55 protein-coding genes and 4 pseudogenes (2 of these 59 running past the window's edge) are annotated in these 54,800 nt (G+C 63.0%); 35 read left to right on the forward strand and 24 right to left on the reverse strand.

Features of this window, described 5'->3' with window-relative positions; translation table 11 throughout:
- From AC0L39_RS16100 to pepN, 7 genes and pseudogenes are all read right to left on the reverse strand, one after another.
- Positions 1-865 carry the beginning of a cation:proton antiporter gene (locus AC0L39_RS16100; protein WP_473259371.1) on the reverse strand. The gene continues 1,055 nt to the left of window position 1, outside the view, so 865 of the gene's 1,920 nt are visible here — the first part of the coding sequence; it begins with the start codon at positions 863-865; its stop codon lies off the left edge, out of view.
- Between the two features lie 100 nt (positions 866-965).
- Entirely contained in the window at positions 966-1,532 is a 567-nt protein-coding gene (locus AC0L39_RS16105) for an adenine phosphoribosyltransferase (protein ID WP_473259373.1), read from the reverse strand.
- A 66-nt stretch (positions 1,533-1,598) separates the two neighbouring features.
- Entirely contained in the window at positions 1,599-2,462 is an 864-nt protein-coding gene (locus AC0L39_RS16110) for a cytochrome c1 (RefSeq protein WP_473259375.1), read from the reverse strand.
- Positions 2,463-2,479: 17 nt separating this feature from the next.
- Complete coding sequence (locus tag AC0L39_RS16115; RefSeq protein WP_473259377.1) at positions 2,480-3,892, reverse strand: cytochrome b; 1,413 nt, start codon at positions 3,890-3,892, stop codon at positions 2,480-2,482.
- A gap of 56 nt (positions 3,893-3,948) precedes the next feature.
- Entirely contained in the window at positions 3,949-4,533 is a 585-nt protein-coding gene (gene petA, locus AC0L39_RS16120; protein WP_473259379.1) for a ubiquinol-cytochrome c reductase iron-sulfur subunit, read from the reverse strand.
- A gap of 249 nt (positions 4,534-4,782) precedes the next feature.
- Positions 4,783-5,543, reverse strand: a pseudogene (gene pgeF, locus AC0L39_RS16125) (peptidoglycan editing factor PgeF).
- Entirely contained in the window at positions 5,536-8,220 is a 2,685-nt protein-coding gene (gene pepN / locus AC0L39_RS16130) for an aminopeptidase N (protein ID WP_473259381.1), read from the reverse strand. The pseudogene pgeF and the gene pepN overlap by 8 nt, the downstream one beginning before the upstream one ends.
- 53 nt (positions 8,221-8,273) lie before the next feature.
- Here pepN and AC0L39_RS16135 point away from each other — a divergent pair, with 53 nt between their 5' ends.
- Entirely contained in the window at positions 8,274-9,056 is a 783-nt protein-coding gene (locus tag AC0L39_RS16135) for an NAD-dependent epimerase/dehydratase family protein (RefSeq protein WP_473259382.1), read from the forward strand.
- Here the strand turns inward: AC0L39_RS16135 and AC0L39_RS16140 are convergent.
- The gene (locus AC0L39_RS16140) at positions 9,039-9,938 is read right to left on the reverse strand and encodes a DMT family transporter (RefSeq protein WP_473259384.1); all 900 of its coding nucleotides are present in this window, start codon (positions 9,936-9,938) and stop codon (positions 9,039-9,041) included. The genes AC0L39_RS16135 and AC0L39_RS16140 overlap by 18 nt on opposite strands.
- Positions 9,939-9,969: 31 nt before the next feature.
- A complete protein-coding gene (locus AC0L39_RS16145) occupies positions 9,970-10,980 on the reverse strand; it encodes a threonine aldolase family protein (RefSeq protein WP_473259386.1) in 1,011 nt (336 codons plus the stop codon).
- Between the two features lie 159 nt (positions 10,981-11,139).
- Between AC0L39_RS16145 and AC0L39_RS16150 the strand changes: the two genes are divergently transcribed.
- Together AC0L39_RS16150 and AC0L39_RS16155 are read left to right on the forward strand one after the other, a co-directional pair.
- Positions 11,140-11,940 (forward strand): hypothetical protein, encoded by an 801-nt coding sequence (locus tag AC0L39_RS16150; RefSeq protein ID WP_473259388.1) that lies wholly within the window; start codon positions 11,140-11,142, stop codon positions 11,938-11,940.
- An 81-nt stretch (positions 11,941-12,021) separates the two neighbouring features.
- The gene (locus AC0L39_RS16155) at positions 12,022-12,351 is read left to right on the forward strand and encodes a GNAT family N-acetyltransferase (RefSeq protein WP_473259390.1); all 330 of its coding nucleotides are present in this window, start codon (positions 12,022-12,024) and stop codon (positions 12,349-12,351) included.
- 32 nt (positions 12,352-12,383) lie between these two features.
- On the opposite strand, the gene AC0L39_RS16160 is transcribed toward AC0L39_RS16155, so the two are convergent.
- From AC0L39_RS16160 to AC0L39_RS16170, 3 genes are read right to left on the reverse strand one after another with little or no spacing between them, the layout of a single operon-like run.
- Positions 12,384-13,967, reverse strand: coding sequence for a PH domain-containing protein (locus tag AC0L39_RS16160; RefSeq protein ID WP_473259391.1), 1,584 nt, complete (start codon positions 13,965-13,967; stop codon positions 12,384-12,386).
- Positions 13,964-14,515, reverse strand: coding sequence for a PH domain-containing protein (locus AC0L39_RS16165; RefSeq protein ID WP_473259393.1), 552 nt, complete (start codon positions 14,513-14,515; stop codon positions 13,964-13,966). Before AC0L39_RS16165 ends, AC0L39_RS16160 begins: the two co-directional genes overlap by 4 nt.
- A 48-nt stretch (positions 14,516-14,563) precedes the next feature.
- Entirely contained in the window at positions 14,564-15,733 is a 1,170-nt protein-coding gene (locus AC0L39_RS16170; protein WP_473259395.1) for an acyl-CoA dehydrogenase family protein, read from the reverse strand.
- 113 nt (positions 15,734-15,846) lie between these two features.
- On the opposite strand from AC0L39_RS16170, the gene AC0L39_RS16175 reads away from it, so the two are divergent.
- Together AC0L39_RS16175 and AC0L39_RS16180 are read left to right on the forward strand one after the other, a co-directional pair.
- Positions 15,847-16,494, forward strand: coding sequence for a glutathione S-transferase family protein (locus AC0L39_RS16175; RefSeq protein WP_473259397.1), 648 nt, complete (start codon positions 15,847-15,849; stop codon positions 16,492-16,494).
- Complete coding sequence (locus AC0L39_RS16180; RefSeq protein ID WP_473259399.1) at positions 16,494-17,261, forward strand: SDR family NAD(P)-dependent oxidoreductase; 768 nt, start codon at positions 16,494-16,496, stop codon at positions 17,259-17,261. Before AC0L39_RS16175 ends, AC0L39_RS16180 begins: the two co-directional genes overlap by 1 nt.
- Before the next feature lie 11 nt (positions 17,262-17,272).
- Here the strand turns inward: AC0L39_RS16180 and AC0L39_RS16185 are convergent, their stop codons facing one another.
- Together AC0L39_RS16185 and AC0L39_RS16190 are read right to left on the reverse strand one after the other, a co-directional pair.
- Positions 17,273-18,604 (reverse strand): spinster family MFS transporter, encoded by a 1,332-nt coding sequence (locus tag AC0L39_RS16185; RefSeq protein WP_473259401.1) that lies wholly within the window; start codon positions 18,602-18,604, stop codon positions 17,273-17,275.
- Positions 18,576-19,382 carry an SDR family oxidoreductase gene (locus AC0L39_RS16190; RefSeq protein ID WP_473259403.1) on the reverse strand — a complete coding sequence of 269 codons (807 nt, stop codon included), beginning with the start codon at positions 19,380-19,382 and terminating at the stop codon, positions 18,576-18,578. The genes AC0L39_RS16185 and AC0L39_RS16190 overlap by 29 nt, the downstream gene beginning before the upstream one ends.
- A gap of 148 nt (positions 19,383-19,530) precedes the next feature.
- Here AC0L39_RS16190 and AC0L39_RS16195 point away from each other — a divergent pair, with 148 nt between their 5' ends.
- From AC0L39_RS16195 to AC0L39_RS16210, 4 genes are all read left to right on the forward strand, one after another.
- On the forward strand, positions 19,531-20,841 hold the full coding sequence (locus tag AC0L39_RS16195; RefSeq protein WP_473259405.1) for an aromatic ring-hydroxylating oxygenase subunit alpha: 1,311 nt from the start codon (positions 19,531-19,533) through the stop codon (positions 20,839-20,841).
- Between the two features lie 219 nt (positions 20,842-21,060).
- Complete coding sequence (locus tag AC0L39_RS16200; RefSeq protein WP_473259407.1) at positions 21,061-21,918, forward strand: TonB-dependent receptor plug domain-containing protein; 858 nt, start codon at positions 21,061-21,063, stop codon at positions 21,916-21,918.
- A gap of 43 nt (positions 21,919-21,961) precedes the next feature.
- Positions 21,962-23,518, forward strand: coding sequence for a TonB-dependent receptor (locus tag AC0L39_RS16205; protein WP_473262427.1), 1,557 nt, complete (start codon positions 21,962-21,964; stop codon positions 23,516-23,518).
- A gap of 247 nt (positions 23,519-23,765) precedes the next feature.
- Positions 23,766-24,914 carry an aromatic ring-hydroxylating oxygenase subunit alpha gene (locus AC0L39_RS16210; RefSeq protein WP_473259408.1) on the forward strand — a complete coding sequence of 383 codons (1,149 nt, stop codon included), beginning with the start codon at positions 23,766-23,768 and terminating at the stop codon, positions 24,912-24,914.
- Between the two features lie 110 nt (positions 24,915-25,024).
- Here the strand turns inward: AC0L39_RS16210 and AC0L39_RS16215 are convergent, their stop codons facing one another.
- Complete coding sequence (locus AC0L39_RS16215; RefSeq protein WP_473259410.1) at positions 25,025-25,972, reverse strand: SDR family oxidoreductase; 948 nt, start codon at positions 25,970-25,972, stop codon at positions 25,025-25,027.
- Between the two features lie 126 nt (positions 25,973-26,098).
- On the opposite strand from AC0L39_RS16215, the gene AC0L39_RS16220 reads away from it, so the two are divergent.
- The 3 genes from AC0L39_RS16220 to AC0L39_RS16230 are packed head-to-tail and all read left to right on the forward strand — an operon-like array spanning position 26,099 to position 27,636.
- Positions 26,099-26,797, forward strand: a complete 699-nt coding sequence (locus AC0L39_RS16220; RefSeq protein WP_473259412.1) for a zinc-binding dehydrogenase — start codon at positions 26,099-26,101, stop codon at positions 26,795-26,797.
- Positions 26,798-27,100, forward strand: coding sequence for a zinc-binding dehydrogenase (locus tag AC0L39_RS16225; protein ID WP_473259414.1), 303 nt, complete (start codon positions 26,798-26,800; stop codon positions 27,098-27,100). It begins immediately after the preceding gene.
- Complete coding sequence (locus tag AC0L39_RS16230; RefSeq protein ID WP_473259416.1) at positions 27,097-27,636, forward strand: nuclear transport factor 2 family protein; 540 nt, start codon at positions 27,097-27,099, stop codon at positions 27,634-27,636. Before AC0L39_RS16225 ends, AC0L39_RS16230 begins: the two co-directional genes overlap by 4 nt.
- A gap of 28 nt (positions 27,637-27,664) precedes the next feature.
- Here AC0L39_RS16230 and AC0L39_RS16235 read toward each other — a convergent pair whose 3' ends face one another.
- Positions 27,665-27,868 (reverse strand): PaaI family thioesterase, encoded by a 204-nt coding sequence (locus AC0L39_RS16235; protein ID WP_473259418.1) that lies wholly within the window; start codon positions 27,866-27,868, stop codon positions 27,665-27,667.
- Positions 27,869-27,875: 7 nt separating this feature from the next.
- On the opposite strand from AC0L39_RS16235, the gene AC0L39_RS16240 reads away from it, so the two are divergent.
- The 3 genes from AC0L39_RS16240 to AC0L39_RS16250 are packed head-to-tail and all read left to right on the forward strand — an operon-like array spanning position 27,876 to position 30,313.
- Complete coding sequence (locus tag AC0L39_RS16240; RefSeq protein ID WP_473259420.1) at positions 27,876-28,184, forward strand: hypothetical protein; 309 nt, start codon at positions 27,876-27,878, stop codon at positions 28,182-28,184.
- A complete protein-coding gene (locus AC0L39_RS16245) occupies positions 28,181-29,767 on the forward strand; it encodes a fatty acid--CoA ligase (protein WP_473259422.1) in 1,587 nt (528 codons plus the stop codon). The genes AC0L39_RS16240 and AC0L39_RS16245 overlap by 4 nt, the downstream gene beginning before the upstream one ends.
- Positions 29,768-29,779: 12 nt before the next feature.
- On the forward strand, positions 29,780-30,313 hold the full coding sequence (locus AC0L39_RS16250) for a VOC family protein (protein WP_473259423.1): 534 nt from the start codon (positions 29,780-29,782) through the stop codon (positions 30,311-30,313).
- 1 nt (position 30,314) lies between these two features.
- Here the strand turns inward: AC0L39_RS16250 and AC0L39_RS16255 are convergent, their stop codons facing one another.
- Positions 30,315-30,686: a hypothetical protein gene (locus AC0L39_RS16255; protein WP_473259425.1), complete on the reverse strand. Its 372-nt coding sequence runs from the start codon at positions 30,684-30,686 to the stop codon at positions 30,315-30,317.
- Positions 30,683-31,213, reverse strand: coding sequence for a carboxymuconolactone decarboxylase family protein (locus tag AC0L39_RS16260; RefSeq protein ID WP_473259427.1), 531 nt, complete (start codon positions 31,211-31,213; stop codon positions 30,683-30,685). Before AC0L39_RS16260 ends, AC0L39_RS16255 begins: the two co-directional genes overlap by 4 nt.
- Before the next feature lie 119 nt (positions 31,214-31,332).
- On the opposite strand from AC0L39_RS16260, the gene AC0L39_RS16265 reads away from it, so the two are divergent.
- Positions 31,333-31,701 carry a nuclear transport factor 2 family protein gene (locus AC0L39_RS16265; protein ID WP_473259428.1) on the forward strand — a complete coding sequence of 123 codons (369 nt, stop codon included), beginning with the start codon at positions 31,333-31,335 and terminating at the stop codon, positions 31,699-31,701.
- A gap of 3 nt (positions 31,702-31,704) precedes the next feature.
- Here the strand turns inward: AC0L39_RS16265 and AC0L39_RS16270 are convergent, their stop codons facing one another.
- Positions 31,705-32,217 carry a nuclear transport factor 2 family protein gene (locus AC0L39_RS16270; RefSeq protein ID WP_473259430.1) on the reverse strand — a complete coding sequence of 171 codons (513 nt, stop codon included), beginning with the start codon at positions 32,215-32,217 and terminating at the stop codon, positions 31,705-31,707.
- A gap of 85 nt (positions 32,218-32,302) precedes the next feature.
- On the opposite strand from AC0L39_RS16270, the gene AC0L39_RS16275 reads away from it, so the two are divergent.
- Positions 32,303-33,580 carry a cytochrome P450 gene (locus AC0L39_RS16275; RefSeq protein ID WP_473259432.1) on the forward strand — a complete coding sequence of 426 codons (1,278 nt, stop codon included), beginning with the start codon at positions 32,303-32,305 and terminating at the stop codon, positions 33,578-33,580.
- Here AC0L39_RS16275 and AC0L39_RS16280 read toward each other — a convergent pair whose 3' ends face one another.
- Positions 33,581-35,179: an FAD-binding protein gene (locus tag AC0L39_RS16280; RefSeq protein ID WP_473259433.1), complete on the reverse strand. Its 1,599-nt coding sequence runs from the start codon at positions 35,177-35,179 to the stop codon at positions 33,581-33,583.
- A gap of 355 nt (positions 35,180-35,534) precedes the next feature.
- Between AC0L39_RS16280 and AC0L39_RS16285 the strand changes: the two genes are divergently transcribed.
- Positions 35,535-36,311 carry an SDR family NAD(P)-dependent oxidoreductase gene (locus AC0L39_RS16285; RefSeq protein ID WP_473259435.1) on the forward strand — a complete coding sequence of 259 codons (777 nt, stop codon included), beginning with the start codon at positions 35,535-35,537 and terminating at the stop codon, positions 36,309-36,311.
- On the opposite strand, the gene AC0L39_RS16290 is transcribed toward AC0L39_RS16285, so the two are convergent.
- The gene (locus tag AC0L39_RS16290) at positions 36,308-37,144 is read right to left on the reverse strand and encodes an SDR family NAD(P)-dependent oxidoreductase (protein WP_473259437.1); all 837 of its coding nucleotides are present in this window, start codon (positions 37,142-37,144) and stop codon (positions 36,308-36,310) included. The genes AC0L39_RS16285 and AC0L39_RS16290 overlap by 4 nt on opposite strands.
- A gap of 133 nt (positions 37,145-37,277) precedes the next feature.
- Here AC0L39_RS16290 and AC0L39_RS16295 point away from each other — a divergent pair, with 133 nt between their 5' ends.
- The 3 genes from AC0L39_RS16295 to mobA are packed head-to-tail and all read left to right on the forward strand — an operon-like array spanning position 37,278 to position 38,546.
- Entirely contained in the window at positions 37,278-37,733 is a 456-nt protein-coding gene (locus tag AC0L39_RS16295) for a nuclear transport factor 2 family protein (RefSeq protein WP_473259438.1), read from the forward strand.
- Entirely contained in the window at positions 37,696-38,037 is a 342-nt protein-coding gene (locus tag AC0L39_RS16300) for a putative quinol monooxygenase (protein ID WP_473259440.1), read from the forward strand. The genes AC0L39_RS16295 and AC0L39_RS16300 overlap by 38 nt, the downstream gene beginning before the upstream one ends.
- Positions 38,038-38,054: 17 nt before the next feature.
- A complete protein-coding gene (gene mobA / locus AC0L39_RS16305) occupies positions 38,055-38,546 on the forward strand; it encodes a molybdenum cofactor guanylyltransferase (protein ID WP_473262428.1) in 492 nt (163 codons plus the stop codon).
- On the opposite strand, the gene AC0L39_RS16310 is transcribed toward mobA, so the two are convergent.
- The gene (locus AC0L39_RS16310) at positions 38,543-39,544 is read right to left on the reverse strand and encodes an NADP-dependent oxidoreductase (RefSeq protein ID WP_473259442.1); all 1,002 of its coding nucleotides are present in this window, start codon (positions 39,542-39,544) and stop codon (positions 38,543-38,545) included. The two genes, mobA and AC0L39_RS16310, sit on opposite strands and share 4 nt — an antisense overlap.
- Before the next feature lie 121 nt (positions 39,545-39,665).
- Here AC0L39_RS16310 and AC0L39_RS16315 point away from each other — a divergent pair, with 121 nt between their 5' ends.
- From AC0L39_RS16315 to AC0L39_RS16375, 13 genes and pseudogenes are all read left to right on the forward strand, one after another.
- Positions 39,666-41,804, forward strand: coding sequence for a molybdopterin-containing oxidoreductase family protein (locus AC0L39_RS16315; protein WP_473259444.1), 2,139 nt, complete (start codon positions 39,666-39,668; stop codon positions 41,802-41,804).
- Positions 41,805-41,834: 30 nt separating this feature from the next.
- A complete protein-coding gene (locus AC0L39_RS16320; protein WP_473262430.1) occupies positions 41,835-42,845 on the forward strand; it encodes an NADP-dependent oxidoreductase in 1,011 nt (336 codons plus the stop codon).
- A gap of 4 nt (positions 42,846-42,849) precedes the next feature.
- Positions 42,850-43,623 (forward strand): ThuA domain-containing protein, encoded by a 774-nt coding sequence (locus AC0L39_RS16325; protein WP_473259445.1) that lies wholly within the window; start codon positions 42,850-42,852, stop codon positions 43,621-43,623.
- Positions 43,620-43,997 (forward strand): nuclear transport factor 2 family protein, encoded by a 378-nt coding sequence (locus tag AC0L39_RS16330; protein ID WP_473259446.1) that lies wholly within the window; start codon positions 43,620-43,622, stop codon positions 43,995-43,997. Before AC0L39_RS16325 ends, AC0L39_RS16330 begins: the two co-directional genes overlap by 4 nt.
- Positions 43,998-44,098: 101 nt before the next feature.
- Positions 44,099-45,340 (forward strand): cytochrome P450, encoded by a 1,242-nt coding sequence (locus tag AC0L39_RS16335; protein ID WP_473259448.1) that lies wholly within the window; start codon positions 44,099-44,101, stop codon positions 45,338-45,340.
- Positions 45,337-46,413 carry an acyl-CoA dehydrogenase family protein gene (locus AC0L39_RS16340; protein WP_473259449.1) on the forward strand — a complete coding sequence of 359 codons (1,077 nt, stop codon included), beginning with the start codon at positions 45,337-45,339 and terminating at the stop codon, positions 46,411-46,413. Before AC0L39_RS16335 ends, AC0L39_RS16340 begins: the two co-directional genes overlap by 4 nt.
- Before the next feature lie 11 nt (positions 46,414-46,424).
- The gene (locus AC0L39_RS16345) at positions 46,425-46,850 is read left to right on the forward strand and encodes a Zn-ribbon domain-containing OB-fold protein (protein ID WP_473259451.1); all 426 of its coding nucleotides are present in this window, start codon (positions 46,425-46,427) and stop codon (positions 46,848-46,850) included.
- Positions 46,847-48,020, forward strand: a pseudogene (locus AC0L39_RS16350) (thiolase family protein). The gene AC0L39_RS16345 and the pseudogene AC0L39_RS16350 overlap by 4 nt, the downstream one beginning before the upstream one ends.
- Positions 48,020-48,802 carry an SDR family NAD(P)-dependent oxidoreductase gene (locus AC0L39_RS16355; RefSeq protein ID WP_473259452.1) on the forward strand — a complete coding sequence of 261 codons (783 nt, stop codon included), beginning with the start codon at positions 48,020-48,022 and terminating at the stop codon, positions 48,800-48,802. The pseudogene AC0L39_RS16350 and the gene AC0L39_RS16355 overlap by 1 nt, the downstream one beginning before the upstream one ends.
- A 1-nt stretch (position 48,803) precedes the next feature.
- Complete coding sequence (locus AC0L39_RS16360; protein ID WP_473259454.1) at positions 48,804-49,583, forward strand: ThuA domain-containing protein; 780 nt, start codon at positions 48,804-48,806, stop codon at positions 49,581-49,583.
- Positions 49,584-49,595: 12 nt separating this feature from the next.
- A pseudogene (locus AC0L39_RS16365) lies at positions 49,596-50,806 on the forward strand (acyl-CoA dehydrogenase family protein).
- A 114-nt stretch (positions 50,807-50,920) separates the two neighbouring features.
- Positions 50,921-51,085 (forward strand): annotated as a pseudogene (locus AC0L39_RS16370) (SDR family NAD(P)-dependent oxidoreductase); the annotation flags it as partial.
- Between the two features lie 118 nt (positions 51,086-51,203).
- Positions 51,204-51,734: an SDR family oxidoreductase gene (locus tag AC0L39_RS16375; protein WP_473262431.1), complete on the forward strand. Its 531-nt coding sequence runs from the start codon at positions 51,204-51,206 to the stop codon at positions 51,732-51,734.
- 3 nt (positions 51,735-51,737) lie between these two features.
- Here the strand turns inward: AC0L39_RS16375 and AC0L39_RS16380 are convergent, their stop codons facing one another.
- Positions 51,738-53,360 carry an AMP-binding protein gene (locus AC0L39_RS16380; RefSeq protein WP_473259455.1) on the reverse strand — a complete coding sequence of 541 codons (1,623 nt, stop codon included), beginning with the start codon at positions 53,358-53,360 and terminating at the stop codon, positions 51,738-51,740.
- Positions 53,361-53,490: 130 nt separating this feature from the next.
- On the opposite strand from AC0L39_RS16380, the gene AC0L39_RS16385 reads away from it, so the two are divergent.
- Positions 53,491-54,300 carry a helix-turn-helix transcriptional regulator gene (locus AC0L39_RS16385; RefSeq protein WP_473259456.1) on the forward strand — a complete coding sequence of 270 codons (810 nt, stop codon included), beginning with the start codon at positions 53,491-53,493 and terminating at the stop codon, positions 54,298-54,300.
- 115 nt (positions 54,301-54,415) lie between these two features.
- Here the strand turns inward: AC0L39_RS16385 and AC0L39_RS16390 are convergent, their stop codons facing one another.
- Positions 54,416-54,800 carry the 3' portion of a VOC family protein gene (locus AC0L39_RS16390; RefSeq protein WP_473259458.1) on the reverse strand. It continues 149 nt past the right edge of the window, so the window shows 385 of its 534 coding nt (coding positions 150-534); its start codon lies beyond the right edge, outside the window; it ends in the stop codon at positions 54,416-54,418.

A 54,800-nucleotide genomic window follows, 5' to 3' on the forward strand; every position in this document is an offset into this window, starting at 1 on the left:
TGAAAATGCCCGACACCAGCAGGACCGCGATGTTCTCCTTGAACGGATGGATCGAGCGGATGCTGGAAAAGCCGGTATTGGCGAGCGTGATGCCCATGACGGTGACGGCCACGAGGCCCGCTTCATGCTCGATCTTGTTGGTGAGTACGAACACGAATATCACCGTGATGAACAGCACCGGCACCTTGAGGTATTCGGGTATCGCTCCGCGCGGGAAGAGATATGCGATCATGCGCGCGGCGGCGTATCCGATAAGCCCTGCAAGGATCGCGGCGATGATGAGCGGCGGGACCACTTCGATCAGCGAGGCATTGGGGCTTTCGGCGACGCGGCGGAAATATTCATAGGCGATGACAGCACACAGCGCGCCGGTCGGATCGTTGACGATGCCTTCCCATTTGAGGATCGAGTTGGGCCGGGTCTGGACATTCGCCTGCCTCAGCAAGGGGATCACAACCGTTGGTCCGGTCACGATCAGGATGCCGCCAAACAGGATCGCAACCGGCCACGCCAGCCCGCCAATCTGGCTGGCGGCGAGAGCCCCAAGAGCCCAGCCGACGACGACGCCGACCGTGGCCAGCCGCCACACGGCGCTGCCCGAATGTCTCAGTTCGCGCAGGTCGAGGCTGAGCCCGCCTTCAAACAGGATGAGCGCAACGCCGATACCGATGGCCGGGTCCAGCAGGTCGCCGAATGCTGCCTCCGGGTCGAGCAGGCGGAAGCCAAGCTCGCCCGCCACCGGTCCGGCAAGGAAGCCTGCCGCCAGCATCAGGACGATCGCGGGCCAGCCCGTACGCCAGGCGAGCCACTGCGCCCCGATACCGAGGACGCCGATCGTGGCAATTACAAGCGCTTGCGATTCCATCTGGTTTCCCGTCTGCCCTTAGGAGGACAATGAACCGCCCGCCCACTCGTTCCAGCGGCGCGTGACGGCGGGGATAGTGGCGGTATGGCCGCGGCGGGCCCTAGTCGCCTTCGAATTGCATAAGAGTTTGCACCCGGACCCCGGCGTCTTGCAACTTTGCCGCGCCGCCAAGGTCGGGAAGGTCGATCACGAACAGCGCTTCATCCACGGCGCCGCCGGCCTCGCGCAGCAATTGCGCTGCGGCAAGCGCGGTGCCTCCGGTGGCGATCAGGTCGTCCACCATGACGATGTTCTCGCCCCCGCCAATGGCACCCGGATCGACCTCCAGCCGGTCGGTCCCGTATTCGAGCGAGTAATCGACGCCGATGGTCTCTATCGGAAGTTTGCCCGGCTTGCGCACCAGCACGAACCCGATGCCAAGCTGGACCGCCACGGCCGCGCCAAAGATAAAGCCGCGCGCTTCCATGCCTGCGATCTTTTGCGCGCCCCTCGCTCTGGCCAGATCGGCAAGGTGGTGAACGCTCGCCGCGAGGCCCTGGGAATGGCTGATCAGGGTCGTTATGTCGCGAAACTGGATTCCGGGTTCGGGGAAGTCCGGCACGGTCCGGACCAGCGCCTTCAGTTCATAAGGTGAGAGCCGTGCCTGCGTCATTTCATCCCCGCTCATGCAAAGCGCCCCACCGTCCAGCCTGGACGATGGGGCGCAAAGTTCATCGTGATGCCGATTGGCCGATTACTTTTTCTTGGACTTCTTGCCGGCCCAGATCTGCTTGTATGACAGGAAGGCAAGACCGGTTGCGAATATCAGGAATGCGATCACGAACCAGCCGGTCTGCTTGCGCTGCACCAGCGAGGGTTCGGCAGTCCAGGTCAGGAACGCCGCGATATCGGCCGACATTTGCGGAACCGTCGCTTCGGTGCCGTCATCATAGGTGATGAGGTCCGGGTAAAGCTGCGGCGGCATGGCCAGGTTCACGTTCGAGAACCACGGGTTGAAATAGAGGCCCATCGGCGTCTCGAAACCCTTTTCCTGCGCGTAGGCAAGCTTCTCGGGGTCCGGCTCGACATAGCCATTGAGCAGCGAATAGACGTAATTCGTGCCGTCCTTGCGCGCTTTCGTCATCAGCGAAAGGTCGGGCGGGATGGCGTTGTTGTTGGCCGCAGCGGCAGCGACGTCGTTGGGGTACGGGTTCGGGAAATAGTCGGTTGGCTCGCCCGGACGGGTCGTTGCCTCACCCGTATTCGGGTCGATCCCGGGCACGTTCCAAGTGGTTGCCTCTGCACGAACCTGCGTGTCCGTATATCCGAGTTCCTGCAGGTTGCGGAAAGCCACGTATTTCAGGCCGTGACACGCAGAGCAAACCTGCTTGTAAACCGCATAGCCGCGCTGCAGCTGAGCGACGTCCCACTTGCCAAGCGGACCATCGAAAGCGAAGCCGCCTTCGGGTGCCACCGGCTTTTCCTTGAACACGTAATAGGCGGGTTTCTCGGCTGGCGGGCCAAAGGCGTAATTGTATGCGCCGGGGATCAGCGACCACAGCACCAGCACGGCAGTAATGCCGAGACCGATGAGGATGCCTGCAAGACGGATTGTCATGACCGAACTCTTTCTCGTTATCGGGTCAGAAAAATGGCGGAACCGCCTGCGTTTATTCTAGCCGGCTGAAGCGAACCGTCAGGATCGCTGCCCGGCAGCGGCTTGACCGCGGCCTGCGGGTTGTCCCCGCCGCCATCGGTGCCGCCCGGCTTGTCATCCGAACCCAGCACCGCCTCGGTAATCGAGAACGGAAGTGGCTTGGGCACTTCGATCTGGCTGACGATCGGCAGGATCACCAGGAAGTGCAGGAAGTAGTACGCCGTCGCGATCTGGCTGAGCAGAACATAGGGCTCCTCCGCTGGCGCGCCGCCGACATAGGTCAGCAGCAGCATGCAGGGGATGAGGCCGAACCAGAAGAACTTCTTGAACATCGGGCGATAGTGACCCGAACGCACCGGGCTCTTGTCGAGCCACGGCAGGAAGAACCACACCAGGATCGAACCGAACATCGCGATCACACCCAGCAGTTTCGCCTGGACCAGCACGATGCCGGTGAACGGGATCGTCAGGTCGGCGGTGAAGGCACGCAGGATCGCGTAGAATGGCAGGAAGTACCATTCGGGAACGATCAGCGCGGGGGTCGAGAGCGGGTTCGCTTCGATGTAGTTGTCCGGGTGGCCGAGCATGTTCGGCAGGAAGAACACCATGAAGGTGAAGAGGATCAGGAAGACGCCCAGCCCGAACCCGTCCTTCGACGTGTAATACGGGTGGAACGGCACCGTATCGCTTTCCTTCTTCACCTCGACGCCGGTCGGGTTGGACGAGCCGGGAATGTGCAATGCCCAGACGTGCAGGATCACGACGCCTGCGATCACGAACGGCAGCAGGAAGTGCAGCGAGAAGAAGCGGTTGAGCGCGGCGTTATCTGGCGCAAATCCGCCGAGCAACCAGATCTGCAGCGGCTCACCAATGAACGGGATCGCGCCAAACAGGCCGGTAATCACCTTCGCACCCCAGAAGCTCATCTGGCCCCACGGCAGCACGTAACCCATGAACGCGGTCGCCATCATGAGCAGGAAAATGACCACACCGAGCAGCCAGATCATCTCACGCGGCGCCTTGTAGGAGGAATAATACAGGCCGCGGAAGATGTGCAGGTAGATCACGATAAAGAAGAAGCTCGCGCCATTGGCGTGGGCATAGCGCATCATCCAACCGTAATTGACGTTGCGCATGATATGCTCGACCGTGCCGAAGGCGACTTCGGTGTTGGCCGCATAATGCATCGCGAGAATGACGCCGGTTACGATCTGCAACACCAGGCAGAACCCGGCGAGGACGCCGAAATTCCACATGTAGTTGAGGTTGCGCGGAACCGGATAACCCGCACCCACCGCGTTGTAGACGAGGCGCGGCAAGGGCAGTTTCTCATCGACCCACTTGGTAAAGGCGGATTTCGGTTCGTACTGCTTGGCCCAGGCAAAACTCATATCGTTCTCTCGGTTTTCAGCGTGTAATCAAGGAATTCAAATACAGATACGCGCCATCAGCCTACGCGGATGGTCGTTTCCGATGTGAAGGAATATTCCGGCACTTCAAGATTGGTCGGCGCAGGGCCTTTGCGGATACGCCCGGCTACGTCGTAGTGCGAGCCGTGGCACGGGCAGAAATACCCGCCGAACTCGCCCTTGTTCTCGCCTTCGGCAGCGCCCAGCGGCACACAGCCGAGGTGGGTGCAGACGCCCATGGTGACGAGGATGTCTTCATTGCCTTCGTTGGTGCGCTCAGCCAGCGTCTGCGGGTCGCGCATATTGGCAGCATCATCTGCCTTGGCCTCGGCGACTTCTTCCGTTGTCAGGCGCTTCACGAACAGCGGCTGCTTGCGGAACACCGCCTTGATGCTCTGGCCCGGCTGGATCGCGCCGACATCGACATCGGTGGTGCTTTCGGCGAGCACGTCTTTCGATGGCGCCATCTGGCTGATTGCAGGAAGCAGGACAGCAAGGCCGCCAACGCCGGCAGTGCCCAGCGCCGCAACATGGATCCAGTCGCGGCGGCGAACGCCTTCTTCGCTGTCCGTCACTTCGGGGGCTGCGGTTTCAGTCCCAGCAGAAGCACCAGTAGAAGCCATCGTGTCTTACCTTGCTCAATGTACCCGCGCAGCAACGGGGCCGGCGCGGGGAAAAGTTAAACCTGTTCGCTCATCGGCGTAATCCTGGTTCGATCACCCCTGCAAGCCGCGGGCGAAGCGAGCATCGCTCCGATAAGTTACGGCTCGCGGCGCAGATAGACGCAAACCTTGCGAAATCCAACTGTGTTTTGAGCACACCTTGTTCGCTTTGGCGCAATCCGCAGCGAACCGGGCATCAACGCGTTACAATCACAGGGCGATCGCACTGATCTGGCGTCCATAATTTGACTCGCCGCGCTGAATTGCTCTTCGGTAAGAGTGGCAACGCTCGATATCGCCAAAAGTATCCCGTACCGAGGTCCTCAATTTTCGCGACGCCGCATCGAGCAAGCCGGGCTGCAATGTAACCGGGCAGGTCGAAGTGCCAGCGCTGGCGTCCTTCGCGCGCCGGTGCCGGGGCGAAGAACGGATCGTCGGCGGGCGTGAAATTTTCGCGGAATCGCGCGTCCACTTCATAGCTTCGCTGCGCAATCGTCGGTCCGATAGCAGCGACGATATCAACGCGAACCGCGCCAAGCGTCTCCATTGCATCGAGGGTGTTTTCGACCACACCGCCCTGCGCGCCGCGCCATCCGGCATGGGCTGCGCCGATCACTCCGGATTGCGTGTCGGCAAATAGCACAGGGGCGCAGTCGGCTGTGACGATGCCGAGCGCGATACCCGGCTGCGCGGTGACCAGCGCATCCGCTTCGGGCCGTCCCTCCGGGGCATCATCCCACGGCGCGGTTACCGTGATGACATCGGGCGAGTGGACCTGGTGCGGAGCAACGAGCGGCGCACCCGCGACCAGCGCGTGTGCCGCGGCACGCGCGCACGGCGCGGATGTCATCGCTGTCTCCGGGACCGCCGAAGCCGAACTGGTTACGGCCCCCAGCGCTCCCGAAAAAGCCGTGAGGGACATCGCGGAGCGCGTGGGCGCGGGCGATGTCGAAATCCGGCAGGTCAGCCATCGAGGCTGCGCGAGACCTGCTCGAATGTATCGCGCGACAGACCTTGCGTCCCGGCGATCCGCTCCAGCTCGGCCTTCATCAGGCCTGCCTTGACCGATTCGATCCGGCGCCACCGTCCCAGCGGAGAAACAAAGCGCGCCGCGGTTTGCGGATTGATCGGATCGAGTTCGAGGATCACGTCGGCGATCAGCCGGTAGCCGGAGCCGTCATGCGCGTGAAATCCCTGCGGATTGCCTGCGAACGCCATGTAGAGCGAACGCACGCGGTTAGGGTTCTTCATGGTGAAATCGGGATGCTCGGCCAGCGCCCTTACATGGGCAAGCACGTCCGGGTGCAGCGAGAGCGCCTGCAGCGTGAACCACTTGTCGATCACCAGAGCGTTGCCCTGATAACGCTCGTAAAACGCTTGCAAGCGCTCTTCGCGGGCCGGGTGCTGAAGTCCGCACAGGACCATGAGCGCGCCCTGCCGGTCGGTCATGTTGTCGGCCTGATCGAACTGGCGCGAGGCCATGACCGCCGCGCGATCCGGGTCGCTCGCCGCGAACAGCGCGGCGATCTGCGTCTTCACCTTGCGCGCGCCCCGGCCTGCCAGATCGTCATACGGCACTTCGGCAACCTGCGCGTAAAGCGCCTCAAGCTCGCGCTTCAGATTGAAGCCGATGGCGGCCTTCAATTGCTCGCGCTCCTTGTGAATTTCCAGCGGCTCGGCCTTGCGGATACCGGCGGCATCGCTGCCTACCATCGCTTCGAACAGATACGTCTCGCTCGGCAGCATCATCAGCTCGCCGCGCATCGAATGATCGAGCGTTTCGTCGGTGAGGACTGCGCGAAATGCGTCGCAGACAAACCGCTTTCCCTCGGCGCGCCCGGCCTGATCGAGCTCACGGCTCGCGGCGGCGACAAGGTGGCGCACTGCAAGATCCTGCAAGGCTTCGTATCGGGCGAAGGGATCGTCGTCGTTGGCGGCAAGGAAGACGAGGTCTTCGCTTTCCAGCTCGCGCTCGATCACGACCGGGGCGGTAAATCCGCGATTGACCGACAGCACCGGGACGGGTCCGGCGAGCGGCAGGGTGATCGTCTGTTCGTCATGTCGCAGCTCGATCAGTTGCTCTGCGCCGAGCGCGCCGGTCTCGCGGCAATGGACCGCGACCCTCAGCGGAATGTGCATCGCGCCCTTCTTGGTCTGGCCCGGCGTGTCGGGGACGGTTTGCTTGAAGGTTACATCGAGCCCGTCGCCGTCGCCCAGTTTCTGGCTGACTTCGATACGCGGCGCGCCCGCCTGCCGGTACCAGCGGCGGAATTGCGCAAGCTCGAGCCCGGCGCCGTCCTCCATCGCGGTGATGAAATCCTCGCACGTGGCCGCTTCGCCGTCATGCCGGTCGAAATAAAGGTCGGTGCCCTTCCGGAACGCCTCGACGCCTGCGAGCTGACGCATCATCCGGATGACTTCGGCGCCCTTGTTGTAAACGGTGGCGGTATAGAAATTGCTGATTTCGCGGTAGCTGTCGGGGCGGATCGGATGGGCGAGCGGACCTGCATCTTCGGGGAATTGCGCCGCGCGCAGGATGCGCACATCCTCGATCCGCTTGACCGCCTCGCCCTGCATGTCCTGGCTGAACAGCTGGTCGCGCAGGACGGTGAAGCCCTCCTTCAAGGATAGCTGGAACCAGTCGCGGCAGGTCACGCGGTTGCCCGACCAATTGTGGAAATATTCGTGCGCGATCACGCCTTCGACCGCGTCGAAATCGGCATCGGTCGCGGTGTCGGGGTCGGCCAGCACGTATTTCGTATTGAAGACGTTGAGCCCCTTGTTCTCCATCGCGCCCATGTTGAAATCGGACACGGCGACGATGTTATAGAGGTCGAGATCGTATTCGCGGCCGAACACGTCCTCGTCCCATTTCATCGAACGATGCAGCGATTCAAGCGCATGGTCGGTGCGGGCAAGGTCTTCCTCGCGGACCCAGACATTGCACTCGACCTCGCGGCCCGATTTTGTCGTGAAGGGCGCGGAATTGGCGACGAGATCGCCCGCGACCAGCGCGAAGAGATAGGACGGCTTGGGCCACGGATCGTGCCACTCGGCCCAGTGCGCGCCGTCATCGCTCTCGCCTTCATCGACCTTGTTGCCGTTGCACAGCAGGATCGGGAAGAGGTCTTTCGGGCCGGACATGCGCACGCGGTAGGTCGAGAGCACATCGGGCCGGTCGGGGAAGAAGGTGATGCGGCGAAAGCCCTCGGCCTCGCACTGCGCGCACAGCATCCCGTTCGAGGCGAACAGCCCCATCAGCGCGGTGTTGGCGCTGGGGTCGATCCGGGTCACGATTTCGACCACATGGCTTTTGCCCGGCAGATTTACGACCAGGTCGCCTTCATCCATCGACCAGTCGCCGAACCGCGCGCCGTCGACCGTGACCATGTCGGTTGTCAGCCCGTCGCCATTGAGGCGCAGTTCGGGCGAGATCGACTCGATTTCGGGATTGCGCACGATTGTAAGCCGCGAGGTGACGCGGGTGCTGTCGATGCCGAGCGCAAAGTCGAGCTCGGTCTGCGGCACGAGCCACGGATAGGGCGCATAATCCTCGCGCCGGATCACCGGCGGATCATGCGGCATCTGTGCCGCGTCCGCGAGTTCGGGATTGCCTTCGGGGTTGGTCGGGGTGGTTGCGATATCCATGGGAACTCGATTTCAGTTGATTTGTGCGGGCGTCAAGGGATTAGAACGCATCTATGGCGCGATTGTTCATTTTTGGTCTTGGTTACACGGCAAAGCGGATCGCCGCGGCGGTGCGGATGCGCGAATGGCAGGTCGATGCAACCGGTAGCGACGGCAATATCGATTTCGGCGATGCGGCGGCGGTAGGTGCGGCGCTGGACAAAGCGACGCACATTCTATCCTCGGTCCCGCCCGACCGCAAAGCGGGCAGCGATCCGGTGCTGCAAAGCCATGGCGATGCGCTGCACGGGCGTTCGCTGTTCTACCTGTCCTCCACCGGCGTTTACGGCGACCAGCAAGGCGCCTGGGTCGATGAATGCTCGCCAACCGGCACGGGCCGCCGCAATGCTCGCTCTGACGCCGATGCTGCGTGGATGGCGATGAATGCACGGGTGTTCCGCCTCCCGGGCATTTATGGCCCGGGTCGAAGCGCGCTCGACCGAGTGCGCGAGGGCAAGGCGCGGCGGATCGACCTGCCGGGACAAGTCTTCAGCCGAGTTCATGTCGATGACATCGTGTCCGGAGTGGTCGCGGCGCTGGAGCAGGGCGCACCGCCGGGGGCATACAATCTCGCAGACGACTTGCCCGCCAGCGGCAATGCGGTGACCGAATATGCCTGCCGATTGCTGGGGCTGGAGCCGCCGCCCATGCAGACGCTCGAGGAAGCGAACCTCAGTGAAATGGCGCTCGGTTTCTATTCGGAGAACCGCCGGGTCGCGAACGGCAAGGCCAAGCGAGTGCTCGGCTGGAAGCCGGTATATCCCACCTATGTGCAAGGCCTATCGGCGCTGCTTTGAGCGAAGAGCCAACACCATCCCGATGACCGCGAGCACCATCCCGCCAGCGGTCAGCGCGGTCCAGCGGTAGTCCTCGAACAGTGTCGAGATCGCCATTGCGACAGAGATGGTGAGGATGGAGTTGTAGGCTGTCCTGCCCGCACCGATTTCGCGCACCAGATTGTAATGCAAGGGAAAGGTCACGACCGATCCGATCAGGGCCAGATAGACAATGCCCGCCCAGTATTCGGTGCTTGTCGGCACCGGGGGCGGACCGGCGGTCAGCGCGGCAAAGCCAAGATCGAACACCGTTCCGTAGAGCATCGCCCATGCCAGCAGGCTGACCATCGGCACGCCGCGACCGGTCGGGTTCGCCTGGATCACGTTCGCGACCGAGGCGGCAAGGATGCCCAGCATCGCCAGCACGATGCCCAGCGCGACATTGCCTCCGATCACGCCCGCATCGGGATTGGCGCGCCATTCGTGCACCAGCAGGAACGATACCCCGACAATCGCGATCAGGCTTCCCAGCAGAAACCGGCCCTGTACACACTCGCCAAGAAAGAAGCGGGCGAACAGTGCATTGGGGACCATCAGCAGCCCGAACATCATCGCGACGATACCCGAAGTCACGTACAGTTCGGCGTGATAGACGAACAGGAAATTGCCGCTGAACTGAAAGATGCCGACAAGTGCCGCGAGCATGTGCTCGGGCCGGGTCAGCTTCAGCCGCCGCTTCATGAGGTAGGCGACCAGGAACAGCGCCGGGGTCGCCATCGCAAAGCGGTAGAACACCGACCAGGCGGCAGGCACGCCGTCGATCTGTCCGGTGATCACGAACCACGTCGATCCCCAGATCGAACCGGTGAGGATGAACGGCAGGATCACCCGCCAGCTCAGCATCGGGGACTGCGCCGGGCTCACAGGCCGCAGCTCACAATGATGCAATCGCCTTGCCGAGCGCGCGCGCATCGTCGTCGCTGGTGTTCCAGGCGGTGACGAACCGCGCGGCATCCGCGCCCCAATCGTAGAATTCGAAGCCCTGCCTGCGCAGCGCCTCGCGCTCGGTTTCCGCAAGCCGCACGAACAGCTCGTTGGCCTGCGGCGCGCGCATCAACCGCTCGCCGCAGCCGCTCGCAATCTCCTGCGCCGCAGCGTTGGCGTGGCGCGCATTGGCGAGCCACAGATCGCCATCGAGCATCGCGAGGATTTGCGCCGCGAGATAGCGGCCCTTGCATTGCAGGTGGCCGGCGCGCTTGCGGCGGTATTTGACCTGTGACGCCTGCTCCGGATCGAACAGCACCACCGCCTCTGCGTTCATCCCGCCGTTCTTGATGAAACCGAAAGCGAGGCTGTCCACCGGCCCGGCAGCGTCCTTTGCCGACCCGCCAAGGAACGCCGCCGCATTGGCAAACCGCGCGCCGTCCATGTGCAGGCCGAGCCCGCGCGCCTTGGCAAAATCCGCCAGCGCGCCAAGCTCCGCGGGCGAATAGCTGAGGCCGTATTCGCTGGCCTGCGTGATCGCGATCGCGCGCGGCTGCACCTGATGCACGTCATCGCGGATCGGATCGATCAGCGCGGCGATGCCTTCGGGGGTCAGCTTAGCGCCCTCGCCGCCATGTCCGTCGGGACACAACATCAGCTTTGCGCCGTGAAGGTAGAAGCCGGGCGCGCCTCCTTCATCGACCTCGATATGCGCTTCTTCGTGGCACACGACCGCGCCGTGCGGCTCGCACATCGTTGCGAGCGCGAGGCAATTCGCCGCCGTACCGGTGGCCACCCATAACGCCGCGCAGTCGCGCCCGAACAAATCGGAGAACCGCGCATCAAGCTCGACCGACAGCGCATCGCCGTCATACGGATTGTCGGCAAAGTCGGCGGCGCGCATGGCCTCCCACACCTTGGGATGCACCGGGGCGGCATTGTCGGATAGAAACTTGCTCATGGCCTACCGCCTCTAGAGCCGATGGCTGGCGACGCAAGATCAAGCTTGATCCGCGGGATTCTGATCGGGCTGTAAAAAATATGCCCTATTCGTAAGTGGACGCATCATCCCTGCTCGATTACGACTGGTAACGGATCACTTGCCACGGAGGGGAAAGCCATGAAATCATCGAAGAAACTGCCGATCGGTCTGGCCGCAATCGCTGCCATGACAGCCACATCGGTAGGCGCGCGCAATGCCGACGCACTCCGAGATCTCGTCGGCGCGCGAGCCGGACAGGCAGAGATGAGCGTCGCGCAGCGCGGCTTCACCTACATCACCGGCAATGCCGGGCGGCACAACACGAAGCACACCTATTGGTGGAACCGCGATTCCAGGCAGTGCGCGCATATTGTCACGCGCGATGGTCGCTACACATCGATCACCGATGCCTCCAATCGCGACTGCAACCAGAAAAGCGGCGACGGCGGCGGCGATGTTGCGGCCGCCGTGGGTGTCGCAGCGGGGGCAGTCCTCCTCGGGGCGCTTCTGGGCGGGCACAAAAAACACCATCATGACGACAACCGGCATCACGACGACGATGCACGCGAGGCCCAGTACGAGCGCGGCTACAATGACGGGCTGCACAACCTCGCCTATCACAATTACGACCGCACCGATGAATACTCGAACGGCTATTCGGCAGGCGTCGACCAGCGACAGCACAATTCCGACTACCATTATGGCCACGGCGGTTATGATCGGAAGGCGCGCTTCAAGGACCTGATCGGCAGGAGAGGCCCGCGCGCCCGAGGCGAACTCAGCGATCGCGGCTTTACCCGTGTCGACCGGTTCGGCGATGACAACACCCGCTATTCGATCATGTGGAGGCCGCAGAGCAGACAGTGCCTGCAAGTGACCATCGCCGATGGCCGGGTCTATGACATCCGCGATATTGGCCGGCATCCCAATTGTCGCTGAGCTTTGTGCCCTGAGGCAGGCCGCGGATAGTCGGAACTGAGCTTCTTCGCGGTGCGTTAATCACGCGAAGGAGCATTTCCGATGACCGGCGAGCGAACCAAAGTATCCATAACCCATCACGCGCAAGGACAGGGCGGCAAATATGTCGCCGACGTCGTGGGCGAGGACCATCAGGGCTATCTGGAATGGGAGCCGCGCACCGGTCTGCCGAAGGAGACAGTTGCGAGCGATGTCAGGGTCGCGACGCACACGGTCGTGCCGGATGCCATAGGCGGGCGCGGGGTCGCGGCGCAGCTGGTCGAACGGCTCGTCTCAGATGCGCGCGAGCGCGGCTTCAGGATCGAACCACGCTGTTCTTACGTCGCGGCAAAGTTCGAGGAAAATCCCGACTGGGCGGACTTGCGCGCTTGATTTGTAAGCGCTTCCAGAGCTGAACGCCGCGCCTACGCGGTTTCCAGTTCGGAGAAATCGGTCGCGGCAATAGTCTCTAGCACTTCGCGGCGGACCTCGCGCGCACGCTCCAGTGGCACGCCGGGGATTGCGAACTCGCCGCCTGCGAGCCCAAGATGCACCGTGGCATAGCCGCGCAGCCTCGCAATCGGACCTTGTGCAATTTCGGCCGAATGCAGTTTGAGCCGCGTTGCGATCTGGCTGCGCGGGGCGAGCACGCCCTTGGTCACCATTACCTGCGCCGCGTCCAGCGCGTGGCGCTGGAACCGCCACGCGAGCAGGTTCGCGCCGGCGGCAATCGCTGCCAGCGCGAGCGGGATCGAAACGGCGAACACGAACCACTCCGGACCCTGCGCGAGGGCCACAGCCCCGGTGACGATTGCCGCGAGAAGGAAAAAGAGCGCATCGATAATTGCGCTGTCGTTCCGGGATTTCCTGCTGGCGCGGTGCCAGTCGGCATCATCGTTTGGAAGAGTAAAGCCGACCGCTGCGATGATCGGGGCAATCTCGTCCATCTTCGCAAACGGAGCGACGACGTGGCTCGAGGAACCGGCGTCCTGCGCGAGGCTGACGAAGCGGAGATTGTGCCAGCCGAAGCGATAGCGGAGCGCGCGTGTCCCGATCATCACACCCTGCACGCGGTGAATCGGCATGACCACGTCGGTGCGCGTGAACAGCCCCCGCCTGCGCCGGAACCCGCGCGCGGTGCGCTCCAGCAGGAAACCCCATTCGCGAGTGAAGACCCGGATCATGCCGGTCGCCGATCCGACCACGAACACCGCGAGCAGCCCGGCCAGCGCGCTCACGATCTGCACGGTCGCGCCAAGCGCGGCGACCTCTTCACCGCGATCGCTGAACCATGCGCCGGCCAGGTCGATGGCGTCGCCGATCTCGATAAACCCGTCGAGATATTGGGCAAGGCCGGCCAGCACGGCGAAGACCGCCAGCGAAAATTCGAACAGGCCGAAGGTGAACAGCCGTCCCGGCCCCATCTTGAACAGCGCTTCGGCTTCGGGCTCAGGTTCGCGCCGCGCCGGTTCGCCGGCGGCAGCGGACAGTTCGCTGTGCGCTTTTGCATCGCGTCGCTCGCGGATCAGCTGGCGCAGCTCTTCGCCTGCGTCTTCGGTGAGGTATGTGAGGCTGAGGTCATCGCCGCCCCCGGCCCCGGTCTCGAACTTGACCGCGACCAACCCGAACAGGCGCGGCAGCAGTTTCTGCTCAAGGCTGACGTCCTGGATGCGCTCATAGGGAACCGAGCGCGCCGCGCGGCTCAATACGCCGCTCTCGACTCGAATGTCCTGCGCTCCGATCGTGTAGGTCAGCCGCCGCCAGCGCAGGTAGGAAAACAGACCGCCGATGCCGATGATCGCAACGCCGATGGCGAGCGCCGCGAGGATGCCGTATCCGCCGCCGCGATTGCTGAATGCGACGAGCGCGATGGGCACAAGGGCGTTCTGGACCGAGCTCAAGAGTCCGATCCCGACGCTGAGCGGAGCGGTGCGCTGCGGCGCGGCTTCCGGCGCTTTTGCCGTCACCGGCACGGAAACCGCAGCGCTGTCAAGCGCAGTCTCGCTCACATGCTCTCCCGCTTGATATGCGCGCGGATTTCCTCGCGCATCTGCGTTGCCAGATCATGGCCCAGCCCCGGCAATTGCACCGAGGAATTATGATTGCCGGCGGTGTGGAGCGTCAGCGTCGCGATATCGAAGAACCGTTCGAGCGGGCCCTGGTCGACGTCGATATGCTGCACCCGCCCAAACGGCACGACCGTGTCCGAGCGCCACAGCATCCCGCGCACCACGCGCAGCCGGTCGGCGGAAATCTGGTAGCCGCGCGCAAGGTATCGGCGCGCGGGCAGGCGGATGATGACGAGCACGGCGATCAGGACGACCGCTCCGATCACGATCCCGGTCGGCATGAACTCGTTTTCGGCAATGGCGCTTTCCAGCACCAGTGCGCCGACCAGGAACGGTATCGAGGTGAGCGCCGCCCTGACCCTGAGCGCAGTCTTGTAATTGGGGTGAAGCTGCGTGAGCGCAGTCTCGTCATCGACCGGCCCGCCTAGGGAGGCGCTCGGCGATTGATCGGGCAGGCCTTGCGGCGCAGAAGTTGCGGTTGTTTCCATTCCGCGTTTCATGAGCAAGGCCGCGCAGGCGCGCAAGCGGTAATGCCATTATTTCCGCTGGTTGAAACGCCGCCCGATCATGGCGCTTGCGATGTTGGTCTTCTGCACGTCGATCGCGCCGCCCGCGATCCCCCACGCATAGGCATCGCGCAGGCGCTGTTCCATGCCGTAATCCTTGTGATAGCCATATCCGCCCATCACCTGCATCCCGAGCGCGGTAACCTCGCGCACGATCTCGTTGGCGTAACACTTGGCGACCGAGCTTTCATAGACCGTGGGCAGGCCGTCCTCCTGCGCGCTCGCATTGGCAGCCGCGCGGTGGATCAGCAGGCGCGCGGCCTCGACCTTCATCGCCATCTCGGCCAGCTTCAATTGCACCGCCTGGAAATCGACGATGGGTTTGCCGAACGCCTCGCGCTCCTGCGTGTAGGCCAGCGCCTGTTCGAGCGCCGCGGCCGCCACGGCGAGGCTCTGGGTCGCATTGCCGCAGCGCTCCAGCCCGAAGGCGCTCATCAATTTGCCGAAGCCACCAGCCCCGATGATGACGTTCTCGCCCGGCACCTTCACATCCTCGATCGCAAAGTCGGCGGTCGGGATGCCGCGAAAGCCCATCAGCTCCTCGCGCTTGCCGAACTGCATTCCCTCCATGTCCTTTTCAAGCAGGATCGCGCCGATCCCCTTTGCGCCTGCATCGTCGGTGAAACGGCAATAGGTCACGTAGTAATCGGAGTGCCCGCCGCCGCTGGTCCAGCGTTTGTAGCCGTTGACGACATAGCCATTGCCGTCAGGCCTTGCCTTGGTTTTGAGATCGGTCAGCGCGGTCCCCGCATCGGGCTCCGACATGGAAACCGCGACGATCTTGTCGCCCTTGATGACTTCGGGAAGGACCTTCGCTTTCATCGCGTCCGAGCCGAATTTCTCGATTGTGCGGACCGGTCCGGTCAGCGCCTCGAACACCGGGAAGGCTACCGCGTTGGACACCTGCGCGAATTCTTCGAGCACCAGCAGCGCCTCGACATGGCCGAGGCCCAGCCCGCCATATTCCTCTGGCAGGTTCACCCCGAGAAAGCCCATCTCGCCGTAGGTGCGCAGCATGTCGGGCGGCACGGGATAATCGTTTGCTTCCATGTCGCGCGCCAGCTCCGGCAATTCGGCGCGGGCGAATTTGCGCGCGGTATCTTGAAGCTCGCGCTGCTCGTTGGTCAGGTTGAAATCCATAGCGCTCGTTTAAGTCCTCTTGTCCCGCCTGTGTCCCCTAGCGCATTTGTGAGGGCGACGCGCAAGACCCTAGCGCATAGGGTCGGCAGCAACGAAAGATCAGGAGAGAGACGATGACCAAACTCCATTCCAGCTTGGGGCCGAACCCCCGCCTCGTGCGCATGTTCATGATCGAAAAGGGCCTTGAGGAAGGCAAGGACTTCGAGCGGGTCCATTACGACATCATCACCGGAGAGAACCGGCAGGATTCCAATTACATAGAGAAGAACCCGCTCGGCACGATCCCGACGTTGGAGCTGGATGACGGCACGTGCCTGACCGAAAGCTGGCCGATCTGCGAGTTTCTCGAGGAAGAGCACCCCTCGCCCAACCTGTTCGGCGAAACATCGCGGGAGCGTGCCGAAGTGCGCAAATGGGCGCGGCTGTTCGATCAGGAGGTCGTCGTGCCCATGACGATGGGTTTCCGCGCAACCGGCGGGCGGCCCATGTTCGAACCGCGCATGAGCGTGGTGAGCGAAAGCGCAGGCGCGGAACTATCGGCCATGTCCGACGAGAAATGGCGCTGGTTCGATGGCGCACTCGGCGGGAGCAATCACTTTGCTCTGGGCCGCTTCACCTTTGCCGACCTGCTGGTGTTCGCGTTCGCCAATTTCGGGTTCACTGTCGGCTGGAAGTTGCCCGAGGGCACGGACAATCTCGCGCGGTTCGTCGATACGCATAACCAGCGGGAATGCGCGGGCGTGTGGCAGCAGGCGGAGTAATGCCAGACCTCTCGGGCAAGACTGCAATCGTAACCGGCTGCGCAAGCGGGATCGGCGCGGCGACAGTGCGGCGCTTGCGGGCCGAGGGGGCAGAGGTGCTCGGCACCGATATCGATGCGCAGGCAGGGTCGAAACTCTGCCTCGAAACGGGCGCGCAATTTGCACAGCAGGACGTGGCGGATACCGGCCTGTGGCCGCGAATCGTGGATCGGGCGGTAAGCGCATTCGGGCGGCTCGACATCCTCGTGAACAATGCCGGCGCGGTTTCGCAGCATTCGATCGAGGACGTGACGGACGAGGTATGGGACCGCACCTATGCGATCAACATCAGGGGGACGATGGCGGGATGCCGCGCGGCCATCGCAGCGATGAAGCAGAACCTTGGGGGATCATCGGGCGCCATCATCAACATCGCCTCGACTTCTGCAATGGCGGCGCTGCCGGGCGATGTCGCCTATTGTTCTAGCAAGGGCGCGGTGCGGGTGCTGAGCAAGTCGGTCGCGGTGCACTGCGCCAAGGAAGGCTACAACATCCGCTGCAATACCGTGATCCCCGGCGCGACCGAAACCGGCATTCTCGACAATGCCGAACAGCACATGCCCGGACTGAAAGCGGCTGTGGCGGCGACCTCTCCGCTCAACCGGCTGGGCGATCCGGATGAGACGGCGGCGGCGATTGCCTTCCTCGCCAGCGATGAGTGCCCTTTCATGACCGGCGCGGAAATGCTGGTCGATGGCGGAGCGCTGTCGGTTCACCCCGGCTTCTAGCGCGCACGGCCCTAAGGCGTCGCCATGCGAGCCAGATAGCCGCTCCTGCCCATCTGCGCAGCGGTCCACGCGAACACCGCCATCGCCAGCAGACCCGAGACGAGGCACACCGCAAACACCGCTATGGTCAGCGACAGCGAGCCCTGCGTCGGGGCAAGCCAGTCGCTCACCCAGCCGATCACCGCCAGACCGAGCGCCTGCCCGACAAGGTTGTTGAAGAACAACGCTATCGCGACTGCAAACCCGCGCTGCCCCGGTTCTACCGCCGCCTGTATTCCTGAAAGGATCGGCGCCTGGCTCGCAACATAGATCGCATAGGCAAAGGCGAAATAGATGAGGAATGGCCAGAAGCTGTCCGATGACAGGCTGAGGCCGAGCGGCAGGACGCAGCCGAGGCTCACCATGCCCGGCAGCCACGCCCGCCAGCGCTCGTCGCGCCGGGTGAGCCAGCCTGCGACGAGGCCGCCGAGGATGGGTCCGGGAATGCCTCCGATGAGGAAGGCGAGGCCAAGATAGATGCCGACATCGCCGCTCGAAATGCCGAAATTGCGCATCATCACTGCCGCCATCCAGAACGCCAGCGCATAGCCGATCATGATCTGCACCGCCCATCCGACCGCGAGCCCCATGAACACGCGGTTGCTGGTGAGGGTGCGCGCGGTCTCCCACAGCGGCTGCTGCTCCATCTGCGCATCCTTGGGCGCGTATTGTCCGCGGCGCGGCTCTCGCATGGTGAAATAGACCACTGCGCCGATGGCCATGCCCGGTAGGCCCATCAACACGAACGCCCATCGCCAGCCGAATAATTCGTTGAGCTGACCGCCGACCAGCAATCCGCCCGCCGTGCCCATCGTCGCACCCAGCGTGAGGATGCCCATCGCCTTGGCCAGTTCCTCACGCCGGAAATAATCCGCGACGAGGCTTTGCGAGGCGGGGCCCGAACACCCCTCTCCCACGCCCACGCCCGTGCGCGCAAGGAACAGCGTCCAGAAGCCCGTCGCCAGCCCGCACAGGGCGGTCATCGCGCTCCAGAACGTGATCGCAGCCGACACGATGTTCTTGCGCACCGACCGGTCAGCCAGCCGCGCGGCGGGAAAGCCGACGATCACATAGGTCGCGGCAAAGGCGAGGCCGCCAAGCAGGCCGATCTGGCCGTCGGAGAACGAAAACTCCGCCTTGATGTCCTCCAGCAGGATCGAGAACACCAGCCGGTCCGCTATCGAGAACATGCTGACCATCGTCAGCAGGCCAAGCACATACCAGCGATAGGCACCGCTTTCTTGCGCCGGGGCGGCAGGATCGGTGCCGGGGGCGCTAATGGTGGGGCCGGGCGTCGAGGCCATTATCCACCGGCAGGGTCACCCCGTTCACGAACCGCGCATCGTCCGAAGCGAGGAACAGCGCGCAATTGGCGATGTCGCTAGGCGCGCCCAGCGCATCAGCAGGGAGCGGGCCGCCGGGTATCTCCATCAGCTCCTCGCCCGCGCGGCCCGAAATGTCGCGCACCATCGGCGTCTCGATCCCGCCGGGGGCAAGCGCGTTGCAGCGGATGCCATACCCTTCATCCTGGCAATGCATCGCAATCGAGCGCGTCATGGCGCTGATCCCGCCCTTGGCGGCGGTGTAGGCCGGGATCATCGGGTAGCCCATCAGTGCCGCAGTCGAGGCCATGTTGATGATCGAGGAGCCCCCATGACCATTACTGGCGCCGCCTGCTTTCTCATGCCGGTGCTTCATCAGCGGCAGAGCGTATTTGCAGCCCAGGAACGTGCCGACGACATGGATGTCGAGATGAAGCTTGAAATGATCGAGCGGGCAATCCTCGATATTCTCGAAGATGACATTGCCGGCATTGTTGACGAGGATGTCGAGCCCGCCGTGGCGTTCCTCGACTGCGTGCATCACGTCTTTCCATTGCTGTTCGTCGGTCACGTCGAGCGCCATCGCATCGCCGCCGATAGCGTCCGCCACCTTGTGCGCGGTTTCAACCTCGCGGTCGGTGACGATCACCTTTGCGCCTTCCCGCGCAAGCGCCTCGCAATCGGCCTTGCCAAGCCCCATTGCGCCCCCTGTGACGAGAGCCACCCGGCCCTTTACGCGCCCTTGCCCCTGGCCGACCATATCTCTCTCCTGCGGCTTCTGTTTATGCGAACGAACGTATCGGCAGCGCGGGCGCGCACCACTGGCTAAACAAATGGGTTTTGCATCAAAGTGGGAGGTGCACGGGCGCCGGACGGCGGGCAATCTGTCCAGCAGGAGAACGAGCAAGATGACCGAAGAGGAAATCGCTCAGCTGCGGGCACTGATGGATTGGGAGGGGACGCGCGGCGCCCCGCCAGATGGCTTTCCCAAGCTGCCCGACATGCCCGCTGCGCGCTACACCAGCGAAGAATATTTTCAGCTCGAACAGCAGCATATCTTTCGCAAGAGCTGGCTGTTTGCCGGCCACATGGACGAGATATCCGAACGCGGCTGCTACATGCGCTGGCACAATGCGGGCGATCCCATCGTCATCGTGCACGGAATGGATGGGACGGTGCGCGCGTTCTACAACACGTGCCGCCACCGCGGCGCACCGGTCGTGACCGAGGCATTCGGCAAGTCGTCGCGGCTGATGTGCGGCTATCACAACTGGACCTACAAGACCGACGGGAGCCTCGTCGGCGTGCCCGAGCGGCAGGACTTCCCGCCCGATTTCGACATGAGCTGCCGGGGCCTGATCCCGGTGCGCTGCGAATTGCTCGGCAATGTCATTTTCGTGAACTTTGATGACGACGCGATGCCTCTGAAACAGTGGCTTGGGCCGCTATGGGATGAATGGGAGGAGTTTGCCTTTGACCGCATCCGGCTTGCGGCGCGCCATTCCTTCGATCTCAATTGCAACTGGAAGGTGGCGATGGAGGCCAACATGGAGGTCTACCATGTGCCCTACATCCACCCGGAAACGGTCGCGCCGCTGGTCGATCCGAAGCGCAATCTCAACACCCTGTATCCCAACGGCCATGCACGTATGCTCGCTCCGCCGCCGCACGAGACCGACCGCGAACATGTCCGCGCGGTCGATAGCCCGCCCGGATGGCGGCAGATCGATACGGTGGGCGAGATCGGGCGCACCTGCACGCAGAGCTACACACTGTTTCCCAACTGGGTCTCGCCGCTGTCGAACTATTTCGTCCCGCCGCTGGTGTTCTGGCCGACCTCGCTCACGACAACGCGGCTGGAACTGGTGACGATGGCGCTCGATTGGGGAGACGCGCCCGCGCCGGACCTCTGGACCGTGCCCGATGAAAGCCAGCCGGGCGGGCGGCAGATGAGCCCGATCATCCTAGAGGACACGCAGTTCGGTGAGGCGATCCAGCAGAGCATGCAAAGCGCCGCCTTCAAGAGTGTGCCGCTGTCCTACCAGGAGGCGCGCATCTACGCCTTTCACCAATCGTGCGACCGCATGATCGGAGTGGGCAAGGTCCCGGAGGAGTTGCGCGTGGCGCAAGTGCTCGGGGAGGACTGGACCTGGCCCAATGATCCGCGTGTCAAACAGATGGAACAGGCCGCAGGGGCCCGGCGCGAAGCGGCTGAGTAGCACCTTCCGTTAACGTAAATGACGCTACGGCATCGCAGAATAATCGAGTGATGTTGCCATTTTAGCGCACTTTGCTCTCGTGCCTAGCGCTTTTGCTAGATGAGCGGTGATGGCCCCCTCCATACACTCAGCCCCACATCGGAAGGTGCGAATAACGCATCTCTGGGTTGGGGACTGGGACGCAAGCGACACGCTTTGGCGAACCACAAGGGAGAGAGCATGATGAACGTACTTCACACCCGCATTGCCTCCGGCAAAGGCGCGAGCGCCCTGCGCCGCACACTGCTTGGCGGGGCCGCAATCGCAGCCTTCGCCGCGATGCCACAGGCCGCCCTGGCGCAGGACGAAGACGTCATCGAGGCCGAGCAGGATGACGGCGGGCTGACAGATACGATCAACGACAACGTGATCCTCGTGCAGGCCCGGCGCCAGACCGAAACCCTGCAGGAAGTGCCGGTCGCGGTGACCGTTATCGGCGGCGAAACGCTGGAACGCTACGGTGTCGACCAGGTGGCCGACGTGACCAGCCGGGTTCCGACCCTGAATGTGCAAGTGGGCGGTTCGGGTTCGGGCGGCCAGCTGTCCTTGCGCGGCGTGGGCTCTTCCAACATCTCGGCCGCGTTCGATTCGGCGGTCGCATTCGACTTCGACGGCGTGCAGGTCTCGACCATGCGGCTGGTTCAGGCGGGCTTCTTCGACACCCAGCAGATCGACGTGCTCAAGGGTCCGCAATCGCTGTTTTTCGGTAAGTCGGCTTCTGCCGGCGTGTTCTCCATCCGCTCCGCCGACCCAACCTCGACATGGGAAGTCGGCGGGCGCGCGCAGTACGAATTCGAGGAAAAGGGCTACACGCTCAACGGCTATGTCTCGGGCCCGCTCACCGATACGCTCGGTATTCGCGTTGCAGCGCAGTGGAACGATATCGAGGAGTATGTCGAGCTGCAGGACGGCACACCGGCTGCCAACGAGCCGGTTCCGGGGACAGGACAACCTCGTCGCGCGCCTGACACTCGATTTTCAGCCGAGCGACCGCTTCGATGCCAATTTCAAGCTCCAATATGTTCGCAACACCAATGACGGCGCGATCCAGCATTCGGACCTGAATTGCGGCGCGAACGGTGTGGCCGATTCCATCTTCCTCTTGCAGGGCGGCCTGATCATCGATCCGGGCTACGATTGCAACGACACCGATCAGAAATACTTCCTGCCCGATGCAGCGCCGCCCCTGGCAGGCGGCGTACCCACCCCATCGGAAGCAGCCGGGCGCAACGGTGTTCCTTTCGGCGAAACCGATGTCTGGTTTGGCCGCCTGCTGTTCAACCTCGATCTGTCGGACCACCTGACGCTGACATCGACGAGCGGTTTCCTCGATTTGAACTCGGTGGACTTCGACAACTATTCCTATGGCGGTCTGCTCGCACCAGGCGTGCCCGGAGGCGTGGGCTCTTCCGACCCGCTCAACACGCTTGAGCAATACACCCAGGAACTGCGCCTGACTTCCGATTTCGACGGCGCCTTCAACTTCATGCTGGGCGTGTTCTACGAGGATCGCACTTTCGTGTTCGACACCGCACAACAGGCGGTTAACATCTCGTTCCTCGGTCCAGATCCGGTCACCGGGTTCACCTATGACTGGGACAAGCGCCAGACGACCAAGACCGAAGCGTTCTCTGTCTTCGGTTCGGTCATTTTCGACCTGACCGACCGGCTCGAGCTGTCAGGCGGTGTGCGCTACACCGATGAGACGAAGAGATCGATCATCTCCGTTCCCTATCTGCATACATTCCTGCAAGGGCCGGGCTTTGTGGCACCGGGTTTCTTCTCGGGTCCGATCGATTTTGCCGATGACAACATCTCACCTGAAGTCACCCTGAAATACCAGGCGACCGACGACATCAACGTTTACGCCTCGTTCAAGACCGGCTTCAAATCGGGCGGCATCGACAACTCTGCCCTACCATCAAACAGTCTGAGCGTTGCAGCGCTTTCGGGCGATTTCGGGGCCTTGATCTTCGATTCCGAAACGACACTCGGCGGCGAAATCGGGTTCAAGTCGCAATGGGCTGATCGCAGTGTCACCCTCAACGCGACTGCGTATTATTATGTTTTCGACGATTTGCAGGTGCAGAACTTCGATCCGATCAACATTCAGTTCCTGACACTGAATGCCGGTGAGCTCACCTCGCAAGGCGTGGACGTCGAATTCAGCTGGCGCACTCCGATTGACGGATTGAGCCTGTCGGCCAACCTCGCCTATCTCGATGCGCAGTTCACCGATGAGTTCGTGACCAGTGCAGGCGAGGACCTCGACGGACGCGACGCGGCGCGCGCACCGCAATGGTCGGGCAACATAGCGTTCGATTATTTCGTGCCGCTGGGAAGCAGCCTCGAACTCGGCCTGGGCGGCAATGCGATCTTCTCCGACGATTACCTCACCAATGAAGACACGTTCGCCAATGACTTCATACAGGATGGCTATGTCACTTTCGATGCGCGCGCATCGATCGGGCATCCGGACGGGAACTGGAAACTGTCAGTGGTCGGCGTGAACCTCGCCGACGAGATCTGGACCAACACATCTGCCGGGCGGCCATTCCTGCCGGCCAATGGCGATGACATCATCCTGACCCAGAACCGCGGGCGTCAGGTGTTTGTGGAGACCAGCTTCAAATTCTGACGCATTTGCGATTCGTCACCGAAGGGCGGGCCTTGAATGAGGTCCGCCCTTTTCATGAGGGCGCGGGTTGCGACGGCTTGCTGTAAAAGCGCCCCCACAAAAACGCGCATTGCGCCCCGGCGGGCCAGGCGCGCATCATGCCGACAAGCCAGTCTTCGAAGGAAAACCACGATGTCGCGCGAAGAATTGATCGCCATGACCCGCAGCCTCGTCGAGCACGGCGCGGTCGATACGATGGAATATGCCGATGAGGTCGTGCAGCGTGCCCGCCGCGTCCTACACCGACCCCGACCTTTACGAGCGCGAGAAGCGCAATATCTTTCGCCGCCTGCCGCTGATGGTCGCACCGTCATGCGAGCTGCCCGAGCCGGGCGATTACAAGGCGATGGACATTTGCGGCGTCCCGCTGCTGCTGACCCGCCAGCGCGATGGCAGCGTTGCGGCGTTTCTCAACATGTGTTCGCACAGGGGCAATCCGGTGGTGAGCGGCACGGGCAATGCGAGCCGCTTCACCTGCGGCTATCACGGCTGGACCTTCAAGAATAATGGCGACCTGCTGGGCGTTGCCAGCGCGAAGGATTTCGGCGCGGTCGACAAGGCTGCGCTGTGCCTCAAACGCTTCCCCTCGCACGAAAGCGCCGGGCTGATCTGGGCGACGCTCGATCTCGATTCCAAGCTGGCCATCCCGGACTATCTGAGCGGCTATGACGCGCTGCTCGATGCGTTCGGGTTCAGGGACTGGACCCTGTTCAGCCAGCGCACGATTGCCGGGCCCAACTGGAAGACCGCCTATGACGGCTATCTCGATTTCTATCACCTTCCGGTCCTGCACAAGGACACGTTCGGCGCAGACTTCTTCAACCGCGCGAACTACTTTTTCTGGGGCCCGCACCAGCGGCTCTCCAGCCCGTCAAAATTCGCGCAGAAGACGGGTAGCGACGAACAGCTCGACCTTACCGAGATGAGCGATGACGAGCTGCCGCCCGATGCGCTGACGCAGGGCGTGTGGACGATCTTTCCGCACATCTCGATCGCAAGCTTTTACGGCGGCGGCCAGCGCGGGGCGCTGATCAGCCAGCTGTTCCCCGGTGAGGACGTCGGGAGCAGCACCACGACGCAATATTACGTCATGGAAAACCAGCCCGAGAGCGAAGAGCAGGTCAAATCGGCGCACGAGCAATTCGACTTCCTCGAAATCGTGGTGCGAGACGAGGATTACGCTACGGGCAAGCGTCAGCACGAAGCGTTGCAGTCTGGAATGCTCGAACACGTGCTGTTCGGCAAGAACGAGCGCGGCGGACAGGTCTTCCACCAATGGGTCGACAAGCTGACCAATGCGAGCGACGAGGACTTGCTGGAGATATTCGCAAGCGAGCAGCGCGAAGCTGCGGAGTAATGTGTCTTGCGTCCGCACGCCATCCGGCGCGCGATTTCCTCGCTCATGCGATCAAGGATCGCGTCGATGCGGGCGCCAGGTCGGATGGGCGTGCGCAAGACTAACGACATTCAACCAAACGCAGGCCGGAAATTGCTCTCTCCCCAATCCTGCCGCTTGGTCCATTCGCCCATGTCTTCCAGTTTGCCGTCGAGTTCGGGGAAGCGTTCGTAGACGTGGTCCATGTCGACCTCGAAGGGCCTGGTCGGTGCCTCGTTGTTATATTCGTAGAACGCCTGAATGCCCTTGGCGAAATCCTCGCGCATTTCGGGCGGCATGGTGTCGCCCGCCGCCTCGACCAGGTAGCGACCGAATTCCTCGGGCGTGCACGGATCGTAGGTGATGTCCTTGTCGAGCGCCTTGGACAGGTATTTCGTCACCTGTTTGCCGACCAGGCGCTCCGGCCCGCCAATATTGAGCCACGCGCCTTCCATGTCGGGGCGTTCGAGGCTGGCGAGCATGAACTTCGCCACATCGTCGAGGCTGATCCAGTTCGCTTCAAGCTCGGGGTTGTGCGGGTACACATAGCGCCCCTCATTGACGATGAAAGGCCGCGCCCAATTGGTCAGCAAGTTATCCATGAACAGCGCGCTGCCGAACACCGTGCCCGGAGCGCCGGAGCGCCACAGCGCGTTGATGCCCTTGGTGTTCTCCCCATAAGTGAAGGGATCGCCTGGACGATCGGGTATCCAGCTCGACGTATTCCAGACCACGCGCTTCACATCGAGCTCTGCGGCGACCTTCCCCAGATCGCCGATCAGCACAGCGCGGTCGGCGCGGGCCTGCAAGGGGTGGGTGTAGAAGACATAATCCGACCCCTCGAGCGCGGGCTTGAACGTGGCGGTATCGTAAAGGTCCATTGGGCGCACCTCGACCCGCTCCACGCCGTCGATCTTCGAGCCGCCAAACGGGTCTTCCTGCCGCGAGATCGCGCGCACGTCGTATCCGGCCTTCAGCGCCTGGCGCACCTGCGCCATACCCTGCCTGCCCGATGCGCCGATGACCGTGATGAGTGCCATAGTCTCTCTCCTATAAGATGGCCGCCAGACTAAGTTTGCGCATGGCCCGGCGCACCGCGCCAAAGTGATAGCGACCTAGCAAAAGCGCAGCTTGCCGTAGCGGCCCGCGGTGCGGACAAGATGCGCATGGACAATCAATTCTGGCGCATAGAACGCCGCCCCGAAGGCACGAATTTCTCAAGCGCACTGGCGCTGGTCGAGGAGCCGCTGCCCGAATTGGCGGACGGCGAGATCCGCATCCGCAATGCGATGCTATCGATGGATGCGGGCGCGCGGCTGTGGCTGACGAGCCGCGAAGATGGCTACCAGCCGCCGCTGCCCGTAGGCGCGCCGATGACGGGGCTGGTCGTCGGCGAGGTCACCGCGTCCCGGACCGACGGCTTTGCGGAAGGCGATCTCGTGCGCGCTTTCGGCGTGTGGGGCGCGCTGAGCCAGGTCGATGCGGCAATGAGCGGCGCGATAGAGCTCGATCCGTCGGTGGCGGACAAGCGTGCGTGGTTCGGGCCGCTCGGGATGAACGGGTGGACCGCGCTGTGGGGGATCGAAGAAACCGGCGCGGCCAAGCAAGGCGAGCGCGTGCTGGTATCCGCAGCGGCAGGCGCGACCGGCATCCTCGCCGTGCAGATCGCGAAGCTGCTCGGCTGCGAGGCGTGGGGGATCGCGGGCGGCGCAGAGAAATGCCGGTTCCTGACCGAAGAGATCGGCATCGCGGGGGCTGTCGATTACAAGGGGAGCGATGTCGGCGCGCAGCTTGATGCCGCAGGCGGGTTCGATGTGTATTTCGACAATGTCGGCGGGCCGCTGCTCGACGAAGTGCTCACTTAGATGAACCATTACGGACGGATCGCGGTATGCGGGCTGCTTGCCGATTACGGGTCGGGCACGCGCACATCGCCCGCAGAATTCGACCAGATCCTGATGCGCCGCCTGCGGGTAGAGGGCTTCTTCTCGCCCGACTTCATGGACCAGGGCGAGCGGCTCACCGCGCGGCTGAAAGGCTGGCTCGACGAAGGAAAACTGCACATGCCTTACGATGTGACGCACGGTCTTGAAAACACGCTTGCCGCGTATGAAAAGCTGTTTACCGGCGGCAATATCGGCAAGGTCATCGTGGAGCTCGATCAATGAACATGCGACTGGAAGACCGCGCCGCCATCACCGATGTGATCGCAGCCTATGCGCACGCGATCGACCGCCGCCGCTGGGACATGATGGCGAACCTGTTCCATCCGCAGGCAACATTCGGTTTCGGCACGGTGTCAGGCCCGTGGCAGGGCTTCGTCGATCAGGCGCGCGCCATCATCGACCCCTGCCTCGTCACCCAGCACCAGCTTGGGCAGGTGCAGTTCGGGTTCGATGGCGACGATTTGTGCCACACTGAGACCTACATGACCGCGATGCACACCATTCCGCCGGGTTATGCGATTGCCGATGTCTTCCCCGACAAGGGCAAGGTCTACTCCGCCGTCATCGCGGGCCGTTATGTCGACCGGTTCGAACGCATACAGGGGGAGTGGCGGATCATGCACCGCGAAGGGTTTTACGACTGGCGCGAATTTCGCGAAGTCGAAGGCGTGGACCTGTCCGAAATGCCCGAGGGGTCTTGCGGCTATCACGATGACCGCGATCCCTCGACCCCCGTGGTGGTGCGTTTTCGTTCATGACGCGGGCTATGGGCAGCTCGCAAATTCACTACCGCCGGATCGCGAACACGCCGGTCATCGTCGCGATTGCTTCATCGCCGCGCAGGATTTCTCCGCTGGTATAGGCCGTGCGTCCACCCATCCGGTCGATCCGCACAAAAGCCTCCAGCCAATCGCCGAGCTTTGCGCCGGCCAGATAATTCACGCTCAGCGTGATCGTCGAAGGCGCAAGCCGCGGTACGCTCGGCGTCATACACGGCATGGCTGAGAGCGACGTCGGCGAAGGTCGAGATCACTCCGCCATGCGCTGCGTGCTGGTAATTGATGTGGTGCGGCATGATCCGCAGGCCCGCGACCTGCGGTGCGCCCTCGCGCGCTTTCAGGAAATACGGCCCTCCGTGATCGAGGAAGCCGGGCGTGAAATCGGCCCTGGCAAAACCGGGCGGCGGATCGGGATCGTTCATTGCGCGAATGTAGCGCGCGCCTCGCGGCGCGCCGCTATGAATTATGCCAATGCCCCCTTCACCCGCGCGCGCCTACCCTTGGCTGCATGGGACAGGACACTTTGACCAAATCTGCGCAAGAGGCGGAATCCTTTTGCGATATCGTGCGCGAACATGCGCAGGCGCAAGGCGATACGCCCGCCTTCACATTCGGCGATGAAGTCATCACCTTTGCGCAGCTTAACGAGGGCAGCAACCGGGTCGCCAATGCGCTAACCGGGCTGGGTGTGACCAAGGGAGAGCGCGTCGCATTCCTCGGCAAGAACCACCCGCTCTATTTCGAAGCGCTGCTGGGCGCGGCCAAGATCGGCGCGGTGATGACACCGGTAAACTGGCGGCTCGCCCCGCCCGAAATCGCCTATATCCTCGGCAATTGTGAGGCGCGGATCGTATTCGTCGGCGAAGGCTTCTCCGAAATTCTCGCCAAGGTGCGCAGTGAGACGCCCAAGGTCGATCAGGTCATCGGCATCGACGCGCCCGATCACGCGGGCACCGATTACCGCATCTGGCGCGACGGCTTTCCCGCCGATCCGGCTATCACCAATGTCGGCGCCGAGGACGATGCGCTTCAGCTTTACACCTCGGGCACGACCGGGCGGCCAAAGGGCGCGGTGATGACGCATGGATCGATCCTGTCGAGCCGCGATGCAGCGGGTCAGGGCGAGATGCGCGCATGGCAGGAGCCGGTCGAGGGGGACGTTACCCTGCTGGCCATGCCGTGCTTTCACATCAGCGGGACGGGGACCGGCATCGGCACGATGGTGGCAGGCACGAATTCGATCGTTCTGCCCGAATACGATCCGACCAAGGCATTGGACCTGATCGAGAATTACAACATTTCCAAGATATTCCTCGTGCCCGCCGCGATCCAGATCCTGCTGAATCACCCGCGCGTTCGGGAGGTCGATTTCAGCCGTCTCAAATACGTCACCTACGGCGCATCCCCCATCCCGCTGGAACTCATGCGCGAGGCGATGGAGGTGCTGGGCTGCGGGTACGTTCAGATGTACGGCATGACGGAGACCAGCGGCACGATCGTCGCGCTCGATCCCGAAGATCACGTCCCCGAAGGCTCGCCCCGGATGCGCAGCGTCGGCGCGCCGCTGCCCGGCGTCGAGGTCAAGATAATCGACAAGGACGGCAAGGAAGTGCCCGCGAATACGGTCGGCGAGATCGCCACGCGCTCCTCGAAGAACATGAGCCGGTACTGGAACAACCCCGATGCAACCGCCGAGACCATCGACGCACAGGGCTGGCTGCGCACCGGCGATGCGGGATATCTCGACGAGGACGGCTACCTGTTTATTCACGACCGGGTGAAAGACATGATCATCTCCGGCGGTGAGAACATCTATCCTGCCGAAGTCGAGAACGCGCTCTATGCCCATCCCTCTGTGGCCGATGTCGCGGTGATCGGCATTCCGTCGGAGAAATGGGGCGAAGAGGTGAAGGCCTGCATCGTGGTCAAGGTCGGTGCGGAATTGACCGAGGCCGATATCATCGCCCATGCGCGCGAGCATATCGCCGGGTACAAATGCCCCAAATCGGTCGACTTCATCGCAGCCCTGCCGCGCAATCCTTCGGGCAAGATCCTGCGCCGCGAACTGCGCGCTCCCTATTGGGAAGGCAAGGACCGTGCGGTCAACTGAAGCGGGTCGCTGATGGCCGCGAACGGCGAGCTTGCGATTCGGCAGATCGCTTACTTCGTGCCAGATATCGAAGCGGCCGCGCTTATGCATTCGCGACAATTCGGCTCCGGCCCCTATTTCCTCTTCCGCAACGTACCGCTCGCATCCAGCGTGCATCGCGGGGCCGAACAGCGCTTCGATCATTCCAGCGCTTACGGTCAATGGGGCGATCTGATGGTTGAATTCGTCCAGCAGCACGGCGATGAACCGAGCGCGGTGCACGATCTCTACCCCGCCGGATCGGGCAGGTTTGGCCTGCATCATGTCGCCGTGTTCGTGGATGATCTGGACTGCGCAATTGCGGGTTTCGAGGCGGATGGCATGCCGCTTGCGCAATTGTCCGAGACCACCGGCGGCATGCGGTTTGCATTCGTCGATACGGCCCAGAGCCTTGGCCACATGATCGAACTGTACGAGCCCGGCGAAGCGCTGACGGGTTTCTATGCCAAGGTGCGCGGGGCCGCACACGGTTGGAATGGCGAGAACATCCTGCGCGAGCTTGGTTAGCTCAGCGCGCCAGCCCCGACAGATCGACCTTGGCCGCGCGGCATTCGGCATCGGCGAGCGCTGCGACGACCGAAAACGCCACGTAACCCGGCTCGCCCAGCTCGGCGATCACGTCCGCAGCCTCGCCATCGCTGATCGCGGTGTGCTCGAACGGCATTCGCCGCGCATAGGCAAGCCACGCGCTTTCAGGCGGGCCACCAGCAGGCGCGGTGTCGCCCGGAGCCGCTTCCAGCCCGTGCACCTGCGCCACCGCATGGCGAACCTGCGCGGTCATGTCCTCGCCAAGAGCCGCGTGCGCGGCCTCGCGAAACGCCTCGTATTTCGCGCCCAGCGTGGGCGTGCCCGAAAGCGCAGCGGCGACCGGGCCGCTCATGCCGGTTCAGCCGGTGCAGGGGTCGGCAGGACCGTGCGGTCCATGACCTCCGGCTCCAGCCCCATCGTGATCAGCGCCTTGGCGAGCGCGAGAAACAGCGTCAGGCCGAGCCCAAGCTCTGCGATTTGTTCGGGGCTGAGATGCTTTTGCAAGGCGGCGCGCGCATCGCCGGTCAGCAGCTCGGGATCGTGGATCACGGCGTCTGTGAACTTGAGCACCGCCTTTTCGGCATCGCTCAGCCGGTCCGACGTCTCATAACCCCAGTCGATATCGTCCACGACATCCTCGGCCAGTCCCTGATCGAGCGCCTTGTCGAAGCGGACATTGCGGCAGAACCCGCATTCGGTAACGCGCGCATTGCGCATCCGCGCGACCTCCTTGAGCCGGGCGGATAGCACATCGCTGTCCCAGAACTGCCCGTATAATTCCATGAAGGAACGTGCGAGCGCGGGATGATGCGCGAGGACAGAACCGAGATGCGCCGGCTCGCCGGGAATGGCAGACGACACGCGGGGCGTGGTGGACATGATATTCTCCTGTGCCGCGCAGCATACACTGCGCTGGCCCGATCGCGGCCCTCGCCATTTTCGCAGGGGGTACGCGGCGCGGTGCATGGCATGATCGGCGCTTGGCAGAGGAGGCATTCATGGCAGGCGAAGCGCAGCGGGTCATCGAGGAGTTTTGGCGTATTCAGGATGCGGGCGACTACACCAAGCTGGCGCCGCTGTTCGCCGAGGATGCGGTGCTCGAAGACCCTCTATGGGGCGCGCACAAGGGCCGCGATGCGATCCTCGGCTTCATGACGACAATGGTGAAGGAGATGGGAGAGCGGAAAATCAGCTTCACCGTGGACGAGATATTCGGCGACGATCACGCGGTGTGGGCGCGCTGGACCATGCATGTGGGAGATGGGCGTGGACCGGATGGCTCTCGCGGGGGCGTCGGCATCTACAAGGTTAAGGACGGCCAGCTCACCTATTACCGCGACTATATGGACCCGCCTGCCGAGGAATAGCCGCTACAGCCGCCGATACAGCGGATGGCCACTCGCATCGATCTTGGCTGTCGGCAGCGGGAAGTCGGGGTTCGGTTCGAAACCGGGCTGGTCAACCAGATCGCTTTGCCAATCCAGCAGATAGGTTCGCGCCGCTATGCGCCATTCGCCGCCGCGTTTCTCCCATTCATCGAGATAGCGCCCGCCATAGAGATTGCCCGCCAGGCTGCCGTTGTCCTGCCGCTTTGCGCCTGCGAAAATCCCGTAGCATTCGCTGCTCGCGCTCCTGGCCGAGTGGAACCGGATGAGCGGCTGCGACAGCATGTGCCAGCGCCGGTCGGAACCGCGCTCCACCTCCATCACGATCGGCAGGAACTGGTCGGCGCGCCCCTTGTAAAAGCCGTAATCGACCTCCGCATCCGGCCAATAGCACCCCGCCTGCCCTTCATCGTCGAGCCAGTCGAGCGTGCGCGCGTAGCGCTGGATCACGTCTCCGATAGCCTGTTTGTCGATCAGCTCCTGTAACGCTGCTTCCACGCGCCCTCTCCAATCCGCCAATTGTCCGGGAGCAGTATCGCGGCGAGGCTACCTGAAACACCATAAGCAGTTTCGGGAGGGATGGATGGCCACCGCCGCCAATGATGATCTGGAGGTCGACCTGTTCGACCCCGCAACACAGCAATGCCCCTATGACGCCTACAAGGCGCTGCGCGACGAGGCGCCGGTCTATCACATCCCCGGAACCGACATGTATGTGGTCAGCCGTTACGACGATGTGCGCGCGGTGCTGCTCGATCCTGAACGTTTCCCCAGCTCCGCTGCTGACAGCCAGTTCCGCGCGAGCGCCGGCGATATGGAGCGCGCGCACAAGGTGATGGCGCGCTTCAAGGAGAAAGGCTGGCTGCCCGCGCCGACGTTGAATGGCCGCGATGATCCGAATCACAAGCAGATGCGCGCCATGTTCAACCAGGCGTTCAAGCCGTCCAGGATCAAGGAGATCGACCCGCAGGTCGAAGGGCTCGCCTATGAGCTGATCGGCAGCTTCCTGGACGAAGGCAGATGCGAATGGGTGAAGCAGTTTTGCGTGCCGCTCCCGCTGTTCATCATCGGCGAGCAGATGGGCGCCAAGCGCGAGGACATGTGGCGGATCAAGGGTTGGACCGACGCGTTTTTCCACCGCATCTCGCTGATGCTGCCCGAAGATCGCCACATGGAAATGGTCGACCGCGAGATCGAGGCGCAGCATTACTTCCAGCCGATCTTCGAGCGGCTGCGCGAGCATCCCGATGACAGCCTCATCAGCGTGTTGGTCAACACCGTGATCGAGGAATGGGGACGCCCGCTGACCGACAACGAACTGCGCGCCGAGATGATGGCGGATACCTTCGTGGGCGGTAGCGAGACGACGACCAACGCGCTGGCGGCGGGCATGAAGCTGCTGATCGAGAACAAGGATGTCTGGCAGCAGCTCAAATCCGATCCCGGCAAATATATGAGAACCTTCGTCGAGGAGGTCGTTCGGCTCGAAAGCCCGGTGCAATCGCTGATGCGGTTCGTCAATGAGGATACCGAGTTTGCCGGGGTGACGATCCCCAAGGGGGCGATGATCAACATCCGCTTTGCCGCCGCCAATCGCGATGAGCGCGCATTCGACTGTCCGGAAAAGCTCGACCTCGACCGGCCCAAGGCAGGCGCACACATGGGCTTTGGCTCAGGGACGCATCATTGCCTTGGCGCACCGCTCGCCCGGCGCGAGCTGACATGGGGCTTTACCGCGGTCGTCGACCGGTTCGAGGACATGTGGTTTGCAGAAGGGAAGAACGACTTCACCTATCACCCGCACTTCCTGCTGCGCAGCTTGAAGGAACTTCACATCGAGTTCGAGCCAAAAAAGCGCTGATCAGGCGTTCGCCCGCGCCGCCGTCCTTCCCGCAATATAGCCGAAGGTCAGCGCCGGTCCCAAAGTCCCGCCCGCGCCTGCATAGATCCCGCCGGTCGGACAGGCGATAGCATTGCCCGCGCCGTACAGCCCTGCAATCGGTTCGCCGTCATGGCCAAGGATGCGCGCCTGCCCATCCGTCCTCGCGCCGCCATTGGTCCCGAGCAGGCCCATGCAGATCTCGACCGCGTAAAACGGCGCGCGTGCCACCGCGCCGAGTGTGACCGCTGCCCCTCCCTTCTCATCGGCACGGCTGCGGTCACCGTAGAAGTGATCGTAAGCGGACGTGCCGCGCTCGAAATCGGGATCGTGGCCCGCTTCGGCATGGGCATTGAAACGCTCGACGGTCTGCGCAAGCGCATCGGCAGGAATGCCGAGCGTCGCCGCCAGATCCTCCAGCGTATCGGCGCGTGTCACCCAGTCCGGCACAGGCTGCCCCGGCAGGCGCGGGCCGATCGGATAGCGCTCCACATAGTCTTCGTCGAACACCAGCCATGCAGGCAGGTTCGGGTAGTCGTAGGTCTGCGGGTCGAACTGGTGGAAGGCTCCCGCGAGCGCCGAGTAATTCGCCGCTTCGTTGCAGAACCGTTTTCCCGCGCGGTTGACCATCAGCGAATGCGGCACGGTGCGCTCGATCAGCACGGGCAGCGCGCGCTCTTCGCCGCCTGGCCACGGTGCATCGGGTACGGCCAGCGTCGGCGCCCACCACGCTTGCGTCATGTTGCCGAGCTTCGCGCCGCTTTCCATTGCCAGCGCCAGCCCTTCGCCGCGCGCAGTGGGCGGGCTGGCGGGGGCATCCATCGGGCCGCGCAGGAACGTCTGGCGCTTGTCTTCGTCCCACTCGAACCCGCCGGTGGTGATGATGACCCCGCTTCGGGCCGACAGGGCAAAGGGGTCACCATCGCGCGTGCCTTCGATGCCGGTGATGCGCCCCGTCCTTGCGTCGCCTTCGCGCACCAGCCGCGTCGTCTCGACATTAAGGATCGGCTCGATCCCGCGCTCCAGGCGCGCCTTGAGCAGCCGTGCGACCATCGCCTGACCAAAACCGCGCTCATTGTTCGCCATGCGCCGCTGCAATTCCTCCGGCGGCACGACACCGCTGCCGCCGCCCAAGGGCGTTTCGCGCAGCATCATCGGCTTGGGCTCTTCGATGGCGGTGATACGCCCGGCCCATTCGCCAAGCTCGCCCAGCGCGAACAGGTCATGGTCGAGCGCGCGCCCGCCTTCGGGCTTGGCCCCCGGACGGTCGAGGTAGTAATCGGGATACCCATCGAGCAACGCGACCTTCATCGCGCCGGCCTGTTCGAGAAATTCGAGCGCTTCCGGCCCGTGATCGACGAATGCCTCGAGCGTTTCGTCCACCAGATCGCCGTGATCGAGCGATCTGAAATAGGCGAGCGCTTCCTCGCGGCTGTCCTGCATCCCGGCGGCGCGCTGGCGCGGATTGCCAGCGACCCAGATCACCCCGCCCGACACCGCGCCGGTCCCGCCGATGCGGTCGAACCTCTCGACAAGCGCGACTTTCGCGCCCGCTTCGTGTGCCGCCAGCGCCGCTGACATGCCTGCAGGCCCGCAGCCGAGAATAATTACATCGCAATCGCTCATGGTGTGCATAGAGGCGCGCAAGGCCGCCCCCGGCAATCCCTCATTTTGGCAAGGCGGGCAGGATGAAACCGTTTTCCTACTCGCATGCCGATCGCCATTGTCGCATCCATGTGCTGTGGTTTCCTCGCCCTCCTGTCCGGTGATCGTCTTGCTCGATTAATTGGCGCATTATTGATCGATTGGATTTTTGCCCCTGAACACTGTCTCATGTGTCTCATGGGGTGCTCCCGCAAGGCACGGCCCCTCGCCATTTTGGGAAGGTGCGCACCGCGCCGCTCCCGGCTAGGCATTGGCCTAAGGGAGAGACAGCATGAAGCTTGAAGGCAAAGTCGCAGCGATCACCGGCGGCACTGCAGGACTGGGGCGCGGCATCGCGGAGGCGTTCCTGGCCGAAGGGGCGAAGGTTGCGCTATTCGCGCGCAATCCTGACAAGGGCGCAAAGGTGCTCGATGAACTGGGTGTCGGGGACCGAGCGATCTTCGTGTCCGGCGATGTCATGAACCAGACCGACGTCGAAGGCTTCATCGACCAAACGGTCGAGCACTTCGGCAGGATCGACATTCTCGTCAACAATGCGGGCGGCGCGGGCGATCTGCAGCCGATGGTAAACCTGTCGGACGAGGTGTTTGATGAAACGATGAAGTGGAACGTCTATTCGACCTTCTGGGCCACTCGCCGTGCGCTGAAGCCGATGCTGGAGCAGGGCGATGGACGGGTGATCAACATGTCCTCGATGGAGGGCAAGCACGGCAAGCCGGTCTTCACCGCCTACACCGCAGCCAAACACGCGGTGAACGGGATGACCAAGTCACTCGCGCGCGAAGTCGGCGAAGCAGGCGTGACGGTGAACTCGATCTGCCCCGGCCTGGTTGTGACCGACATCATCAAGAACAACGGCCCCGCCACGGCCAAGGCGATGGGGATGGAATTCGACGAGATGATCACGATGTTCGCGCAGGAATCTGCGATCAAGCGCCCGAATACGGTCGAGGAAATCGCAGCGGTCGCGCTGCTGCTCGCGAGCAAGGAAGGGGCCGGGATCACCGGCGCGATGATCAGCGTCGATGGCGGGACGGCGCAGTTCTAGGAGCCAATTGCGGGCGGGCTCAGCCTTCGTTCTGCTTCGCCATCGCCGCGCCCACCGCCGCCTCGATATCGCTGGCCTGCGGATTGCCGCGCAGCGTCAGGCCGCCATTGGGCTGGATATGCTGGCCGGTCACGAATGCGTTGTCGCTCGACAGCCACAGGCGCGCTTGCGCCACGTCGTCGGAGGTGTTGAGGCGGTACGAGCGGGTAGCGCGGCAAAAACGCATCGACGAGACCGGGTGTCGCGAACGCTCCCTCGGTCATCGGGCTCTCGGTGAATGCGGGCGACACGGTGTTGGCCTTGATACCGAGATGTCCGAAATCGTTGGCAACGCACTCGATCATCGCCTCGTTCGCTCGCTTGGAGCCGATATAGGCGACATGGTTGTTGATCAGCGCCCTGGTCGTCGCCGAGGACAGCGAGATGATCGAGCCTCCCGTCGGGTCCTGCTCGCTCATGACTTTAACAAACGCTTGCAGGAAATGGTGCACGCCCTTGAATTGCAACTCGGCCATCTGGTCGAGCTGTTCCTCGGTCGTTTCGAGCAGGTTCGACAAGAGGCCCCAGCCGGTGCAATTGATCGCCGCATCGACGCGGCCCATTGCGCTCGACGCTTTGCCAGCCAGCGCGTGAACCTGCGCATGGCTGGTGATGTCGCACAGCGCATAATGCCCGCCAATCTCGTCTGCGAGATCGGACAGCACATCCTCGTGCCGTCCTGCGACCATCACGCTCGCGCCCTCTCTGGCGAACAGCCGCGCGATGGTCTGGCCGATATTGTCCTTCGATGCTGCACCCAGCACCACCGCTGTCTTTCCGTCAAGCTGGCCCATGATCTGTCCTCCCGATGATTTGTCGAAGTCACCTTACGCAAGGTCTTTCGCCACCACCCTTCCCAAAAGTGTCCATTGTCGCGCGAGGGTCGGACGCGGCACAGCAGGCGCAACGCTCGAGGGAGAGAGACAGATGTTTACAGGACCAATCGAGGATCGGCTCGAAATCCGCGAATTGCACGAGGTGTACGGCGACGGGGTCGTGCGGTTCGATGCCGAGACATGGGGATCGGTCTGGGCCGATGACGCCGACTGGGACTTCATGGGCATGACCCTGAAAGGGCGCGAGGCGATCGTCGAAACCTGGCTCGGCGCGATGAGCAATTTCGATGCGGTCAGCTTCAGCTGCGTTCCCGCCTCGATCGAGGTCGATGGCGACACCGCCACATCGCGCGTGCAGACGCAGGAAGTGCTCAAGGGCAAGGACGGCTCCACCCGCATGATTGGCGGGCTCTACACCGACGAGCTTGAAAAGCGCGATGGCCGCTGGGTCTATACCAAGCGCGCGTTCCAGATCATCGCCGAATACAACCCGCAAGAGGAGCAGCCTGATGGCCAAGATCGTAATCGCCGCCCAGATCGACCTTGATCCGGCCCAGCGTGCCGAGGCGCTGACCAGCGCCAAACCGCATATCGACGCCGCGCTCGCGCAGGATGGGTGCAACCATTACGAATGGAGCGCCGACGGCAATGATCCGGCGCGCGTCAACGTGTTCGAGGAATGGGAAAGCGAGGAAGCGCTAGCGAAGCATTTCGAGGGGCAAGCCTATGCCGGAATGCGCGACCATATCGGCCAGTTCGGGATGACCGGGGCGGAGAGCAAGAAATACCGCGTCGATGCAGAAGGGCCGGTCTACAACGCCGAAGGCCAAGCCACCGAGGCGTTCGACTGAAGACCCTCGGTGCCATCCTGGCTGGCGGGCAAGCGCGCCGGTTCGGCAGCGACAAGGCTCATGCGCGCTACAATGGCTGGCGATTGATCGACCTCGTAGCCGAACGCCTCGGCGTGCAGTGCGAGACGCTGGTTGTTTGCGGGCGCGAGGAGCCGGATTTCGAGTGCATCCCCGACCTGCCCGAAGCGGGGCTCGGTCCGCTTGGCGGGCTTAATGCGGCGCTCGCGCACGCACAGGCGCACGGCTTCACCCATGTGCTGAGTGCGGGGGTCGATGTGCCCAACCTGCCGCCCGACCTCGCACAAATCCTGTCCGGAAAGGGCGCAGGTATCGTGCGCAGCCAGCCGGTTGTCGGGCTCTGGCCGGCAGGCCTCGCTCACGAACTCGATAGCTTCATCGCCGGCGGAGGGCGGGCGCTCTATAGCTTTGCCGATCATATCTCGGCGCGGCAGGTCGCGTTCGACCCGCCGCTGCTCAACGTGAACACGCCGGACGATTTGCCGGATTAGAGTTTCAGCATCTGCTTGCCGCGGTTCTTGCCGACGAACAATCGCTGGAGCGTTTCGGGAGCGTTCTCGAATCCTTGCTGGATGTCCTCCTGATATTTCAGGCGGCCATCGGCCACGAACGCTTCGAGCCGCTTGCGGATGGCGGGAAACTCGACCGCCCAGTCGAGCACGATGAAGCCCGCCATGCTCGCCCGGCGAAAGATCAGGTTGAAATAATTGCCCGGCCCGGTTGGCATCCCGCCGGATTCGTAGCGGCTGATCCCGCCGCAAACGACAACGCGCGCATTGGTGGCGATATTGGCGAGCATATCGTCGAGGATCGTGCCTCCGACATTGTCGTAGATCACATCGACGCCGCGCGGGCAGTGTTCCTTGATCTGGCCTTTTACATCGTCGGCCTTGTAGTCGATCGCCGCGTCATAACCCGCTTCCTTGACCAGCCATTCGCACTTCTCAGGGCCGCCCGCAATGCCGACTGCGCGGCACCCTGCGATCTTGGCAAGCTGGCCGACCACGCTCCCGGTTGCGCCCGCCGCGCCTGAAACCAGCACGGTGTCGCCCGCAACCGGCTTGCCGATCTTGAACAGCCCGCAATAGGCGGTGAGGCCGGTCGTACCAAGCACCGACAGCACGGCTGTAGGCGACAATTCGGTCTCGACCCTGGTCAGGCCTTCGCCATCATGGACGAGATATTCGGTCCACCCCGTCGTACCGAAAACGAAGTCTCCGACAGCAAATTTGCCATTATTGCTCTCGATCACTTCGCAGATACCGCTGCCACGCATCACGTCGCCGATATTCATCGGCGCGACGTAGTCCGCGATGTTTTCCATCCAGCCCTTTTGCGCCGGATCGAAGCCGAGATAGCGGGTCGCGAGCACCATCTCGCCCTCGTCAGCGTCCGGCAGCTGGGTTTCGACCAGCTTGAAATCACCATCCCCGATTCCGCGTCCGCGGGGGTGACCGTTGAGGAGCCATTGGCGTGTGGTGGTGGGCATCGGGACATCTCCTGAAAATGTGCGTTCCCTAATGCGGGCCTCGCGCCGCGCGCTCCACGGACAAAAGTGTCAGTCGATGCATGCACACCGTGTGGTAGTTTGCGAGCCAAGGAGACATGCGATGGGTATCGAGACTCACAAGACGTTCTGCCGGTTCTGCCATGCAAATTGCGCGATGGAGGTCGATGTCGAGGATGGGAAGGTCCTGGCCGTGCGCGGCGATCCGGACGATCCGGCCTATCACGGCTATACCTGCATGAAGGGGCGCGAGCTGCCGGATTCGCACAATGCGGCACACCGTTTGCATCACAGCCTCATCCGCGATGAAAACGGCGAATTCCAGGAAACGCCGATGCCGCAGGCGCTGGAGCATGTCGCCAGCGAGCTGCGCCGGATCATCGATGAGCACGGTCCGCATTCGGTCGCGGTGTTCATGGGTTCAGGCGGTTTCCAGAACAGCGCCGCGATGGCGGCTTCGCTCAGCTTCGCACAGGCCGTGGAGACGCGCAATTTCTACACCTCTGTCACGCTCGACCAGCCCGCCAAGGTCTTCACGACCATGCGGTACGGCAAGTGGATGGGCGGGCCGAACACCTTTTCGGAAAGTGATGTGGCGATGTTCATAGGTAACAATCCGATCGTCTCGCACTATGCGCCTGTCGGCGGCGTTCCGCCCTTCAGTCCTTCACGCCGCATCCGCGACCGGCAGGCTGAAGGCATGAAGCTGATCGTCGCCGATCCACGCGAAAGCGACGTGGCGCGGCTTGCCGATCTGTACCTGCCGGTGAAGCCGGGCGAAGACCCCGCGCTGCTCGCCGGAATGCTCAATGTCATCATCGAGGAAGGACTGTACGACCGCAATTTCGTCTCCGCCCATGTCGACGGCTTCGATGAGCTTGCCGAGGCTGTGAAGTCGATGACGCCGGAGATTGCGGCGGAGCGCGCCGGGGTCGAGAAGGACCAGCTAATCGCCGCCGCGCGGATGTTCGCAGGCGGGTCGAAGGGCTGCGCTGTCACCGGGACCGGTCCTGAAATGGCGGGCAATGGCGCGCTTACCGAATACCTTGTCTGCTGCCTCAACACGATCTGTGCCCGCTTCAAGCAGGAGGGCGAGAAAGCTGCAATCCCCGGTGTCTTCACCACGCCGCAAGGTCCGCGCCGCGCGCAGGTTGCCCCGCCCGTGCCGATGTTCGGCGCCGAAGGGATGCCCAGATCACGCTTCCGCGGCCTCGGCCATCTTGGCTGGGAGATGCCTTGCAACGTGCTGGCCGACGAAATCCTCACGCCGGGCGACGGGCAAGTGCGCGCGTTCATCTCGGTCGGCGGCAATCCGGTTGTCGGCTTCCCCGATCAGGCGAAGATGGCCCGCGCACTCGATGATCTTGAGCTGTTCGTGCAGATCGATCCGTGGATGAGCGCCAGCGCACGGCGCGCCGATGTCGTGCTGGCGCCGTCGCAATGCCTCGAGCGCGAGGACATCACCAACCTGTCCGAATGGTGGCACGAGGAACCCTATGCGCGCTATGTCGAGGCGGTGGCGACGCCGCCGGGCGACGTCATCGACGAGTATGAAATGTTCTGGACGCTCGCCAAGCATCTCGGGATCACGATGCAGCTTGCCGGCGGCCCGCTGCCGATGGACCGCAAGCCGACCAAGGAGGAATTTCTCGACCTGATGGTCGAGGGATGCCTCGTCCCGCCAAGCCAGGTGCGCAAGGATGCGCAGGCGGCGGGCGGAGACGCAGTGATCTATTCCGATCTGCACCCGGAGGTCGAACCGCTTGAGGAGAGCGAGTTCCACCGCTTCGATCTTGCGGTGGGCGATATGCCGCAGGAAATCCTGCGCTATGCCGACAACACCGCGCAGCGCGATGGGTTCGAATTCAAGCTGATCAGTCGCCGCTCGAAAACGCGGTTCAATTCGATCGGCCACCCGCTCAAGAAACTGCAGGAAAAGACGACCACCAATCCCGCTTATATCCACCCGGACGACATCGCCGATCTGGGGCTGGAGGAAGGCGGGATCGTCGAGATCAGCAGCCCGCATGCGACCATTCACGGCGTCGTGAAAGCAAGCGACAAGGTGCGGCGGGGCCTCGTTTCGATGGCGCATGCGTATGGCGACGCCGATGCCTCGAAGGAGGATGTGCGCGAGCGCGGCTCCTCGACCAACCGGCTCACCAGCGAAGTGGTCGATTTCGATCCGATCACCGGGCAAAGCCTGCAAAGCGCGATCCCGGTCAAATTGGCCGCGGCCTGAATTTCAATCACTCCAAGCGAAGGAATGTCCATGCCCGATAACCGGCGCTTCCTGCTGCAGCGTCGCCCCGATGGCGAGCCGGTGCGCGAAGACTTCGAACTCGTTACCGAGCCAACCCCGGAGCTTGCGGAGGGGCAATTCCTGATCCGCAATCACTACGCTTCGCTCGATCCGGCAATGCGCGGGTGGATGGATGCGGGCGGCAATTACATGCCGCCGATCCCGCTCGGCGATCCGGTGCGCGCGAGCACGATTGGCGTGGTCGAGGAAAGCCGCGCCGAAGGGATTGAAAAGGGCCAGTGGGTGATGGGGCTGAACGCGCTGGAGGATTATTCCATCGGCGTCGCGGGCGGCTTTACCCAGCCGATCGAGCATTCCGCCGTGCCGAATGTCACCAATTACCTCTCGATCTTCGGCGCGGTCGGGATGACCGCCTATTTCGGCTTCCTCGAAGTGTGCGAGCCTAAGGAAGGTGAGACGGTGCTGGTGTCTGGCGCGGCTGGAGCGGTCGGATCGCTGGTCGGGCAGCTCGCAAAAATCCACGGCTGCCGCGCGGTCGGCATTGCGGGCGGTCCCGAGAAATGCGCGAAGCTTACCGAGAAATACGGCTTCGACGCCGCGATCGACTACAAGGGCAAGGACGAGGCCGCGCTGACGAAAGCCATCGCCGAAGCTGCGCCCGACGGGGTGGACGTGATCTTCGAGAATGTCGGCGGAGAAATCCTCGATGCGGGGCTGATGAACCTCAACCTCTACGCCCGCGTCGGCCTTTGCGGCCTGATCAGCGAATACAACACCGAGCCGCGCGGCGCGCGCAATTTGTGGCGCCTGATCGTCAACCGCGCCTCGATCCGGGGGCTGCTGGTCGCCGATTACGTCGAGCGCTTTGGCGAAGGCGCGGCCAAGATGGGCGAATGGGCCGCGGCCGGAAAGCTCTACAGCGAAGAGCACATCGACGAGGGGCTGGAAAACGCCTTCGAAAGTTTCATGCGCCTGTTTGCAGGATCGAACCAGGGCAAGATGATCCTGAAGATCGCGTGATGTAATGCGCGACCTGCTCGTCCTGTCCGGCGGTCATGCCTATGAGCGCGAACCGTTCGCCGAGCTGCTATCGGCGCTTGGCGAGTGGGACATCACGCACCTGATGCACCCCGAGGCGGAAGAGAAAGTCGCCAATGGCCGCGCGCTCGAAGCCGATGCAGTGCTGTTCTACGATATGGGCGGCTACACCTTCGCCGATGACTGGGTCGCCTCGCGCCCGCCCTCGGAAGGATTTCGCCGGGCCGTGGTGGAGCGCTTCAAGGCAGGGCGCGGTGCGGTGGCTATGCACCATGCGCTCGCCGGATGGGCAGACTGGCCGGAATGGCACGAAATGCTGGGCGGGCGATTTCTCTACACACCGGGGCAAGTGCGTGGGAAGAAAGTGCTCGATTCCGGCTACCGCCACGATGTCGAATACAGCGCACGGGTGGTCGCGGATCATCCGGTCACCGCAGGACTGCCTGCCGAATTCACAGTGACCGACGAACTCTACCTCGCCGAGATTTTCGAGGACGATGTCGAGCCGCTCATACGGTCCGATTACGCCTTCACGCGCGACAACTTCTATTCCGCCGCGCTCGGGATTTCGGGCACGCTCTATTCGAACGAGGGCTGGGACCATCCGCCGGGCAGCAACCTTGTCGCGTGGCACAAGCGGGTGGAGAACGCCCCGCTCGTTTACCTGCAATTCGGCGATGCGCCGCAGACCTACGAGAATCCGCATGTGCGCCAGATTCTCGCCAACGCCCTGAACTTCATCGCCGGAGAAAGCCCATGACCCCGACCGAGACCGTCACCGCCCTTATCGGCTGCTGGAACAGCGGCGACATGGAGGCGATGTATGAATTGTGCGCCGATGACGTCGTCTGGCACAATATTCCGATGGACCCGATTGCGGGCAAACCGGCGATGCGAGAGGCGGTGGCCGGCTTTATGGTCAACGTGGCGGGCTGCCAGTGGGACACTCACGCCATTGCTGAAAACGAGAATACCGTCCTGACCGAACGCACCGACGCCTTCACGCTCAAGGATGGCCGCAAAGCCTCTATCCGGGTGATGGGCACGTTCGAGCTTGATGGCGACGGGCTCATCACCAAGTGGCGCGATTATTTCGACATGGCCGAATTCCAGCGCGAATTTGGCAGGGCCTGAGGCGCTTCGGCGAAAAGGGGCCTAACACATTCGCGCATCGCGCAGGGGCGCGGCATGGGGCTAGGCTCTGCCGGTATTTGAGAGGGACCGGAGCCGCCACCATGAACAAGCCAGAGGGCAACGTTTTCGCCCCAGAAACGCTGATCGATCCGTTCGACTATTACAGCGCGATTCACGATACCGGGATCGAGATCGAGCACCTGCCGGAGATGAACACCTTCGTCGTCTACACGTACGACCTGTGCAACGAAGCGAATACGAAGCCGGAAATTTTCTCGAACGACTTCACCGTCCTGATGGGCGCGGAAGACGAGGAGATCCAGGAAATCCTGAAAGACGGCTGGGACAACCCGCCCACGCTGCTCACCGCCGACCACCCGGTCCACACCCGCAATCGCAAGCTGGTAAACCTCGCTTTCTCTGCGCCGCGCGTGAACGCCATCGAGGCCGACATGCGCGCCAAGTCAATTGAACTGATCGAGGATATGGCCGGTTCGGGGGAGGCGGAATTCGTCGAAGCCTTCGCGATCCCCCTGCCGGTCGCGATGATCGCGCACCAGATCGGCCTCGACAACGATCCCAAGCAGGTGAAGGCTTGGTCCGATGCGGCGGTCGACCGCTTCAGCCAGATGGTGAGCCGCGAACGCCAGCTCGAATGCGCACACGCCTTTGTCGAATACCAGAAATACATGAAATCGAAGATCGATGAGCGGCGCGCCAATGGCGGCGATGACCTGCTCACCGACCTCGTAGAAGCGCGGGTCGAGGGAGAAACCCCGCTGACCGACGAAGAGATCATGTCGATCATGCAGCAATTCATGGTTGCGGGGAACGAGACGACGACCTCGACGCTGGCGGGCGGCCTCCTCCAGCTGATCCGCAATCCCGAGCAGATGGAGAAAGCGAAAGCAGCCGCGGGCGGGCGCGATCCGAAGCTGATCGGCAACCTTGTCGAGGAAAGCTTGCGCTATGAAACGCCCACGGCGGGCATGTGGCGGATTGTGAAAGCCGATACGGAGCTAGGCGGCGTGGCGATGCCCGAGGGCAGTGTGGTTCAGCTGCGCTATGCTGCAGCAAACCGCGATCCCAGGAAGTTCGAAAACCCCGACAAATTCGATATCGAGCGCAAGAATGCGCGCGCGCACCTCGCCTTTGGCAAGGGCCCGCATATGTGCGTGGGCAACATGCTCAGCCGCAAGGAAATGCTGGTTGCGTTCGACGAATTGCTCGAGCGGCTCGAAAACTTCGCGGTCGCCGATGAAGAGGGGATCACGATCCTTCCCAATATCCTGCTGCGCGGCGTAACCCGTCTGCCGATCACCTTCACGAGGAAGCAGGCGTGAATTTTGACCTGTCCGAAGAGCAGGAGATGTTCTGCTCCAGCGTTGAGCGCTTTGCCGCGCCGATCGATGTCGAGGCCCGGCGCAAGCTGCGCATGTCGCCCGCGGGCTACGATCGCAGGCGCTGGGAGAGCCTCGCCGAGCTCGGGCTGATCGCGCTCGCCGCAGATGAGGATGCGGGCGGGATCGCGGGTTCGCCGGTCGATCTCGCGCTCGTTGCCGAGGCGATCGGCAAGGCCAATGCGCCCGACCCGTGGCTCGAGCTTGGCGCGCTTCCCGCTCTGCTGCTTGATCGCGGCGGAGCGCATGATGCACTTGAGGCGGTGATCGCCGGACAGCAGATCGCCACTTTCGCCTGGGCCGAGCGGGCGCAGCGTTACAACCTTGCAGCGAAGGGGACGAAGGCCGAGGGCGATGGCCCGGCTCTCTCGGGCGAGAAAACCTTCGTGATGGGAGCAGCGCTGGCGGACCTGTTCATCGTCACTGCCGAGCATGACGGACAGACCGCGTGCTTCCTCCTTTCCAAGGACACCGAAGGTCTCGAAGTGCGGCCTTACCGGCTCGCCGATGGCAGCATTGCTGGCGAGCTCAAACTGACCCGCGCCAAGGCCAGCGCCCGGCTTGACCTGACGCCCGGCCAATTGGCAGCAATTGTCGGCGAGGCGCGTCTTTATGCGGCGGCGGAAATGACCGGGCTGGGTCAGCGCCTGCTTGCCGACACGCTCACTTACGTAAAAGAGCGCGAGCAATTCGGCGTCGCCATCGGTTCGTTCCAGGCGCTCCAGCACCGGCTCGTCGACGCCTATGCCAGGATCGAGCAATGCCGCTCGATGCTCTACCGCGCCGCTCTCGCCGACCGCGGCGACGCGGACGCGTGGCGGCGCGCAGCGGCAGGCGCGAAGGCGTTTAGCGCGGAGAATGTCGATGCCGTCGCGCGCGAGGCGGTCCAGATGCATGGCGGCATGGGGATCACCGACGAGCTTGCAATCGGCCATGCGATGAAGCGCGTGATGGTGCTTGCGCGGCTGCTGGGGGACACCGACACCGTCCTCGCCGAATACGCACTGGCTGCATGAGGGATAAGGCTATGGGCACAAAGATCGATCCGGACCTGTGGAGCGACGATCCCGAGCCGCATCTGATGGGCGGGCGCCTGCCTTCGGGCGAGATCGTGTTCCCGATGCCGCAAGGCGATGCCGCAAAGGACGTGGAGCCCTACAAGCTTTCGCGTCATGGGAAGCTTTGGTCGTGGACCTCGCAAGGTTTTCTTCCGAAAGAACCCTATGAAGGCCCCGGCTCCGGCCCGGACGAAGGTCCGCCCGATTTCCAGCCTTTCCTGCTCGGCTATATCGAACTTCCCGGTGAAGTCATCGTCGAGAGCCGGATCGTCGATGCGCGGCTCGAAGATCTCGACCTGAACATGCCGATGGAGTTTTGCATCGTCCCGTTCAACGACAGCCATGACACGTTCGCCTTTCGTCCCCTCTCACAGGCGCAGGAGAAAGCGGCATGAGCGAGAATGTCTATATTATCGGCGCTGGCATCCATCCCTTTGGCCGGACAGAGGGCCGTTCGGGCCGCGAGCAGGGCGTGTTCGCCGTGCGCGAGGCGATGAAGGATGCAGGGCTAGAATGGTCCGATATCGAATGCGCCTATGGCGGATCGGCAGCGGCCGGCAGCGCCGACATCATGGTCAACGAGCTGGGCCTGACCTCGCTTCCCTTTACCAATGTCGCCAATGGCTGCGCGACCGGCGGCAGCGCGCTGGTGTCAGCGCAAATGGCGATTGCGAGCGGGTTTTACGACCTCGCGCTGGCGGTCGGTTTCGACAAGCATCCGCGCGGCGCGTTCAACGCCAAGCCATCGGATTACGGCCTGCCCGAATGGTACGGGCAGACCGGCATGATGCTCACCACGCAGTTCTTCGCGCTCAAAATCCAGCGCTACATGCAGCTGCACGGGATCAGCCGCGAGACCCTCGGTACGGGTGGCGGAAAAAGCGTTTCGCAACGGCGCGGTGACGCCCCATGCCTGGCGGCGCAGCGAGATCGATCTCGAGACAATCATGAATGCGCCGATGATCAACGATCCGCTCACGAAATTCATGTTCTGCGCCCCGGTCGAAGGCGGCGTTGCGCTGATCCTCGCCAGTGAAAAGAAGGCGAAGGAACTGGGCGCGCTGTCGGACAATCGCTCGGTCAAGATTGCCAAGGTCGCGGTAAAAACCCGCCCACCCGACAGCTTCGAAGTTTTCCAGGCCGGCGTCAGCGTGAAGGAAGGCGGCAAGCCGACCGTACTCGCCTCCCAGGCTGCGTTCGAAGGCGCCGGGATCGGCCCCGAGGATATCGACGTCGCTCAGCTTCAGGACACCGAAAGCGGCGCTGAAATCATGCACATGGCCGAAAACGGCTTTTGCAAGGACGGCGAGCAGGAGGAATGGCTAGCCAATGGCTGGTCGGAGCGCGGCGGCAAGCTGCCGATCAACACCGATGGCGGATGCCTCGCCTGCGGCGAGCCGATCGGCGCATCGGGCCTCAGGCAGGTGTACGAAAACGTCGAACAATTGCGCGGCCGCGCAGGCGAGCGGCAAGTGGCTGTGTCCGACGGCGGGCCGCCCAGGACCGGATACAGCCACGTCTACGGCGCACCGGGCCTTTCTGCGGTCGCGATCCTGGAGCGGTGATGGCCAAGGAACAGGGACGGATGGAGGGAAAGGTAGCGCTCGTCACTGGCGGCGCCGAAGGGATCGGGGCGGCAGTCGGGCGCATGATCGTGGCCGAGGGCGGCAAGGTGCTGCTGTGCGATGTCCAGATCGACAAGGCGCGCGCGCTAGCGGATGATCTGGGAGAGAATGCCGAGGCTTTCGAACTCGACGTGCGCGATCTTGATCGCTGGCACGAAGCGATCAAGGCGGCGCAGGCCCAATTCGGCAAGCTGACGATATTGTGCAACATCGCCGGGATTTCCGAGCCGGGCAATGTCGTGGACGTCGATCTCGATAGCTGGCGGCGCACGATCGACATCAATCTCGAAGGGCCATTCTACGGGTGCCGCGCAGCGATACCGGCGATGGAGGCGAGCGGAGAGCCGTGCGCCATCGTCAATATCGGTTCGATGATTGCGATGCGCGCCGCGGCGTTCGTTGCCGCCTACAGCGCCTCGAAAGCCGGATTGCTCGGCCTCACCCGCAGCATCGCGCTCGACTGCGCCGAACGCGGCGTCCCGATCCGCGCGAACATGGTTCACCCCGGCGCAATCCGCGCGCCGATGTATGACCGCTACAAATATTCGGGCGCCGACACGCCCGAAAACATCGAAACCAATTTTGCCGCCACCCACCCGATGAACCGCATCGGCGAGCCGGAGGAGGTCGCCAAGGCCGTTGTCTTCCTCGCCAGCGATGATGCCAGTTTCACCACCGGCTGCGACTTCACGGTCGATGGCGGCGGGTCGATCAGGAGTTAGAATGGGCCAAGAGACCACAACGCAGCCAGCCACCCGGATCGACGCGCACTTCGTCGCAGCGGGCAAGTATCACGATATCGACTATCCGCGGCTCGAGATCCTCAAGCTGCTCGCCGAGCATCCGCATATCCGCACGACCGTCGCAGCGGATTATTCCGGATTGGAGCGGCTTGATGCGTGCCGGTTCCTTGTCACCTACACCTGCGACCTGATGCCGAGCGAGGAACAGGCGAAGCAGCTGCGCGCATGGCTGGAGGGCGGCGGAAAGTGGCTGGCACTGCACGGGACCAATTCGATCCTCGTCTTTACCGAGGACGGCCTCGTCGATGCGCCGGATATCCGCCCCGATATTTTCGACATGCTCGGCGCGCAGTTCAAGGCACATCCCCCGATCGGCCCGTTCGAGGTCGAGGTCGTGAACAAGACCCACGAACTCACGCGCGGGATCGACGATTTCGAAGTGGTGGACGAGCTTTACCTGTCAAACACCACCGCAGAAATCGACACGCTGATGCAGACCACGTTCGAAGGCGAGGCCACCGGCTTCGTCGAGGAAAAGTGGGAGAAGACCGCCGTGCCGATCCTCTACACCCGCGACATCGGCAAGGGCCGCATCGTTTACAACACGCTCGGCCATTGCCGCGGCCATTACGATCTGCCGGGAATGCAGGATTTCTACCCGCACAAGGAAATGTGCGCGTGGAATTACGACGTTTATTACGACCTTCTGCGCCGCTCGATTGGCTGGGCCCAAAGAGACGAAACGCGAGAGGAAAACTAAGGGACGCGAGCCATGGACATGAATTTCTCAACCGAGGACCTCGCTTTCCGCGAGGAAGTGCGCACATTTCTGGCAGAGAAACTGCCCGACCGGCTGAAAGATGGCGCGCGGCGCACTCCGGGCGTTTTTGTCGAGCCGGATATCGGCATGGAATGGCACCGCATCCTCTACGAACAGGGATGGGTCGCGCCGCATTGGCCCGAGGCAGATGGCGGGACCGGATGGACGCCCACGCAGAAATTCATCTTCGAAAAGGAATGCGCGCTCGCGGGTGCGCCGAGCCTGGCGATCCTCGGCTTGCGGCTGGTCGGGCCTGTGATCTGCGAATTCGGCACACCCGAACAGAAGGAGCGCTTTCTGCCGCAGAATCCTGTCGGGCGAGGATTACTGGTGCCAGGGGTATTCCGAACCCGGCAGCGGATCGGACCTTGCCTCGCTCAAGACAACTGCGCGGCTTGAGGGCGACGAGTATGTGGTGAACGGGTCGAAGATCTGGACCACGCGCGCGCACCACGCCAACTGGATCTTCGCGCTCGTGCGCACCGATGCGAGCGTCAAGAAACAGGCCGGCATCACCTTCCTGTTGCTGCCGATGGATCAGGACGGGGTGGAAGTGACGCCGATCCATTCCATGTCGGGCGATCACGAAGTCAACGCAGTGTTCTTCAGCGACGCCGCGACCTCGGTACGACAATCGCATCGGCGAAGAAGGCGCTGGCTGGTCGATTGCGAAATTCCTGCTCGAAAACGAGCGCGGTGGATCATGCTACGCGCCGCGGCTTCTCAAATCGATCGAGAAGCTCGAACAACTCGCCAAGGATCAACCCTCGGGCGTAAACGGAGCGATGGCGCACGACACGCGGTTCCGCGACCGGCTTGCGCGCGCCCGGCTCGAAGCCGAGGCGCTTGAATTTACCGAACTGCGCATCCTCGCCGAACTCGCCAAGGGCCGCGCGCCGGGGCCGCAAACCTCGTTGGTCAAACTGCTCGGATCGAATATCGGTCAGGAGATCGACACGCTCCGGCTCGAGCTGCTTGGCGCAGATGCGCTGCAATTGCCGCTGGAGCGCCCGCTTTACGGCAATGAAGCACCGGAACCGGTCGGCAGCGAGCTCGCGCAGACCGCGATGGGCAGGTATCTCAACAACCGTGCGGCCACGATCTTTGGCGGATCGGACGAAGTGCAGAAAAATATCATTGCCAAGACCGTTCTCGGTCTCTGATCCCTCATACGAAAGACTCAAGACATGGACGTATCGAAGCTGATGTTCCGCGATGGCCTGATGGACGGCGAGCGTATCCTCGTCACCGGCGGCGGCACCGGGTTGGGCCGAGAAATGGCCGAGGGGTTTCTGAAACTGGGCGCGACCGTCTACATCTGCGGGCGTCGCCAGAACAAGCTGGACGAAACCGCGGCGGAGCTGATGGAGGCGCACGGGGGCAAAGTTGTCGCTCATGCCTGCGATATCCGCGAAGCCGACGCTATCCACGCTATGGTCGATGCGATCTGGGCCGATGGCGGCGCGCTCACCGGCGTGGTCAACAACGCGGCTCGGCAATTTCATCAGCCGCACCGAAGACCTGTCGGTGAACGGCTTCAACGCCATCGCAGACATCGTGATGCGCGGGACATTCTACGTCACGCTCGACGTCGGCAAGCGACTGATCGAGGAGAAGAAAACGGCAAGCTTCCTTTCGATCCTCACCACGTGGGTATGGTCGGGCAGTGCGTTTGTCGTGCCCTCCGCAATGTCGAAGACCGCAATCCACGCCATGACCCAAAGCCTGGCGACCGAGTGGGGCCGCTATGGCCTGCGCTTCAACGCAATCGCGCCGGGTCTCTTCCCGACCAAGGGCATGAGCGCGCGGCTCAGCCCCGGCGGACAGGGCGGAAATTCGAAGAACGACCTCAACCCGATGGGCCGGGCGGGCGAAATGCACGAGCTCGCCAATCTTGCGGTGTTCCTGATGGGGCAAGGCGCGGAATATGTGAACGGACAGACCATCGCGATCGACGGCGCAGGCTATCAGGCGAATGGCGGGACGTTCTACCCGGTGCTACACGCACTGGGCGATGCCGAATGGGACCAGATGCGCGCGATGATCAAGGGCACGAACGAAAAGGACAAGGCGCAAAGAGCGACAGAGTAGACGCTATTTCGCCCCTGCCGCGTCAGCCAGTTTCTGCGCGGTCTTGTAATCCGGCTTGCCGTTGTTGAGCCTGAGCGACTGGTCGGTGAACACGTAAAGGCGCGGGATCTTGTATCCGGCGAGGCCTTCGCGGGCATGACTGTCGAGCGCTTTCTCAAGATCGCCCGCTCCGGCGTCCGGCTCCACCACCGCCACGACCTTCCGGCCAAAGCGCGGATCGGGCAGGCTTACGACGCGCACATCGTGGACGCCTTCGTGCTCCTGCAGAACGGCTTCGACCTCTTCGGGGAAGACCTTTTCACCGCCTGTGTTGATGCACATATTGTCGCGGTCGATGAAGTCCATGCTGCCATCTGCCGCCCAGCGCGCCCGGTCGCCCGTCATCAGCCAGCGCTTGCCGCCGATTTCCGGGAAGGTCTGCGCGTTCTTTTCGGTTTCGCCGAGATAGCCCAGCGGCAGCGGCCCGGTGCGCGCGACGATGCCGACGCCGTCGCTGCCCGGTTCGATTTCCTCGAGGTTCTCGTCGAACAGCTTCGTCTCGCGTCCAGGCAACGCGGAAAATTTCCCGCCCCCGGTCGATCCCGCCGCCGTGGTAATGACGATGGCTGTGCCGGAACTTTCCGACGATCCCAAAGCGTCGATTACCACGAGCGATTTGTGATGCTCGATCAGGCGTTTCTTGACGCTTTCGGAGAACACCGCGCCCGAACTCGTGATCGTGCGCAGGCTCGCGGTCACGTCTGCCGCATCGCCGCGCGCATCCAACCGGTCCGCCAGTGGGAGCGCAAAGGCATCGCCGACGATGAAGACGCCCCTCGCCCCGATCCGTTTCACTTCGTCCAACGCGATATCCGCGTCGAATTTCTCATGCGGCAGCAGCGCCAAAGTCCCGCCCTTCAACAGGTGGATTACCCCGGTGAACTGCCCCGCGCCGTGCATCAGCGGGCTGAGCAGCAGCAGCGGCGACGCGCTCGCCGGGTGGTCGGGGCCAATCTTTGCAGCTTCTGCGACCTGCTCCTCCAGTGAGGCCGCGACGAAAGGCGGCTCGCCGATCCCGCGCTGCCAAACCGATATGCTGAAAGCCTGCCACGCCTCGGCAAACGGCCACTTCACCGCCTTGGGCATTCCGGTAGTTCCGCCGGTCGCGGTGAGGAACAGGGCTTGCGGATCGTCATGCACCGCGAAATCGCCGGGCAGGTCATGCCCGCGCAGTTGCGCCCAATCCTCGCCTCCCACATCGATGGTGAGCGCGTTCCCGGGCATCGCTGCGGCGGCGTCTTCGGCAAAATCGCTTTCGGTAAAGAGCGCTTTCAGACCGAACCGCTCGAAGATATCGGCGAGCTCACGGCTCTTGTAATGATAGTTCACGTTGACCGGGGTCACGCCTGCCTTGATGCAGCCGAAATAGGCGAGGATGTAATCGGGATTGTTGCGCAGCATCTGTCCGGCAATGTCGCCGGGCTCGAGTCCCTTTGCGCGCAGCCCCTCGGCGATTCGGTCGGTCTGCTCGTCGAGCTCGCTCCATGTGACGATTCGCTCGCCGTGGATCAGGGCGGGCCGTTCCGGCTCGATTCCGCTGGCCAGCGCCTTGAGCGCCGCTCCGAAATTCTCACCTTGCCAGACCATCGCGCAATCCTCCTGAACGTCAAAGCGGGCCTAGCCAGCGCCAGCCTCCATTTCCCCTGCGTAAAGTATGAGGCGAATCGATCAAAGTGGAGTAGTGTGACTGCGGAGAGAGTCGAGGAGAGGACCCGGTATGGGAAAAAACGTCGTAGAACTGCGCGCGCCGCAGGGCCGCGAGCAACTTGATCAGCTGCTTGAACAGATCACGATCACCTGTCCGGAGGACATCCACGACGCCGCTGAAAACATGGCCCGCATCGCCCAGGAACGGGGCATGCAGATCGCGATGTGCGACGATATCTCCTCCAAGGAACCGATGGTGGATGCCGACGGCACGATCCTCAACGCGGATATCTTCCGCTGGCTCGACGATGGTGCGCGCTGGTGGGAGGACCACCGATTGGCGCTGCATTCCCCGCTGCCCCGCGCCTGCCGGTATGAAAGCGAGCCGTTCTGGGTGAACAGCCAGGGGTTCAACACGCGCTGGCGCAATTCCTACCTCGATGAGATCGACCTTGCCGATTTTGAAAAACGCTCGCTGTGCAAGGCCGCGATTGTGATCCCCGTGCACCTGCCTTTCGGCCAGATTTCAGCGAACAGCTTCATCAGCATGGACCGCGAGAAAGAGGACCTCACCGAAGAGTTCGCGCTGTATGGCTCGCTGTTTTCGCAGCTCAGCCGCCGGTTTATCGCGGGCTACGTCCAGGCGCACCGGACCAAACGGCGCATCCCGTCGGACTGCGTGCTCTCGAAACGCGAGGTCGAGTGCCTGCGCTGGGCCGCGATCGGCAAGACCGACAAGGAAATCAGCATGATCCTTGAACGCAGCCACGCGACGATCCGCTACCACATCCACCGCGCCGGAGAGAAGCTGGACAGCGTGAACCGCGCGCAGACGATCTTCAAGGCCGGGCAGCTGGGCTACCTGGGGGCGAACTCCTGAGGCTTGCGCCCCACCCGGGGTGCGATCTCCTCGCTCATGCGACCTGAAGCCCGGATCGCTACGGACGGCCTTGCGGCTGCTGCGCAGCCGTTCCCCATCGACACGCCCTCCCCTATTAACCCAGCCTTCTGAGCGGCTCCGACCCATCCCAGCTTTCGCCCGCTTGTTTGATCATGGCAAACAGGCCGGGGCCGTCCTTGCCTTGCTGCAATATCTCGACGAGGTGTCCGGGACCGCGCCCCGGATCGACATAGATGACGCGGCTACCGCCCAGCGCGCCCTCGATCACGATTTCGGCGCCCTGCTCGCCGCATACCCGGTAAGCCTCCTCAATATCGTCGACCAGGATGCAGACATGGTGCAGCCCGGTGACATCGGCATATTCGCCGGAATAGATCGAGGGATGCGCATCGCGCGGGCGGATAAGCTCGATCTGGATATCGCCCCAATAGGCCAGCGCGAGGTCGAACGCTGCCTCGGTCGGCTCGCCCTTGTACTTC

The sequence above is a fragment of the Erythrobacter sp. K21-9 genome (assembly GCF_055808355.1).

What these genes read in the sequence shown, in the direction of transcription:
- AC0L39_RS16285 (WP_473259435.1), top strand. Translation starts at nt 35,535, where the DNA reads ATGAAGCTTGAAGGCAAAGTCGCAGCGATCACCGGCGGCACTGCAGGA.
- AC0L39_RS16255 (WP_473259425.1), bottom strand. Translation starts at nt 30,686, where the DNA reads ATGAGCGGCCCGGTCGCCGCTGCGCTTTCGGGCACGCCCACGCTGGGC.
- AC0L39_RS16175 (WP_473259397.1), top strand. Translation starts at nt 15,847, where the DNA reads ATGACCAAACTCCATTCCAGCTTGGGGCCGAACCCCCGCCTCGTGCGC.
- AC0L39_RS16265 (WP_473259428.1), top strand. Translation starts at nt 31,333, where the DNA reads ATGGCAGGCGAAGCGCAGCGGGTCATCGAGGAGTTTTGGCGTATTCAG.
- AC0L39_RS16150 (WP_473259388.1), top strand. Translation starts at nt 11,140, where the DNA reads ATGAAATCATCGAAGAAACTGCCGATCGGTCTGGCCGCAATCGCTGCC.
- AC0L39_RS16295 (WP_473259438.1), top strand. Translation starts at nt 37,278, where the DNA reads ATGTTTACAGGACCAATCGAGGATCGGCTCGAAATCCGCGAATTGCAC.
- AC0L39_RS16170 (WP_473259395.1), bottom strand. Translation starts at nt 15,733, where the DNA reads ATGGATTTCAACCTGACCAACGAGCAGCGCGAGCTTCAAGATACCGCG.
- AC0L39_RS16300 (WP_473259440.1), top strand. Translation starts at nt 37,696, where the DNA reads ATGGCCAAGATCGTAATCGCCGCCCAGATCGACCTTGATCCGGCCCAG.
- AC0L39_RS16195 (WP_473259405.1), top strand. Translation starts at nt 19,531, where the DNA reads ATGACCGAAGAGGAAATCGCTCAGCTGCGGGCACTGATGGATTGGGAG.
- AC0L39_RS16135 (WP_473259382.1), top strand. Translation starts at nt 8,274, where the DNA reads ATGGCGCGATTGTTCATTTTTGGTCTTGGTTACACGGCAAAGCGGATC.
- AC0L39_RS16220 (WP_473259412.1), top strand. Translation starts at nt 26,099, where the DNA reads ATGGACAATCAATTCTGGCGCATAGAACGCCGCCCCGAAGGCACGAAT.
- AC0L39_RS16375 (WP_473262431.1), top strand. Translation starts at nt 51,204, where the DNA reads ATGCGCGGGACATTCTACGTCACGCTCGACGTCGGCAAGCGACTGATC.
- AC0L39_RS16275 (WP_473259432.1), top strand. Translation starts at nt 32,303, where the DNA reads ATGGCCACCGCCGCCAATGATGATCTGGAGGTCGACCTGTTCGACCCC.
- AC0L39_RS16240 (WP_473259420.1), top strand. Translation starts at nt 27,876, where the DNA reads ATGGCTGAGAGCGACGTCGGCGAAGGTCGAGATCACTCCGCCATGCGC.
- AC0L39_RS16165 (WP_473259393.1), bottom strand. Translation starts at nt 14,515, where the DNA reads ATGGAAACAACCGCAACTTCTGCGCCGCAAGGCCTGCCCGATCAATCG.
- AC0L39_RS16260 (WP_473259427.1), bottom strand. Translation starts at nt 31,213, where the DNA reads ATGTCCACCACGCCCCGCGTGTCGTCTGCCATTCCCGGCGAGCCGGCG.
- AC0L39_RS16110 (WP_473259375.1), bottom strand. Translation starts at nt 2,462, where the DNA reads ATGACAATCCGTCTTGCAGGCATCCTCATCGGTCTCGGCATTACTGCC.
- AC0L39_RS16330 (WP_473259446.1), top strand. Translation starts at nt 43,620, where the DNA reads ATGACCCCGACCGAGACCGTCACCGCCCTTATCGGCTGCTGGAACAGC.
- AC0L39_RS16105 (WP_473259373.1), bottom strand. Translation starts at nt 1,532, where the DNA reads ATGAGCGGGGATGAAATGACGCAGGCACGGCTCTCACCTTATGAACTG.
- AC0L39_RS16230 (WP_473259416.1), top strand. Translation starts at nt 27,097, where the DNA reads ATGAACATGCGACTGGAAGACCGCGCCGCCATCACCGATGTGATCGCA.
- pepN (WP_473259381.1), bottom strand. Translation starts at nt 8,220, where the DNA reads ATGGATATCGCAACCACCCCGACCAACCCCGAAGGCAATCCCGAACTC.
- AC0L39_RS16235 (WP_473259418.1), bottom strand. Translation starts at nt 27,868, where the DNA reads ATGACGCCGAGCGTACCGCGGCTTGCGCCTTCGACGATCACGCTGAGC.
- AC0L39_RS16185 (WP_473259401.1), bottom strand. Translation starts at nt 18,604, where the DNA reads ATGGCCTCGACGCCCGGCCCCACCATTAGCGCCCCCGGCACCGATCCT.
- AC0L39_RS16140 (WP_473259384.1), bottom strand. Translation starts at nt 9,938, where the DNA reads ATGCTGAGCTGGCGGGTGATCCTGCCGTTCATCCTCACCGGTTCGATC.
- AC0L39_RS16200 (WP_473259407.1), top strand. Translation starts at nt 21,061, where the DNA reads ATGATGAACGTACTTCACACCCGCATTGCCTCCGGCAAAGGCGCGAGC.
- petA (WP_473259379.1), bottom strand. Translation starts at nt 4,533, where the DNA reads ATGGCTTCTACTGGTGCTTCTGCTGGGACTGAAACCGCAGCCCCCGAA.
- AC0L39_RS16290 (WP_473259437.1), bottom strand. Translation starts at nt 37,144, where the DNA reads ATGGGCCAGCTTGACGGAAAGACAGCGGTGGTGCTGGGTGCAGCATCG.
- AC0L39_RS16320 (WP_473262430.1), top strand. Translation starts at nt 41,835, where the DNA reads ATGCCCGATAACCGGCGCTTCCTGCTGCAGCGTCGCCCCGATGGCGAG.
- AC0L39_RS16145 (WP_473259386.1), bottom strand. Translation starts at nt 10,980, where the DNA reads ATGAGCAAGTTTCTATCCGACAATGCCGCCCCGGTGCATCCCAAGGTG.
- AC0L39_RS16385 (WP_473259456.1), top strand. Translation starts at nt 53,491, where the DNA reads ATGGGAAAAAACGTCGTAGAACTGCGCGCGCCGCAGGGCCGCGAGCAA.
- AC0L39_RS16335 (WP_473259448.1), top strand. Translation starts at nt 44,099, where the DNA reads ATGAACAAGCCAGAGGGCAACGTTTTCGCCCCAGAAACGCTGATCGAT.
- AC0L39_RS16280 (WP_473259433.1), bottom strand. Translation starts at nt 35,179, where the DNA reads ATGTCAGCGGCGCTGGCGGCACACGAAGCGGGCGCGAAAGTCGCGCTT.
- AC0L39_RS16155 (WP_473259390.1), top strand. Translation starts at nt 12,022, where the DNA reads ATGACCGGCGAGCGAACCAAAGTATCCATAACCCATCACGCGCAAGGA.
- AC0L39_RS16360 (WP_473259454.1), top strand. Translation starts at nt 48,804, where the DNA reads ATGGGCCAAGAGACCACAACGCAGCCAGCCACCCGGATCGACGCGCAC.
- AC0L39_RS16190 (WP_473259403.1), bottom strand. Translation starts at nt 19,382, where the DNA reads ATGGTCGGCCAGGGGCAAGGGCGCGTAAAGGGCCGGGTGGCTCTCGTC.
- AC0L39_RS16310 (WP_473259442.1), bottom strand. Translation starts at nt 39,544, where the DNA reads ATGCCCACCACCACACGCCAATGGCTCCTCAACGGTCACCCCCGCGGA.
- AC0L39_RS16325 (WP_473259445.1), top strand. Translation starts at nt 42,850, where the DNA reads ATGCGCGACCTGCTCGTCCTGTCCGGCGGTCATGCCTATGAGCGCGAA.
- AC0L39_RS16380 (WP_473259455.1), bottom strand. Translation starts at nt 53,360, where the DNA reads ATGGTCTGGCAAGGTGAGAATTTCGGAGCGGCGCTCAAGGCGCTGGCC.
- AC0L39_RS16215 (WP_473259410.1), bottom strand. Translation starts at nt 25,972, where the DNA reads ATGGCACTCATCACGGTCATCGGCGCATCGGGCAGGCAGGGTATGGCG.
- AC0L39_RS16345 (WP_473259451.1), top strand. Translation starts at nt 46,425, where the DNA reads ATGGGCACAAAGATCGATCCGGACCTGTGGAGCGACGATCCCGAGCCG.
- AC0L39_RS16355 (WP_473259452.1), top strand. Translation starts at nt 48,020, where the DNA reads ATGGCCAAGGAACAGGGACGGATGGAGGGAAAGGTAGCGCTCGTCACT.
- AC0L39_RS16225 (WP_473259414.1), top strand. Translation starts at nt 26,798, where the DNA reads ATGAACCATTACGGACGGATCGCGGTATGCGGGCTGCTTGCCGATTAC.
- AC0L39_RS16315 (WP_473259444.1), top strand. Translation starts at nt 39,666, where the DNA reads ATGGGTATCGAGACTCACAAGACGTTCTGCCGGTTCTGCCATGCAAAT.
- AC0L39_RS16180 (WP_473259399.1), top strand. Translation starts at nt 16,494, where the DNA reads ATGCCAGACCTCTCGGGCAAGACTGCAATCGTAACCGGCTGCGCAAGC.
- AC0L39_RS16115 (WP_473259377.1), bottom strand. Translation starts at nt 3,892, where the DNA reads ATGAGTTTTGCCTGGGCCAAGCAGTACGAACCGAAATCCGCCTTTACC.
- AC0L39_RS16210 (WP_473259408.1), top strand. Translation starts at nt 23,766, where the DNA reads ATGAGGTCGTGCAGCGTGCCCGCCGCGTCCTACACCGACCCCGACCTT.
- AC0L39_RS16250 (WP_473259423.1), top strand. Translation starts at nt 29,780, where the DNA reads ATGGCCGCGAACGGCGAGCTTGCGATTCGGCAGATCGCTTACTTCGTG.